The following is a 57671-nucleotide window of genomic DNA, read 5'->3' as shown; positions in this document are numbered from 1 at the left end:
GGTCCATCTGTTGTAGTTGCAATATCTCCTGCAGCACCACATAGTCCATGCCGTGTTTGTTCTTGCGGAAGATGCGCTGTGCTTCAATACCGATTCTCATGTCTCTCTTAGATTAAAGGTTGTTCGTTCTTTCTTATAGTTTCTTGATGACTTTGGCAGGCACTCCGCCAACAACGGTGTTCTCAGGAACATCTGTCGTAACAACAGCTCCAGCAGCCACCACTGCATGCTTTCCAATGGTAACGCCTGGCAATATCACGGCATTCGCTCCAATCCACACATCATCACCAATGACCACTGGCTTGGTCGATACGCCTTGCTCGTCAATGCGCTTGTTCTTATCCTCAAAGTTGTGATTCAGCGCCGTTACGGTGATACCCTGTGCCAGGTTCACATGACTTCCAATGGTCACAGGACCAATAATCGTGTTGTGAATACCTATGCGAGTATAGTCGCCAATCACCACGTCGCCCACCGCATTGTTGACACACGTGTACGATTCCACCACACTATGCCTTCCCAACGAGAATTTTCTATAGGGTGGGGTGTCCATCCTCACCGACCAATATATCTTAGAGCCTCGTCCCCGATGTTGATACAATGGAGCCAATAATCTGATATACCATCGTGGACGTGCATCCCGTTGGTTCATTATGAGGTAGTCCAGCAAGCGCTTGAACCGTGGACTATTCTTCATTTGTTGTCTGAATCCTTCTTTATTCATAGTTATTTTCATCGTTTCAGCCAAAACACCATTGTCGCTTTCCATCCAATATATCTCAGATAGCCTGACTTTATCGCGCGCCAAAATACGCCAAATTTCTCGCTTAGTGGTATTACGTGGCCAGTATAGAATACCTTACTCAGTGTGTAGCGAGCAAATTTCCTGATGATGGGCGAGTCTTGAAATCTGAAAAGTTCATCTATGACCGTCAGATAGCAATTAAGATTATACTTTGAATAATGCTTGCCCATTGTCGAAGCTTTCCTTACTCGATGTTTTACGAAAGACTTCTTTAGTGCAAAGATGTTACTGCTTTGCAAAGTTAATAAGGTCGTAAAGAGTTCATCTTCGTGTATGATGCCTGGATAAAAACTTAATTGAATGTTTCGTAAATATTCATGTTTGATAAATAAAACCCACACAACACAATTGTGTTTTTCCTTATCCAGCATCCTATTAAGTAACTTCAGTCCATCCTGTCTATCGTCGCTAACTAGATTCGTTCTTTTATAATCCCATGACAGAGGCTGAGCACCTTCATCCAACATGGTTTCTCCATCGAAGAATATAAAATCCGCATTTGTCGTCTTAGCATGATTGTAACATATTTGTAATGCCTCTATGTCAATCACATCGTCAGAATCCATGAAGTATATATATTCTCCTTTAGCATATTTCATTGCCAAGTTGCGCGCTGCCGATTGTCCTCGATTCTCTTGGTTGAAGTATCTTATGCGTTGGTCTGTTTCTTGATGTTTTTTTAGTATCTCTTCACTATTGTCTGTAGAGCCATCATTTACGGCAATAATCTCAATATCCTTCAGAGTTTGATTCTCTAAGGATTTAAGTGCCTCGTCCAAGTAGGGAGCCACATTATATACCGGCAATATGACACTAACTTTGGGCATCTGTAGAATTATATTTTTCGCAAAAGTAATATTTTTCTCTCGATTATCAAAGTAGTTTCCGTTTTATTTTGTATTTTTGCAACATAAAACCTAACTCGATGAATGAAAAGCAATATAAATTGGTTTACCTGACTCCAGCTTTATATATGGCCGGAGGAGTAGAGCGTGTACTTACGCTCAAGGCCAATTATTTTGCTGAGCACTTTGGATATGATATTACCATTATTCTGACCGAAGGCAAAGATAAACCATTCTTTTATTCGCTTTCACCTAAGATAAAGGTTGTCAATCTTGATATTAATTTCGAGGAGTTGTGGACGTGCTCTTTCCTCAAGAAGATCTTCGTTTATTTGAAGAAACAACGCCGATATAAAAGACTTGTTAAGGCCGAATTAATGCGAATTCATCCTGATTTCACAATCAGTTTGCTTCGTCGTGAAATTAACTTTCTCAATGATATTAAGGATGGAAGTAAGAAGATTGGTGAATTGCATGTGAATCGCGCTAACTATCGAAACTTTGAGGCTGGTGATTCGAATCTCATCAAGAACTTGTTCGCTAAATTCTGGATGCATAGCTTGGTTACAAAGCTGAAAAAACTAGATAGATTTATTGTATTGACAAATGAGGATAGATTGGCTTGGTTGGAACTGACAAATGTTAGTGTAATACCAGATCCTCTCTCGTTCGTTCCTAACCAGTTCAGTACTCTTACAGAAAAACGTGTCATTGCTGTAGGCCGTTATGTCTATCAGAAAGGCTTTGATCTTTTGCTTCAGTCTTGGTCGAAAGTTGAAAAGGAACATCCTGATTGGCAGTTGGTTATCTTTGGTGATGGCGATCGTGTTCCTTACGAGCAATTGATGAAACAGTTAGGGATTGATGCTGGTCGTTGTCATTTGAATGGACCAACAACTAATATCCAGCTTGAATACGCCAACAGTTCATTATTTGTTTTTAGCTCTCGCTTCGAAGGGTTTGGTATGGTATTGGTAGAAGCCATGGCATGTGGCTTGCCCGTGGTTTCCTTTGCCTGTCCATGTGGTCCCAAAGATATTGTTAGTGATGGTGAAGATGGTTTGTTGGTGAAGAACGGTGATGTTGATGCGTTGGAAAATGCCATTTCTCGTCTGATTTCAGATGAACAAATGCGCAATACGATGTCGCAGGCAGCTCAAAGAAATGTGAAGCGATTCAATATCAATCAAATTGCTGATAGGTGGAGACTTCTTTTTTCGGATTTAGATTCATAAGTATGGCACATTGGTACAATCAATATCTTTCCATCTATGGGATGCCTTTTAGCGTAGTCCCTCATCATATCATTGCCGAAAGTCGTGCCAGGTTGGCTTCGCTGCAAAGTTCAGAACCGTTGGTTAGTGTTGTTGTAATAGCCTATAATGAGTCTACACGCCTTCCTGCTTGTTTGTGGGCACTGAGTAATCTAAAGTCTAAGTATCCATTAGAAATTCTTGGCGTTAATAATAACTCGAAAGATGATACAGAGCTCGTTTATAAGTCTTTCGGTTTGCCTTATTATAACGAGACAAAGCAAAGTCCTGGTTATGCCAGACAGTGTGGCTTGGAACATGCCAAGGGCAAGTACCATTTCTTTATTGATGCAGATACGCTCTATCCTTCTTGTTATGTCGATTTGATGATGCATAAGCTCGAGAAATCAGGTGTGTCATGTGTTGGCACTTTCTGGAGCTATTATCCTGATGAAAAGCATTCCGCTTTTGGCTTGTTCCTCTTTGAGTTCATTCGTGACGCATTTTTATGGATTCAACATTTTAAGCGTCCAGAACTAAATGTTCGTGGCATGACCTTTGCATTCCGTGCCGATTATGCCCGTCAGGTGAAGATTCGTACCGATATCCGTCGTGGTGAGGATGGATCGTTAGCCCTTGAATTGAAGAAGTTCGGCAAGATTTCCTTCTTGTATAATCGTAAGGCTCGCCCAGTAACGGGTTATGGAACACTCAATGAAGGTTCCCTGTTTCAGAGTCTATGGCATCGTATTAAAGTACAGGGAAAGGGGATTACCCGTATTTTTCATTCGACTGATCATTACGAGGACACCAAAGAAAATATGATGTAAGTACTATCTTAATCGATATTTGATGGTCTTCAATACGCAGCGCAAGTAGCGCTTCATGGATATGTCGTGCTTCTGTCGGTTCCATAGCCAGAACCAACTGCGACTCCATAGGTGTTTGCGAATATCAAACTCCACCATGTCATCAATATCCTGATTGCCTTTCGATAGGGCATCGCGTTTGATAAGTTCAATCAGTTTCTCATCGTCTGCATTGCCTGAATGCTTGTCGGCTACAAATTCCAAGCGCCATTTGATAGAGAAGCGCACAGCCTCAATTTTATCTTCAATACATGTCAGGTCGTGACTAATTGAAAGACCATTTCCTCTATACTGAAATCCAGGCTCTTTGGTGTTGGCTACGCCATGACTGGCAGCCGCGATAAAAGCACTGATATCGTCACTCTGCCACCCATAGGGGAGTTTGTAAAAGCCTCCATTCTTTCGGAGCGTGTCGGTCTTAAAGAGCCAGTCGCCTAAATGCGTATTTCGTGGGTTGTAAATGAGTGAATATACCGATTCCCATTCAGGACGTTCCTCAAGTACACATACAAAGTTCGAATCATCATCAATAATTTCGCTGCGGGCATGATATAAGTCCAATTCTGGATACTTCTCAATTAGCTCGGCAAAGTCTTGCAGACAGCGTGGCGTCAAGTTGTCGTCATCTCCCATGCAAATGAGATAGTCGCCTGTAGCATGACTCAGACAAATATTCCAGTTATCCACCACGTTCTTGGCACCGCAGTTCTTCTCGTTCTTGAAATAGCGGATACGTGGGTCTGTGTATTGGTTCACAATACTGTCCAAATCGTATGGCGATGCATCATTAACAATCACAACCTCGTAGTCTTGATACGTCTGTGCCAACACACTGTCAATCGTTTCCTTAAGGTATTTATCCTTGTAGGCAGGAATCGTGACACTGAATTTAATGTTCTGCTTCATGTTGTTCGAACTATTTGATGCAAAGGTACAATTTTTTTTGAAAAGTATTTGGTTTTGCTCTATGTTTTTTGTACCTTTGCCACATATACAATCGAATAATCTATGCGATTAGCCTACATATATCCCGCTTTTATCAATATTGGTGGTGCCGACAAAATCATCATCAGTAAGGCTAATTATATGGCTGACCATTGGGGATATGAGGTGTTCCTGATTACAGATTCTCAAAATGGCATTGAGCCATTCTTTCCTCTTTCAGAGAAAGTACATCTTGTCGACCTAAACATCAACTTCTTTCAGCAGTATCAGTATGGTCCATTAAAGAGGTTGATGGTTTATCTGCGTTTGATGCGTGCATATAAAAAGGCTTTGACGCAAACCTTGGCACAAATCGAACCCGACATAATTATCTCTACCTTCAGTCGCGATGCCAAGTTCGTGAATCTTTATAAGCGCTATGCCAAAGCTGCTATAGCAGAGGTTCACACAACAAAGAAGAATATCCGTGCTTTGCCTAATCTCAGACTGAAGGGTGGGGTATATAAACTGTTGGCTGCTTATATAGAGCATCAGTTGAATGCCTCGGCCAAGAAGTTCGATGAGGTAGTAGTACTGAACACTTTGGAAGAACAGCTATGGCACTCTGTCCGTCAGGTTAAGGTCATCAACAATGCCGTTCAGTATTATCCAGAGGAGGAAAACCTTTTATTGGCTAAGAGTGTCATATATGTTGGTCGTGCTGAATACGAAAAGGCTCCTGATCGCTTGATTGATGTTTGGCGATTGGTGGCTCAGCGTCATCCAGATTGGACCTTGCGCATGTTCTGCACAGGCGCTATGCTAAATGACCTGAAAACGAAGGTAAAACAATATGGTATCGAGCAGCAAGTGATATTTATGCCTCCCACAAAAGATATGGAACATGAGTATATGACTAGTTCCCTTTGTGTGTTGACTTCTCGTTACGAAGGCTTCCCCGTTGTCTTGCAGGAGGCTATGGGCTGTGGCTTGCCTTGCATCTCGTTCAATTGTCCCAGTGGCCCGCGTTATATCATCAACGATGGAGAGGATGGCTATCTGGTGGAAGATGGCTGTATTGAGGCTTTCGCAGATAAGGTTTGCTTGTTGATGGAGAATGATGAACTGCGTCGCCAACTTGGACGTAAGGCCAAGCAGCATATGGCCTTTTATTCAAAAGACCGTATCATGAGTCAGTGGCGCAAATTGTTTGATTCTTTAATATAATATATAATGAAACTCTTGATAAACGATTTTTTTTCACAACTGAGCAAATACAGAAATGGTATTATGGGATTAGCAATGTTCTCCATAATGCTTTCACATCAAGAGTTCTCAAGTTTCCCTCCATTTAATTTTTTTCATAACTATGGTCATTGGGGGGTTGAGATTTTTCTTTTTTTGTCAGGAATGGGAATGGTTCGCTCTCTTGCTAAAAATAGTGTTCGTATCTTTTTTTATCATAGATTACAGCGTCTATTTCCTGCTTGTTTGTTTTTTGGGTTGTTTAAATGGTCTATATTCCAAGTAGATGATTCATGTTTATCAGAACTTCATATAAACCTTTGGTCATGTTTTAGTCTTGATTTGTGGTTTATCCACTCAATAATCATTTATTATGTTATGAGCCCTCTATTATATAGATTTCTGATGAAGTATCCTGAATTAGGGGCGTTAACTGTTCTTATAGCATATTTCCTCTCCCACTTCTTTTTAACTCCTATAGTAGGATATAATTGGAGAAGTCCTATCGGTGTCTTGACATGGACTTTGGGACGCCTACCAGTCTTTGTCTTTGGGATGTTTTTCGCTCTTTTCCCCAAAATAATTTATAAACAGAGATTATATATGTGCTTGGGGGCGTTTATCTTCGCTGTTCTTCTTGTCATAATTGCCAAAATGATAGAATTACCTTTATGGATTAGTTGCTTCCTCCCTCTTTGTACAGCATTGGGTACTCCTGTTATGGTTATTGGATGTATTATATTACTATCTAGAATTCCTGTTTTATTTCGACATTTTTGTTTTTTTACGGGAAGTATTTCTTTAGAATTATATCTTATACATGAATTTGTAATATGGTCATTATATTTGAAGGCATATAATTTATATAATAATATGCTACTTCTCTTAGTTGCTATTTTGTTGTCATTTGTTTTGGCATATGTTGGTAAGACTATTTTGAATCGTATTTTGGTTAGTATAACAAGTAGTAATGATAAAAATGTTAGATAAACTTTTTCGAAAAGAAGGTGCTTTTGCTCCAGCCGTTTTCGCTGATAGTCGGTTGTCGCTCGATTGTTTTGACGAGCGTCATCTTGTCTATCAACGCCATATCACGGGTATGTGGCGCCCCAAACCAGTCCTCTATCAGGCCGATTCCTTCCTTTTTGTTAAAGACGATATTCTTTATCTGTTCTACGAATTACAGCATTGGGATGATCCTGGTGTGATAGCCATGGTGAAAACATCTGATTTAGTAACTTGGACAGAGCCTGTTGTTGTTCTTAAACAACCCTTTCATCTCTCCTTTCCTTATGTTTTTGAGGATAATGGTGTGGTCTATATGGTGCCTGAGTCACAGGAAAGTGATGCCATTCATCTTTACCGTGCTGATAACGATGAGCTGACCTCTTTTTCAAAGGTGCGTACACTGTTGCGTCAGGAACGTACAAAAGGCATTCATTATAACTTGAACGATAGTCATATCTATAAAAAAGGCGAATCCTATTATCTCTTTACTTCCTATCAGAAGGATTGGATGTACTATCAAGAGCTCTATATGACGGACAATCTCCTTGAAGGTACGTTTGTGAAGCATCCTTGTTCTCCTATATGTGTGAGTAACGAGTATGGACGTAATGGCGGATCATTGATAGATTACAATGGTCATCTTCTGCGAGTCACTCAAGACTGCCATCGTGACTATGGTGATAACGTTTCTCTAATGGAGATTACTAAGTTGAGTGAGACGGAATATTCTGAGACGCTTTATAAGAGGAATATCTTGCCCAAGAACACCATCTTCCGTGATGGTGGCCATCAGTTTAATTTGACACGTTTTAAGGACCATTATATCTACGCCACCGACTATAAACAAAATCGATGGGCGTGGTATAGGTTGTGGATAGCGTTATTAACCAAACTAAATTTACATCAGCATAAGGGATGAAGATACTATTTCTTGTATATCACGGTTTCTCTGAAGTAAGTGGCATCTCTAAGAAGATTCATTATCAGGTGAAGGGCCTTCGTCAGAATGGTCACGAGGTTCATCTTTGCTATTATGATGTGGGGCAGAATGGACATTGGCAGCGGTTGGTTGATGAAGGAACTGTTATTGAGGATTATGGTACCGGACGAATGGCTGGTCTTCGTCAGCGTATCAGTTATGGCGCTGTTTATGACTATTGCGTGTCGAACGGCATCCAGATGGTCTATGCTCGTTGCTTCCAGAATGCAAACCCATGGTTGAATCATTTCTTTGCCAGATTAAAGAAAGCTGGTATTAAAGCAGTGATGGAGATTCCTACTTATCCCTATGACCAGGAGTTTGAAGGCTTTTCTCGCATTGAGCGTCTGCAACTGCGCATTGATCAGATATTCCGTAAAGGGTTAGCACGTCATCTTGAGGCTATTGTCACCTTTACCAATCTTGAACAGATCTTTGGTCAGCGTACCATCCGTATCAGTAATGGCGTGGATTTTGATTGCATGCCTTTGCATCAGAAAGTCGATACCACCAAGGAACTTCATTTAATTGGTGTTGCCGAGGTGCACTATTGGCATGGCTATGATCGACTGATAGCAGGCTTGGGTGAGTACTATCGTCAACCCAACGTGAAGCCTGTTTACTTTCATATCGTCGGTGGCATATGGAGGTCAGAGATGTATAATGATGAACACGCACCAGGCTTTTTTGAACTGTCAAAAAAATATGGAATTCTTGATAAGGTATTCTTCCATGATCAGTTGTTTGGTGATGAGTTGAATGAAGTCTTTGCTAAAGCTAATTTTGCTGTTGGCAGTTTGGCCCGCCATCGTTGTGGTATTACTGATATTAAGACCTTGAAGAATCGCGAATATGCCTGTCGTGGTATTCCCTTTGTCTATTCCGAAAATGATAGTGATTTCGACCATCAACCTTATGTGTTGAAGGTTCCTGCAGACGAATCACCTATTGATATTGCCCGTATCGTGTCGTTCGAAGAACAACTTCAGATGACACCTCAAGATATCCGCCACTCAGTGGAACATCTGTCATGGAAAGTGCAGATGCAGAAAGTAGTAGATCAATGCCTATGAAAATCATTTTTCTTCATCATGCCAATTATTGCAAAGGCGGCATAGAACGTATGATGGCCATGAAAGCAAATTACCTGTCCGAGCAGATGGGCTGGGAGGTGATACTGCTTACATATGAGCAGAATGGTGAGCCTTTCCCGTATGAGTTGTCGCCTAAGGTGCGACAGGTTGACTTGGATGTTCATCTCTATTCTGCCTATAAATCGGCTTATCCTTTGCGTTATTATAAGAAGGTAAGGTTACGTCGTAAGTTGTCGCAGGCCCTGCATGTCTTCTTGAAGGAAGAAAAGGCAGACGTCATTATTTCTACCGACAAGGACGCACACGAATTGAAAGCCTTGTATAAGGCACATACTACCGAGAAACTTGTTGTCGAGGCGCATACGGGTATGGTAGATCATGAGATGCAAGTGCAGCGCACTAATTTTTTCTGGCGTCGGCAGATTGCCTACAAGGATTTGTTGCGATTAAAATTGGCAGTATCTAATTATGATGTCCTTATTGCACTGACAGAAGAGGATGCTCGCTGTTGGCAACCGTGGATTAAAACTGTGGTAATGCCTAATACGCTTACGTATTTCCCTTCTCAGGCAGTCAATCTTTCAGAAGAAAAAAAACATGTGATTGCTGTGGGACGCTTGGATTATCAGAAAGGACAGGATCTTCTTTTGCAGGCTTGGCAGGAAGTGGAGCAGCAGCATCCTGATTGGTTCTTGGATATCTATGGTGATGGCTTGGAGAAAAACGCTCTTTTATCCCAAATGTCTTCTCTTCGTTTACAGCGTGTTGCCATTCACCCAGCTACAACCAATATCTATGCTGAGTATATGAAGAGTGATTTTCTTGTTTGCTCTTCACGTTGGGAATCGTTTGGCTTGGTTATCATTGAGGCTATGTCATGTGGCTTGCCCGTTGTCTCCTTTGATTGTGATAACGGTCCTCGTAGTATCATTGCTAACGGGGAAGATGGTATTCTGGTTCAGAATGGTGATGTTTGCGATATGTCTTCGAAGATCTGTCGTATGATAGAGGATCAGGAAAGTCGCATTCGTATGGGTGCGGCTGCACGTCAGAATGTTTATCGATATAATGAGGCTTCTGTCTATGCCCAGTATGTCGCGTTCTTAAAAGGTCTTGTGTTCTAAAACAAAAAAAAGACATTGCTTTTCAGCGATGTCTTTTTTTGAGGGTGCCCGGTGGGACTCGAACCCACGACATTCAGAACCACAATCTGACGCTCTAACCAACTGAACTACGGGCACCATGTTGGTTGCTTCCTTAAAAGCGAGTGCAAAGGTACGACTTTTTTTTGATATTACCAAACTAATTGCGTATTTTTTTTAATATGGCATGAAAAAAGCCCCAATCTTCTCTATTGCTTGAGGAGAGTAGGGGCTTTCTTGTATGTCCGGAAGTTGACTTACTCGTTCTCGGCAGGAGCCTGAGCAGCGGGAGCCTCTTCCTGTACAGGGCTTGCGCCAAGACCATTAGCATTGCTGGGGCTGGTCATAGGAGCCTCGACGGCTTTCTCGATGGCGTTAACTGCATCTTCGTTCTTGGGTGCTACATATGCGCAGATAACGCTGACAGCAACCATGAAGGCAGCCAAGCTCCAAGTAGCTTTCTCGATGAAGTCAGTGGTCTTACGAACACCACCGATCTGGTTGTAAGAGGCGAAGTTTGAAGCCAAACCACCACCTTTTGATTCCTGAATCAGAACAATGCCAACCATCAGAATGGCGGCAATCACGATGAGGATCACTAAAAGAAAATAAGTTCCCATTTTGTTGTTTATTTTTTATTATTATTTATTATTAATTTCTCTAAGAAACGTATTTGGTCTGCAAAGTAAACATTTTTTTTCGGATTTTCCAAACTTAATTGCTGAATAATTTCTAAAGCTTTGGAATAATTGCCTTGTTTGATGTAAATTCGGGCCAAAGTTTCCGTAAAATATCCTTTTTCACCCTGTTTACCCTCTTTTTTGCTCTCAAATGCGTCATTATCGAGTTCAGGCTTGAGGGTGGGGTTCTCGTTGAGTACTATCTTGCCTTTGTCGTTATTTATGAACGAGTCAATAAGGCTCTGTCCAATAAGTTGTGGCACCTTGGCGGCTTGCTCACGTTCCTCTTCCGTCTCACTCTCAAGCAGATATGCCACATAGTCCACAGCAGCGTCGGCAGGTGTGGGCTTGCGCTTGGCTTTCTTCTCTGGCTCCTCTTCCTTGGGTAGTGAGTCCAGGAAGTCGTCAATCAGTGACAGCGTACGACTGTCTCTTTCGTCTGCGCTGACAGCCTTCTTCTCCGTCTGCTGTTTCTGAGTTTTCAATTGATAGTGGGCGGCCTCAATCATCTGGAACAGCACCTTGCGGTCTGTGATATAGATGGCTGCCTGGCGCAGTTCCTGGTCAAATGATGGGTCGTGCAGCAGATAAAGATTCTGCAGCAGTAGCAGTCGCGCCGATTGGAAATACGGATATAGCGCTAGCATGGAACGTAACTCATAGAGTGAGTCGCGATCCATTCTCTCAGGGTGATCTATCAGTTCTACTATATCCATTCTATTACCAATTTGCTACTGTAGCGTTGAAAATCTGATCAATGATGTCTTTCGTCATCTGCGTCACAAGCTCCTCCTGTACAGAGTTGAGTGATTGCGTTGTTGCGTACGAGGCTTGGGATGTGAACTGGCGTTCAAAGTCCTGCTCGTGGTTCTTGTTGTTTGTGAACCTTACGTTGACGGTCATCGACAACTCCGTCTGGGCAGAATAGCCTTCGCTGCTCACCGACTTGTTGCGTTGCTCGTAACGCGTAATCTCACCTTCAATCTTCAGGTCGCCATTGCGTTTCACCTGCGATAGCTTGGTGTGATTGGCATACTGGTCCTTCAGCGCTGTATTAAAGATGTTAGCCATCGGTCCCCACACGTAGTTAGAGCGAATGGGGAAGTCGGCTATCTGAATAGTCTTTGTTATGTCGTAGTTGATGCTGGCACCATTAAAGGTGTAGCACGACGACATAAAGAGCGATGCCACGAAAATCACCATCATCATGCCATACTGCTTCAGTCTGCGATAGAGTGTACGGTCGCTAATGCCCAACTCCTGTGCCGCTTTCTTGCGATTGCCTTTGTTACGCTCCAAAGCCTTTTCCAACATCTGTCTGCTCAGGTCGTTTAAGTTCAAGTTCTCCTGCTCAGGCGTCGGCTCAATATATTCCTCAGCCTCAGCTTCCTCCATCATGGGGTGGATTGGTTGAATCGGTGTGATGGACGTTGTTGCAGGCGCACCAATGATAGTGTGTTTGTTTTGCACATCCTCCATCTGCTTCTTCAGTTGTCCCATCTCGCGACGCATGTCGTTCACGTTGCCACGCAACTCAAACAGAATCTTATATAGAATCTCGCGTTCGTTCTCAAACGAATGGTCGCTGTTGCTGTTATTCACCACAGCCAGTTGCGTTGTCTCCTTATCCTGTGGAATAAACTGAGCCAGAATCTCAGGGGTGATGGTGCGTTCCTTGCTCAGAACGGAAATCTGTTCTGTGATATTCTTCAGTTGTCTCACGTTTCCTGGCCATTTGTAGCGCATCAGCATGTGCTTGGCCTCATCGGTCAGTGTGATACGCTCCATACGGTATTTCTCAGCCATCTGCATGGCAAAGAGACGGAACAGCAGTACGATATCCTCGCCACGCTCGCGCAGAGGCGGCATCTGGATGGGAATACTGTTCAATCGATAGTAGAGATCCTCACGGAAACGTCCTTCGCTGATGGCCAGTCTGATGTTGACGTTGGTTGCTGCTACAATGCGCACGTCGGTCTTACGAATCTCTGTGCCACCCACGGGAATGTACTCGCCAGTCTCCAGCACACGTAGCAATCGGGCTTGCGTGGCTAATGGCAGTTCGCCTACCTCGTCCAAAAACAGCGTGCCCTTGTTGGCAGCACCGAAGTATCCTGGAGAGTCGTTGACAGCTCCCGTATATGAACCTTTTACATGGCCAAAGAGTTCTGAGTCGATGGTTCCCTCAGGGATAGAGCCGCAGTTGATGGCGAAATACTTTTCGCGCTTGCGAGGCGAGTTGTCATGAATCACACGAGGGATAATCTCCTTTCCCACGCCACTCTCGCCAATGATGAGTACGCTCAAATCCGTAGGAGCCACCTGCAGCGCCACGTCCAGAACATGGTTCAGCGCATCGCAGTTGCCCACGATGTTATATCTCTGTTTTATTCGTTGTAATTCAACGTTATTCATAATTAGCTGACTTAGTTTCCTTAGGCGCTTTCGACTTGTCGTCGCCTGATGAACGGAAACGCACCTTTTCACTGTCGTCACGCTTCTCGTGATAGAGCTTGGGCAACGGGTTCTCCAGAGGCTCGTCGTAGTTCTGGCGGTTGTGCCATACGTCGATAGCCTCATAGATGGCGTTGCGCAGCGACTGTTCGTCCACCATGTTCTTGCCCACCATGTTCAGACATACACCATGAGCTGGTGCTGTTCGGATGATGTCCAAACCAGTGGTGAAACGTACGCCGTTCTCATAGGCCACAGCCTTGAAAGGCGTCTGACCCTGATCATGGTACATGGCCAGCACACCGTCGAAATGGTAATAGGCACTGCGTCCGAAGAAATCATCGGCAGCATAGGGACCAAACACCTGAATGCCCTGTTCTGCCAATTCGCTGATGGCAGGGTTGATAATCGTCTGCTCCTCGTCGCCCAGAATACCATCCTCTCCACAACGGGGATTCAAAGCCAGTACGGCAATGCGAGGGTTGGCCACGCGCAGGTCGCGCTTCAATGCCTGATGGAATAAACGCGCCTTCTCAACAATTTTCTGCTTGGTGATAGCTTCTGCCACATCCTTAATGGCCACATTGTTGGTTACCAGAGCCACGCGCAGGTCGTCGTTGGTCAGAATGGTCAGTCCCTTTTTGCCGTCGGCCAGAGTCTTCTCAATGTAGTTGGTATGGCCGTTGAAGCCAGGAATACTGTTCTTGCTGACGGGAGCCGTTACCAGCACGTCGAAGAGTCCCTCCTTGTAGTCGGCCAGTGCCTTGTCGATGGCAATCTTTGCGGCCATGCCCGACTCGGGCGTTGAGATACCCAGGTCAACCTTAATCTCCTCTTCGGTCACAGTGAGCAAGTTCAAACGCGCGTCATGTGCCTCTTTCGCATCCTTGATGACGGTGAATGGCGTTTCCAAGCCCAGCGTCTTGCAATAATAGCTGGCCAACTTGGGCGAGCCATAGACGATGGGCGTGCAAATCTCCAGCATCGCAGGGTCTGCAAATGTCTTTAATATCACTTCATAGCCAATGCCGTTGGTGTCACCATGCGTAATGGCTACGCGTATTTTTCTTTCTTGTTCCATAGTTGTTGAGCTTATTGAGAGTCTTTAGGGGTTCTGAGCCCCTTGTTTTTTCTATCAGTTGAAAGGAGTCCGCAGGCCGCAAAGATATCTTGGCCGCGACTCGCACGAATGGTGGTGAATACCCCGTGCTGTGTCAGGTAGTCACGCAACTGCTCCATGCGCTGCTCGTTGGCACCAGGCAGGTCCACGTCAGGAATCTGGTGAAAGCGAATCAGGTTGACACGACATTCCAGACCCTGCAGCAGTTTGACAATCTCGCGACCGTGCTCCAATGTGTCGTTCAGACCGCTAAAGCAGATGTACTCAAACGAACAGCGACGCTGGTGTGTGAAGTCGTATTGCTTCAGCAGGGCTACGGTGTCAGTAATCGACATGCCCTTCTCAGCGGGCATCAATGACTGGCGCTGGTCGGGTAGGGGCGAGTGCATCGAGATAGCTACATGACACTGGCTCTCGTCAAGGAATCGCTTGAGCTTGTTCTTCACCCCCACGCTACTCACGGTGATGCGCTTAGGACTCCATGCGTAGCCGTCGGCAGCCGTCAGGATGCTTGTCGTCTTCAGCACATTGTCCAGGTTGTCCATAGGTTCTCCCTGTCCCATAAACACCACGTTGGTCAGTCGCTCTCTTTCGGGCAGCGAATAAATCTGGTTCAGAATATCGCCAGCAGTCAGGTTCCCCTGAAAGCCTTGCTTGCCTGTCTGACAAAACAGACAGTTCATTTTGCAGCCCACCTGACTTGATACGCAGAGGGTCGCTCTGTCGCCATCAGGGATGAATACGGTCTCAACAAATAGTCCTTTTTCGTTCGTTGCGATATCATCGCAACCCTCAGTCCTAACAGGAAACAAATACTTGATCGTTCCGTCGATACTTCGCTGGCAATCAATAGGTTCCATGTTGCCGACGCAGTAATGTTCTGCCAACTTCTCTCTGTTCTGTTTTGAGATATTGGTCATCTCATCAATGCTTCTGACATTCTTTTCGTAGAGCCACTTTGCTATTTGTCCACCCGTAAAGGCAGGCATACCCAACTCCTTCGCAACCAGTTTCAGTTCCGTAGCCGTTAGTCCAAGTAGCACTTTCTTGTTCATGTTCCCTATCTTTGTAGATTCCATATTAAGTTGCAAAGTTACGAAATTTTAAGGAAATGGCAAAATGTTTCTGTGGAATTTTGCCGACTGACATTATTTTATTACTTTTGCAGAAAAATAAGAAACTCATGAAAGAACATCTTGATATCTTCCTGCCCGCTATTGACGATGAATGGGCAGTGACCCTCAAGGAACAAGTGCTAACAAGTACCCTGGTACAAAATGTGTTTCGTGTGGATGCTTTCCGTTCCAGCGAAGCGCTTCGACAGATAGCCGATCAGACACAAGCTCCTTATGTGGCATTAATCGTGAAAGACACAGCTTTAGAATTAGGCGAAGGCGCTTTAGAGCGCATGGTGAAAGTGGCCTCTGATAGTGGGGCGGCCATGGTTTATGCCGACCGTTATGAGAAGAAGAAAATTGATGACGAATGGAAGGTTGAGAGACATCCTGTGATTGACTACCAGTTGGGTGCCATCCGTGATGATTTCGACTTTGGTGCCTTGTGGCTGGTGCGTGGCGAATGGTTGCGCCAGTGGGCCCATGAGTCGGCCAATACGCATTATATATATGGTGGTCTCTACGACTTGCGCCTGTTCTTGAGTCGTCAGGGAGATTTGCTGCATCTTAATGAGATGCTCTATACTGAGGTGGAGCGTGATGTACGTGCCTCTGGTGAGAAGCAGTTCGACTATGTCAACCCTGCCAATCGTGAGGTGCAGGTTGAGATGGAACAGGTGGCCACCCGTCATCTGGAGGCTATTGGTGCTTTGGTTGATACCAATAACCTGCTGACGATTGATTATAATGAACAGCCTTTTGATGTTGAGGCTTCAGTCATTATCCCCGTTTTTAATCGCGCCAAGACCATTGCCGATGCTGTGAAGAGTGCTTTGGAACAGGAAGCGTCGTTTGTCTATAACGTCATTGTGGTTGATAATCATTCTACTGATGGTACCTCCGACATCCTGTCGGATTTGTTGTCAAGTCATGGCAACAAACTCCATGTTCTCACGCCTGAGCGTACCGATCTTGGCATTGGTGGTTGTTGGAACCTGGCTGTCAATGATACCCATTGTGGTCGCTTTGCAGTACAACTCGATAGCGACGATCTTTATTCATCGCCCAAGACCTTGCAGACCATTGTTGATGCCTTCTATCATCAAAAGGCAGCCATGGTAGTTGGCTCATACCGTATGTGCGATTTTGAGTTGAATACGCTGCCGCCAGGGCTGATTGCCCATAAAGAGTGGACTGAGGAGAACGGTCCTAATAACGCATTGCGTATCAATGGTTTAGGCGCACCTCGTGCATTCTTTACTCCGTTGCTTCGTGAGGTGCAATTACCTAATACAAGTTATGGTGAGGACTATGCCATGGGCCTTTGGTTTTCACGCAATTATCGCATCGGACGTATCTATGATGAACTGTATCTTTGTCGCCGTTGGGGAGGTAATAGCGATGCGGCCCTCTCTGTCGACAAGGTCAATGCCAACAACTTGTATAAAGATCGTTTGCGCACTTTGGAGATTAAGGCACGCCAGGCTAAGAACGCTCATCAATCACCAATCATTTCTCAACTCTCTCCCCTGGACCGTTATTTTGACAGACAGCTGAAATTGTGGCCTGAGACCCGCGACCGTTATCGTGAGTTGAGTCATGTGGAGACCCGTGAGTTGAGTGTGGGCTCTTCTACTTTCGAGGTGCAGTTTAACCCAGCACGCATCCGTTCTACTGGTGCCACCATCAGTAAGGAGGCTTTGGCCGCCCGTCCTTGCTTCCTGTGTAAGGCCAATCGTCCTGCAGAGCAGTTGACCAAGATACAGAATGCCGACTACGAGTTGCTGGTCAATCCGTATCCCATCCTGCCCATGCATTTCACCATTCCCATGCGACGCCATCAGCCTCAGCAGATACGTGGTATGTATGGCGAAATGATACAGTTGCTGAAGCACTATCCTGATCTGATGGTTTTCTATAATGGTCCTTTGTGTGGCGCTTCTGCCCCTGATCATGCCCATTTGCAGGCTGGCACCTCAGGTGTCCTGCCTTTGCAGCGCGAGTGGCAGCGCCTGTCGCGCAACCTCACAGAGGTGGCTCGTCGTGGCGAGGATGCCACCTTGTCGGTGATGGAGGATTATCCCTGTGCCGCATTGGTCATTCAGGCTCATGGCCGTCGCAGCAGTGAGCGCATGTTTGCTGCCCTCTATCATGCCCTGCCCAAGGTGCCCGACCAGACAGAGCCGATGCTCAATATTGTGGCATGGCGTGTTGACGATGAATATATCTCAGTGGTGTTCCCTCGCAGGAAGCACCGTCCTGATTGTTACTATAAAGAAAATGACGAGAAACTGCTGATTAGTCCAGGCGCTCTGGATATGTCTGGTCTGCTCATTACGCCTCGTCGCGAGGATTTCGAGCGCCTGACGGCCGAACAGGCAGAAGGTATCCTGAAAGAGTGTGCCCTGTCCGACGAAGAGATGACTGTCCTGAAAGACCGTTTGGCCAAGGTTACCTTTAACGTGCAGCGTTCTGGTGCCTCGATGGAAGAGCCTGATGTTACCGTTGGCATTGTCAGTGGTCAGAAGGTGGTTTTCGAGTTGAACGGTAGTTACATGGCCAAGGGTGAGTCCCTGGTAGGCATGCAGACTGTGGAACTGGCTGAGGGTGGACTGCTATGGCGTGGTCAGAACTATCGTGAGTTGCGCTTCCATCCACAGGACGAGGAGGCGTCGTTCACCCTGCACGATGTGACCATCGGTGTTGGCTTCCACTGGGAGCGACAGGAGAAGCAGACCTTCCGTGGCACCCTTCGCCTGGTGGTTGAGGCCGACAAGGTTGTGGCCATCAACGAACTGCCTGTAGAGCAATATCTTGAAAGTGTTATCTCCAGCGAGATGAGTGCCACCTCGTCGCCTGAACTCTTGAAGGCTCATGCCGTTATTTCGCGTTCATGGCTGCTCTGCCAGATGGAGAACCGTAAGAAGGAAGGTCGTGACAAGGGCAACAGCTTCTTCTCGTTTGTGAAGAAGGACGATGAGTTGCTGCGTTGGTACGATCGTGAGGACCATACCCTCTTTGACGTTTGTGCCGACGACCATTGTCAGCGCTATCAGGGCATCACCCGTGCTTCATCGCCTGCTGTGGCTGAGGCTATCAAAGCCACCCGTGGTCAGGTGCTTATGTCTGAGAACGAGCTTTGTGACACCCGTTTCTCGAAGTGCTGTGGTGGTCAGACCGAGGAGTTCCAGTATTGCTGGGAGAACATCAAGAAGCCCTATCTCGTGTCTGTCAGCGATCCCTTCTGTCATACCAACGACCGTCGCATCTTGTCGCAGGTGTTGAACGACTATGATCAGGAAACGCCCGACTTCTACGAATGGACGGTAGAGTATTCACAAGAAGAGCTCAGCGAGTTGGTGAATCGCAAGACCAAGCTCGACCTGGGCGATATCACAGATATGATTCCCCTCGACCGTGGTAAGAGTGGTCGCATCTGGCGTCTGCAATTGGTGGGCACCAAGCGCAGCTTTATCATTGGTAAGGAACTCGAGATTCGTCGAGCCCTGAGTGAGACCCACCTTTATAGCAGTGCCTTTGATGTGGAGAAGCGCGACAACCGCTTTATCCTTCATGGTCGCGGATGGGGCCATGGCGTAGGTCTTTGTCAGATTGGTGCTGCCGTGATGGGCGAGAAGGGTTATGATTATGATGATATCCTCCTATATTATTATAGAGGTGCAGAAATTAAACAAATCTATTAACACGATATGCAACAGAAGAAATCCCCTTGGATGTGGATACCCTCGCTCTACATGGCAGAGGGTCTGCCCAATGTCATTGTGACATCCGTCGCCGTAGTGCTTTATATGCAGATGGGACTGACAGACACAGAGATAGGCCTTTATACCGGTTGGTTGGGCCTGCCCTGGATTATCAAACCCTTCTGGAGTCCGTTTGTCGACCTGTGTAAGACCAAACGCTGGTGGGTACTCGCCATGCAGTTGCTGTTGGGCTCGTCGTTGGCAGGCATCGCTTTCACCCTGAACACCGACTTCTGGTTTCAAGGCACCATGTTCTGCTTCTTCCTGATGGCCTTTGCCAGTGCCACCCACGATATTGCCGCCGATGGCTATTATATGCTGGAACTCGACGAGCATCAGCAGTCGTGGTTCGTGGGCATCCGCAACACCTTCTACCGACTGGCTGTTATTTTTGGCAATGGCGCCTTGGTGCCTTTGGCAGGCTATCTGCAGACCATCTATCCTGATCGCCATGCCTTTGTGTGGAGTCTGGTGTTCTATGGTGTGGCTGCATTGTTCATTGCGTTCTGGCTGTGGCATTGCTACCTGATGCCTAAGGCTGCTGCCGATGTGCGTAATCATGTGACGGCAGCTGAAGTTACTCGCGGACTTGTCGAGATGTTCAAGGTGTTTTTTACGCGTATGCCTTGGCGCGAGTTGCTGTGTGCCGTCATCTTCATCATGTTCTATCGTTTCCCTGAAGCCCTGCTCAATGCTATGAGTAAGACCTTCCTGACCCGTTCGCAGGAGGATGGTGGCTTGGGACTCTCGCTGGCCGAGTATGGCATCAGCTATGGCACCGTTGGACTCATTGGTCTACTTCTTGGTGGCATCGTTGGTGGTTGGCTGGCCAGTCGTGATGGTTTGAAACGCTGGCTGTGGCCCATGGTCTGCGCCATCACCCTGCCCGATGTGGTGTATGTCTATATGAGTTATGCCATGCCCGAGAATATGGTACTTGTCAGCTCGTGCATCTTTATCGAGCAGTTTGGCTATGGACTTGGCTTCACGGCGCTCACGCTCTATATGCTGTATTTCAGTATGGGACCGTTTAAAACCTCTTTCTATGCCATCTGTACTGGTCTGTCGTATCTGGGCTTGCAGGTGCCTGCCATGTTCTCTGGCTACCTGAAGGACGCTGTGGGCTATCAGACCTTCTTCCTCATTGTGATGGCTCTGTGTGGTGTCACGTTCCTGGTGGCATGGTTTGTGAATATTGACCCTGAGTTTGGCAAGAAGAAATAAATAACGATGGACGGACAGGGCAGAACGACGATGTGGCTTTCCTCTTTGTATTTTGCAAAGGGCATGCCTCGCGTGGTTGTTTTTGTCATTGCCCTGTTGCTGTTCCGCCAGATGGGATTCCATGTGGCCGAGGTTCTTTGTGGCGTGTCACTCTTCTACCTGCCTTGGGTGTTGAAGGTGTGGTGGAAGCCCTTTGTTGACACCACGCTGACTTATCGTCATTGGATTCTGACCACCCAGTTCCTCCTTTCGCTCACTTTTGCGCTACTGGCCTTCTCACTCTCTGTGAGATGGCAGATGTGGTGTCTCCTTGTTTGCTTGTCATGGCTCACGGCCATGCATAACGTGGCAGCCGATGGCTTTGCTCGTCTGCGCCCTCTGGCCTCTCATCATTCTGTGGTTCAGGAATTGTTCCGTAAGTTCTCAATGGTGGTAGGTCAGGGCATGCTGTTGGTGCTGGTGGGCAACATCCAGGTGCTCTATCGTCACGACATGCTTTATTCATGGCGCGTGTTGTTCTATCTGTTGGCGGGCTTCTATCTGTTCTTGATGATTTGGCATGTGTGGATGCTGCCTCGTCGCAGAACAGCTCATCGTGATGAGCAGAACGCCATGCCCACAATATTATATCATGCTTACTGGGGTGGACTTGTTTTCTTTCTTTGCTATGCCTTTGCCCAGGGCATGGTGGCAAAGGTCAGTGTACTGTTCTTGATGGATTCCTATAGCAATGGCGGCTTGGGACTCTCTCCTCAGGAGTTTGGCTTTGTGATGGGTATTGTGGGTATCACGGCCCTGACCGTTGGTGGACTCTTAGGTACCAAGACGATTAACCGCTTTGGCTTCAACCGTTATCTTTGGCCCATGACGCTCGTCATGCTGATACCTTGTGCCGTCTATCTGGCTCTCAGTTATTGGCAGCCACGCGAGTTGTACGTTGTTGCCTCCAGCGTGCTTGCTGAGCAGTTGACCTATGGCTTCGGCTTTGCCTTGTATCTTTCATTCCTTAAGCATACGGCCCATCGTGAGAAAGGCAAGTCGTTGATGGCGCTTTCACTTTTGTTGGGATGCCTTGCTTCAGGACCCTTGTTGCAGTTGATGGGCTATAATGCCTTTTTTGTGATGGCGTTGATTGTATCGCTGCTCACCATTCTGTCATCTTTCACCCTTAGAACCGCAGCAAAATAAGAAAACCCTTTCTTATATTCCCAGGCCTCCTTGGAACGAGGCGTCAATGGCTCTGCTCTGCTGAATGCGCGAGTAGGGCGGCACGTTGTTCGTCACCCAGATGTTGCCACCAATGACAGAATGGTGGCCAATGGTGATGCGTCCAAGGATGGAAGCATTTGAATAGACTGTTACGTGGTCCTCTATAATGGGGTGACGGGGAATGTTCAGCATGTTGCCGTTCTCGTCGTAGCGGAAACTCTTGGCACCCAGGGTCACGCCCTGATACAGGGTTACGTGGTTGCCGATGATGGTGGTCTCGCCAATCACCACGCCAGTGCCGTGGTCGATGGCGAAGTACTCGCCAATCTGCGCACCTGGATGGATGTCGATACCTGTCTTGGAGTGGGCCTGCTCTGTGATGATGCGTGGAATCACGGGCACCTGCATCTGATGTAGCACATGGGCAATGCGATAGTGCGTCATCGTGTTCATCACTGGATAGCAGTAGATCACCTCGCCATAGTTGGTGGCGGCAGGGTCGCTCTGGAACATGGCCTCCACATCGGTATACAGCAGTCGCTTCACCTCGGGCAACTGGTCAATGAACTTCAGTGCCAGGTTCTCGGCAGCGCGAAGCACTTCCTCCTCCGTACAGTTGCAATCCTCGCAAAACTGCATGCCACGGGCAATCTGACGTTTCAGCAGGTTGTATAGTTCGTCCATGCTGACGCCGATATGGTAAGAGCGCATCTTCTCGTCGCTCTGGCGCTTGTGGAAATAGTCGGTGAAGATGATGTCCTTACACAGGCTCACAATTCGCCTTACCTCTTCCACACTTGGCATCGGAGCTGTGCCAGCGGGCATCATGTCGTGCTCGCGTTCTGACAGTTTCGACAGCTTTGCTACGTTTCTCTGTAGCACCTCGTTCAGTTGATCCATAATCTATATCTTTATCTGATGAACAGCAGTTCACGGTATTTGGGTAGTGTCCACAGACCGTCTTCCACGATGAGTTCCAGCTTGTCAATCTGCTTGCGGATAGCCTCCATCAGCGGACATACGGTGTCGTGATAGGCAATGGCGCGCTTGTGGATGCATTCAATGCGGTTGGCCACACGGCGTGCCTCAGTGAGGTCCTCGGCCAACTGCTCAATCTTCTCTGTGCGCTCGGCAATCTCCTCGATGAGTTTCATATTACGGGTTGACAGGCGTTCTGCTCGCTCTGCGGCAAACACTTCCTTCATGCCCTGTACGTTTTTGATGAGCTTACTCTGATAGTGGGTGGCCACAGGGATGATGTGGTTCATCGCTAAATCGCCCAGCACGCGTGCTTCAATCTGAACGGTCTTCACGTACATCTCCCATTTCACCTCGTTGCGGGCTTCCAACTCCTTCTTGTTCATCACCTTGGTACTCTCAAACATCTTGATGCTCGAGTCGTCGAGGTAGTGCTCGAAGATCACGGGGCACGACTTCTCCACGTCGAGTCCACGCTTGGCGGCTTCCTCTACCCATTCCTCTGAGTAGCCGTTGCCATCAAAGCGGATGGGTTTGCAGGTCTTCACGTCGTCTTTCAGTACCTCGAGCAAGGCCTGAATCTTATCCTCGCCCTTGGCAATCTTGGCGTCCACACGCTCTTTGAATGAGTTCAGGGCCTCGGCCATGGCGGCGTTCAGGGCAATCATAGCGCTGGCGCAGTTCACGCTGGAACCAGGTGCACGGAACTCGAAGCGGTTGCCTGTGAAGGCAAAGGGTGACGTGCGGTTGCGGTCGGTATTGTCCACCACGAGGTCAGGAATCTGGGCAATGTCAATCTCCATGCCCTGCTTACCCTTCAGGTTGAACAGTTCGTTGGTCTTTGATGTCTCGATATGGTTCAGCACCTCGGTGAGCTGTGTGCCCAGGAACGAGCTGATGATAGCGGGAGGTGCCTCGTTGCCGCCCAGACGGTGGGCGTTGGTGGCACTCATGATCGATGCCTTCAGCAGTCCATTGTGATGATATACGGCCATCAGCGTCTCAACGATGAAGGTGATGAAGCGCAGGTTCTCTTCTGGCGTGGTGCCAGGGGCGTGCAGCAGTGTAGATGACTCATTGTGCATTGTACATTGTGCATTGTGCATTGCAGTCAGACTCCAGTTGCAGTGCTTACCGCTGCCGTTGATGCCGTCGAAGGGCTTTTCGTGGAGCAGCACGCGAAAACCATGTTTGCGAGCCACCTTCTTCATCAAGCTCATCAACAGCATGTTGTGGTCAACGGCGAGGTTACACTCTTCGAAGATGGGGGCCAACTCAAACTGGTTGGGGGCCACCTCGTTGTGGCGTGTCTTCACAGGGATGGCCAACTCCAGCGACTGAATCTCGAGGTCCTTCATAAAGGCCTGCACACGGTCGGGGATGGTACCAAAGTAGTGGTCGTCCATCTGCTGGTTCTTGGCACTCTCGTGACCCATCAGTGTTCTGCCGGTCATCAGCAGGTCAGGACGGGCAGAGTAGAGGCCCTCGTCCACGAGGAAGTACTCCTGTTCCCAACCCAGGTTCACCTGCACCTTGGTCACGTCGTCGTAGAAATACTGGCAAACATCCTTGGCGGCCTTGCTCACGGCATGGATAGCACGGAGTAGGGGAGCCTTATAGTCGAGGGCCTCGCCCGTATAGGCAATAAAGATGGTGGGGATACACAGTGTGTCGTCGATGATAAACACGGGCGATGTGGGATCCCAGGCTGAGTAGCCGCGAGCCTCAAACGTGTTGCGGATACCACCGTTGGGGAACGAACTGGCATCGGGCTCCTGCTGCACCAGCAGCTTGCCTGAGAACTTCTCAATCATGCCGCCCTTACCGTCGTGCTCCACGAAGGCGTCGTGCTTCTCGGCTGTACCCTCGGTCAGGGGCTGGAACCAGTGCGTATAGTGTGTCACACCCATCTCCAGGGCCCACTGCTTCATGCCTGCAGCCACTGCATCGGCAATCGAGCGGTCCAGACGGGCACCGTTATCCATCACATCAATCATCTTGTCGTAGATGTCCTTTGGCAGGTATTTGTACATCTTCTGACGATTGAATACATACTTGCCAAAATACTCTGAAGGGCGCTCTGCGGGCACCTTTACCTCAAGGGCGTGCTTCTTAAACGCCTCTTCTACTACCTGAAATCTTAAGTTGTTTGCCATCATTTGCATTGATTTTGCCTGCAAAGGTAGTGCAAATCGAGCGAAATACAAAGAAAATGGTATTTTTTCTTTTATTTCCGAGATGCAGCCTACCTTCGATTTGCAATCAAAGGTACGATTAAGTGAGTAAAAAACCAAATTTATTTGGATTTATATTACAGATTACCACATATAGTCCTCTTCCCACCCATCGTACGTCACTTTTTTGTTCCAGCCATGCGCTTTGCAAATCTGGGCAATTATCGCCTGCTGCTCAGGTGAGATAAGGCGTGTGCCGTTGCGATACTCGTAGAAACGTTTGCGCGAGAAGACTCTAATCAACTCCCTCTTAATGGCTTTCGCATCATTATAGGGAATCTCGTCCAACAGGTGATTCATACCTTTCGCATTCTTTACAATCTTGTTCTCGCGATAGAAAGGACAGTGGTTTGAATTAACTTCAGGATTCCTTGGATTTACACTCATCACGTTCAGCGTATCGCCACTAACGTAAGGGTTAATCAACCAGTGCAGGCAACTGTCGTGACGCTTACATTCATTAATAAAACAAGGCAAGTAATGATCTGCCTTCTGCTTAAGTTGGTTTACTTTATTCATGGTTTCTTTCACTTTTTGTTATACGCATGCAAAGGTAATAAATTTCCTGACGTTTTCCAAATTATTTGTGTAGAAATAAATTGGAAAAGTGTTTCCATTTTGTTTCCCCTATGGAAACACTTTGTTTCTCCTATAGAAACACTTTGTTTCCATTATCGAAATAAAGTGTTTCTCACAAGGAAACACTCTGTTTCGAACGTTGAAACAGTTTTGAGGGGTGTAGTTTAACGTTTTTACTTGCCTACTTCCAGTCTAATTAATGATAAGAGTTGACTCAATTAAACTTAATTTTTATTTCACGTTGACTCTATTTGGAATTAGTTATAAATCGGGTTTACACCTATTCTGATGCAAAGATACCTATTTAATTTTATGCAGCCAAAGCTTTGAGTGCAATTTCTCTGTGACTCTTCCATTTCTTCTTCAATTCGCCAGTACAGAGAGCAGCCTGAGCTGGCGTTTTCCAGTCAAGGCTCATATGTGGACGCTCGTTGTTATAGAAGTCAATAGCTACTTTCAGGGCTCTTTTTACCTCATCAATAGAGAAAAACGACATGTCCATAAGCAATTCGTTCTTGACAATGCCGTTGACACTTTCGGCTACTGCATTCTCCTTGGGATCTCCACACTCTGTCATGCTGATCTTGATATAGTTTGACTTTTTCTGATTTCAATACATTTTTTTTTTGCTTTTTTCAAGATATTTACCTAAACAGAATTCTTTTTGACAGAAATTATGTAACTTTGCATTTGAATTTATAATTAATGGGTCATTATGTTGATTGAAAATATAAATATAGGTGAGAAACGTTGGAATAGACTCGTTTTTTTTCTGGGTGTTATTCTTTAATCTTGCTATTTAAAATTATATATAAATAATTTGAATCGAGGCAATAATGAATAAGATATACAGTACAATACTTTTGCTGGCAATATGTCAGATAGCTTTTGCTGATGAAAAGTTGACGGGAGCGGTAATAGGCACCAAGGAAACTGTGGACTATGGTGATTTCAGTAAATCGACTACGGTCAACACTTGTATGAATGCTTTTGATGGAGACTTGAATACGTATTTTGCCTCGTGGGAAAGAAGTTATACTTGGGTCGGGTTGGATTTAGGTGAATCTCATGTCATTACAAGGGTGGGCTGGTCGCCACGAAAAGATGGCCAAGGTGATAAACGTATTCTTCTTGGTGTCTTCGAGGGAGCCAATCGTGAGGATTTTATGGATGCCTTACCTATTTATGTTATAACAGAAAAGGGACAAAATGGACTGATGTCATATGCCGATGTCCAATGTTCCCGTGGCTTTCGCTATGTTAGGTATGTGGGGCCTTCTGATGCCCGATGCAATATTGCTGAGTTGGAGTTCTATGGCTATCAGGGAGTGGGTAACGATAGTAGCCTGTATCAGTTGACGAATCTGCCCACTGTAAGCATCCATACGCAGGACAACGAGATTCCTTATGATAAAAAACATCAAATTGTATCGCAATTGACAATCATTTCTGATAATGGCACCAAGTTACTTTCTGAGTCTGGAACGATACGTGAGAGGGGGAACTTCTCACGCTCTTTTCCCAAGAAACCATATCGTATTAAGTTTGACAAGAAACAGCGTGTGCTTGATGCTCCTGCAAAGGCCAAGAAGTGGACATTAATAAATAATTATGGCGATAAAACGTTGATGCGTAATTTGTTGGCTTTTGAGTTGAGTCGTCGATTAGGTATGACGTATACTCCTTTTGGTGCAGCTGTTGATGTGATATTGAATGGTGAATATAAGGGCTGTTATCAGTTGTGTGATCAAGTGAATATTAATAAGAACCGCGTCAATATCACCGAAATGACCTCGCAAGACAATGAAGGAACAGCCTTAACAGGAGGTTATTTCGTGGAGGTTGATGCATATGCTGACCAGGAAAATTCGTGGTTCAGATCAACGAAAGGTACTCCCGTCACTATTAAGTCGCCAGACGAGGACAGTATAACGATTGCGCAGAAAAATTATATTATGAACTATTTTAATAAAATGGAGGTACAATGGAAGAGTTATTTGGACCTTAACAGCTTTCTGCGACATTTCCTAGTGGGGGAATTGTCGGGTAACACAGATACCTATTGGAGCATGTTTATGTATAAAGAGCGTGGCGATGATATGATGTATACAGGTCCCGTTTGGGACTTTGACTTGGCGTTTGAAAATGATAATCGTACCTATCCTATTAACAGTAAGAAAGACTATATCTATAGAAGTTATGGAAGTTGTACAGGCAACATGCGTAATTTTGTGGATGAAATCGTGGTGAATGATGTTGATGCCAAATCTCTGTTAGCAGAGATTTGGGCTGAGGCACGTCAAAGCGGATTGACAGAGGAATATATGTTGGCCTATATTGACTCTTTAGAAAATGCATTGCAGCAATCTCAGAATTTAAATTTTATCCGCTGGCCTATAATGAATCAGGGCGTGCATCAGAATCCGCGTATTTGGGGTAGTTATCAGGCCGAGGTAGAAAATGTACGTACTTATATGAAGGAACGCATTGCCTGGATGGACAAAAAACTGAATTATACCTTTGCTCCTAACGGCATTGCCGATGTAGCGGTTGATATGACGAAAGCCTATCAAGTATATACACTCTCAGGTCGCTATTGTGGCGCTAAGATGGAGGGTTTACAATCAGGCATCTATCTATTACGTCAAGGCAAGGTCGTTAAGAAAGTTGTGGTAAAATAATATTCATTTGTATTTCGATAGTCATGGCGTTAGCACATAGATTATTGAAATAAAATAATCATATCATTTGTGTATTATATAAATTTTTTGTATTTTTGCAGCGCTTTTTGATTATATTTATGGTACGAAATCCTTTAGTTAGTGTTATAATTCCCAATTATAATCATGCTCTGTATCTTCAAGAGCGCATTTCCAGTGTGCTTAATCAAAAGTTTGATAACTTTGAGTTGATTATATTGGACGATTGTTCTACAGATAATAGTAAGGACATCATAAAAGAATTTGAGCAAGATCCACACGTTACACATGTAGTATATAATAGTGTTAATACTGGTAATACATTTGTTCAGTGGGAAAAAGGTATTGAATTGGCAAGGGGCAAATATGTTTGGATCGCCGAAAGTGACGATGTCGCAGATGAGAATTTTCTTTCGATAATAATCCCTTTGTTAGAGAATAATCCTTCTGCAGTTGTGGCTTTTTCTCATTCGTGGACGATTAATGAGAATGGAGATAGGACTTCTGAAGATTGGCATGGAAAAACTAAGGATGGTGATATAGATTTATATAAAGGACGCTATTTTGCATATAGGCGGCTGCTAACTGCCAATTATATTTATAATGCAAGTATGGTTGTCTTTTTACGTTCCGCTTTTAGTAAAGTTGATGATATTTATAAAAAATTTAGGTATTGCGGTGATTGGGCTTTTTGGGCAAGAATGTGTTTGCTTGGTGATGTTATAGAGGTTTCCATTCGTTTGAATTCTTTTCGTCAGCATATGAACAAGGTATCTGCGAGAGGATCGGTATCCGATAATGCAATGAAAGATGCAGCCGCAATAGTAAATGACTTGATTTCTTTGTTTAAATTGAATTACCTTCAAAAAAGAGCGCATCGAGGATTTTGGACTGTGCTGTTAAAGACTCATGATATTAAAGATAAACATACTTATGTCAATCAATATCCAAAAGTTTTCGATGGAAACAGAGCTGATATTATATTTGTATATGCTAACAAAATTATCAATAGGTTTATATACAAAAAACTATATGTAAAGAAGTTGAAGATGTAATCTAAGAATCCTCTTTTAATTATTTATTTAGGATTTCCATAGGTCTATAATTGAGAAAACTAGCATTTGGATAAGAAAAATTTCATAGGAGTGTATACCCATCCATTGTAGGCCTTTGTTTATGAATAGATTCTTAGTAGGGTAGGAATATAATTTTTTGAGAATTTTTAGAAATCCAAATGTTATATATAAATAGCATATCCAGTTACAAATCGATATTTTTTGATTTGTGAAAGGGTATATATATATATCATTGTAATGGAATAATATGGTGGCCCCCATTCCTATCAAGGCAATAATAGATGTTGTGATGTTTATTCTTATTCCTTGTACTGCTATAATGTTTCCGAGATAAATTAAGAAAAGGTATCTTAGAAATAGTAGTCTATATATACGCGTTGGAATTATATTTGCGACTACGATTTCAATTATTGTAGATAAAACTATGAATAAAAGAAGTAGTTTTGTTCCCTTGATTTTTCTGAAAATGGCAGCAAAAAGAGGCAATAGAATTGCGAATTGAATGTATATCCAAGGATAGTAGCAGCCTGGTCCAATTCCTCCCCATAGAATAGTTGTTTCAATAAACTGCGAAGTACTTGTATCACCATATATCACATGCCTCGTAAAGTGAAGGCATATGATAATACTCTCAGTCAAAAGAAATGGCTTTATGATTCTATTCCATATTTTTTTGTAATTTGTATTTATTCTCTCAATACCTTTCTTGTACGTATGAAAAACTTGAATGATGAGAAAAATCGGAACGGCGGTCGATCCCCAGATACAAAAGAATGTCTTGTTTGTGAATTCTGATGGTAGGCAATGGTTTAGTATAACAAAGAAGATACATATCCCTTTAAGATAATCGATAAAGGGATCATATCCTTCGCGTTTCAGACAAATGTATGACGTTCTCATCACCTATGTTCTAGTCCTTTGTTACCTTTTGAAGTTTAGTTATTACCTTTAGTATCCATGTCATTTTGTTTTTTGCGAGGAAGAATAGAATCCTTTGTCTTATTGTAAAAGGATAGTATTTATAATAGTTGTTTGCTTCAGGAAAAGTGTGAATGTAGCAGTCTATATCCCTGATGTTTTTGTCTATCAGGAGTCCCTGTTTGCAGGTAAACATTAAATGATGCATTAAATCTTTATTGATTTCATATAAATCATTCTTTTTTAATCTGGTTGTTATCTCCTTTAAGACGCTTATGCGTTCCTTGATACCTAAAGCTTTTCCTTTTTCTGAAACACCTTCTCCTTCACACATCGCAATTTTTACTGGCATTCGATAAAAAGAACAGTTGTAAAAAAGTATTTGTTCTATATAAAACTTCCAGTCTGAAACAATCTTGTAACTTTCATCATACTGTTCATTATCGAAGAGTTCTTTCTTGAAAAGACATGCTTGATGATGTAGGGTTGGTGAGAAAGGGTCTTTCTTTCCAGGAATCTTGATAAGGCAAAGTGTAGCTACAGGCGTATTTATGTTTTCTGCAAAACCATGGACAATGTCCCATTTAAGGTAAGGAAGGCAATCTTCCAAAACGTGCTCATTATATAGCATGTCACCTGAGTTAATGAAACTTAAGTATTCACCATGAGCAGCTTTAACGCCTTTATTCATCGCATGGTATATGCCATTATCTTTTTCTGATACCCAGTAAGTTATTCTGTCTTTATATTCATTGATTATATCAACGCTGCCATCGGTAGAACCACCATCAATGACAATGAATTCATAGTCTTTGTATGACTGGTTTATGATACTCTCAATAGTATTTCTTAAACCATCACGATTATTGTAGTTAATTGTTATAATGGAGTATTTCATATCGTTTCGTATATTTTAGATAGTTCCTCGGCACTTTTCTTCCAACAGAAATTGTTAAGACGAGTGCGTTGTTTTGATAATAAGGTTTTTCTTTCTTCTGAAGATAATGATAGAATCATTTCAATCTTTTCTTTCAGATTGGTTCTTTCTGGTGTTAATTCAAAATAAATTGCAGCATCTTTTGCAATTTCTGGAAAGCAGCTGGCGTTATTGAGCAAGACAGGACAATCAGCCTGATATGCCTCTAAAATTGGAATTCCAAACCCCTCGTATTCACTTGGATAGATGAAGCATATTGCATGATGGTATAGTGAATATAACTGTGCATCATCCTTTGCCCAGATATTGATAAAGGATTTGCTTATACCATATTCTTGGAATAGTGTCTTTTCTTCTTTGCTAAAAGTATGTCCAGTACAAATAACCCGTAGATCTTTATTTTGCTTAAGCAGAGGAGACACTTGTTTTACAAAAGGAATGAAATTCTTATAGCCTCTTCGATCTCCAACATATAAAATATATGGAGATTGAATGGGTGAGCTACTCTTTTGTGGAACAGCTAATGAACTTCCATGATATACCACATGAACTTTTTCCTCTGGAATACCTAGAATACGGATGATGTCTTGTTTTGTGTTCTCGCTTACAGCGATAATAGCATTTGCTAAAGGTGCTAATTTTCGCTTCATTCTAATTTGAAAATCATCTTTCTGGAAATACTGTGGATATAGTTCTGGAATCATATCATGAATTGTTAACACGAAAGGTTTACCATTCAGATATGGCAAATAGTAGTCGTCAAAATATGTCGGATGGAAAATGTCAAAGTCTCCCTTCTTAATGATTTCAATAGAATTTATTAGATTGTTGTCAGGTCTTACATCTTTTTTTGTTATCTTTTTATACAATTCATATAAACGCCATTTTCCTGGAAAATTTTGGCGACATATGAAATGATTAATTCCATCTCTTTTAGGTCGAATCCCATGTAGATTCATTTCCCTGATGTATACATTGTCTGATTCAACCAAAGATATTTGAGCATCAACATTGCTTGGCATGTTTTTATATAACTCTGCAAAACAACGTGAGATACCTCCAATCTCTTGTATCGCAAACATTTGATGGTCGTATAGGATTCTCATTGTATGGGGGATTATGTTATTGTTTAAATTCTGTTCGTAATAATGTTTTTAATGCGGACGATGAACATTCGCATACCTCTGTTGCAGAGGTATAATATAGAGAACGTGATTAAAGAGAATACTGTTAGACCTATAACAATGGATAATGCTATAATTAATATGTTACTCTCTTTATCACTTATTTGAGTCATTAACGATTTTGCAATCAAAGCGCCTACGACTAAAATAAGTAGGTGAAATGTATATTGATAATAATAGGATAAAACAGATGATTTCAAACCATGGCGGAAGATATAGAATGGTTTCCAAATTAGGATAATAATGATAAGACTAAGATTGACTCCAATTAGGACTCCGTTTAATCCCCATAGGTATCCAAAGAGAATTGATCCTCCCAGATTAATACATGCTTCAACAATAGGTGCCCATACATCTCCGAAAAGTTGGAATGCATCTTTAAATGATTCGATTACAGAGCGTGAAATTTGTATAAACATATAAAGGATAAGTAGTAAGAGGGTACTTTCATCCAAAATATATTTATTGCCAATCCACATTGAAATGAATGGTTCAATACATATATACATGGCAAAACAAATGATGCCTCCTATCCATATTCTGGAAGAAAAAAGTTCCCAGAATACATCCATAGTATGTTGCTTGTTGTTGTCTGCAACTAAATTTCCAATCGAAGCACCCATTCCGCCGAAGATAACTGATGTAAGGGATAAGCAATATCCAATTAACATCATATAATTCCCATAGTGGGTGACCATCTCGAGAGATACAAATGCATAAATCACGATTGGTGAGGTTTGGTATAGAACAAAACCACCAATCTTATGAACAAATAACTGTTTTGTTTTAGTTAAAATGATATTGTGTTTTTGTAGCAGTATTGAAGTTTCCTCTTTGGATTTATGTAGCCAAGGATATTCTTTCTTAATAACACTGTTGATTACAAATACTGTAGCAATATTGCCAGCGAGTTCCGCACCAATCCATCCCCAAATACCGAGGGGGGTGAAAATGAGTAATATAACCTGTGTGATTATTTTTATATAGCGTACACAATGAATCCATGGGGTTAGTTTGAAACTCTTCTGGTCTGCCTCGATAAGTACTTCTCGATAGTTCCAAAGATAGCTAAAAATGGAACCACTAAGAAAAACAAAATAAGCAATGTATATATAAATAATACTGCATTCCGTAGAAGGAAAGATAAAAGGAATCGCAATCAGAATTGGGATGCTTAATCCGCATAGAAGAATCGCTATTCGTCTGTAGAGTATTCTTTGCACGGACATGATATCTATAATGGCATTTTCATCTTTATCATGAATGGGCTTGTATAGTGATGTCGCCATAGCAATACCAATGCCAAGTTCTGCTAAATTAAGAAAACTTAGAATATTGCCAAGGGTAGTATTGAGTCCAATGATTTCATCACCTAGATAGTTAAGAAAAACCTTGCGGGAGTAAAAACCCACAAAGATTTGTATCACAAAAAGTATTAATGATACTTTTGAGTTCTGAATAGTTCTTTTTGTGCGTGAAACTGACATGCTTTAGATGTTGTTTTCCTACTATCTAATATTTTTTAATGAATGTTTTTATAATGGATTGTTATTAATTGATGCAAAGATAATAATAACTTCTGTTATTTCCAAATTAGTATAACGATATTTTATTACTAATCATACAAAGAGCATAATGAGTTATAGAATGATTGTGTATATACCTCTTTCGTGAATTGGGCGTTTAGCTGATTGCCCGTATAGTCAGCATAATGCCCTTTTATTTCTAATATGGCTTCGGCTATCTGTGTGGTAAGATTCTTGTTTTTGTCAATGATAATATTTTTCTGTCCTATTAAGGTTTCAGGGAGCCCTCCGTCGTTGGTGGCGATGACTGGTAATCCCATCGCTGTGGCCTCGATAGCTGACATGCCGAGTGCTTCATTGATTTTCGAAGGTACTACGGCAACATTGGCAAGGCTGAGATAATTGGGGAGTTCGCTGTAGGGTACGAAGCCTGTGAAATGAACTTTGCCGTTCAATTGTCTTTCCATTTCCAGGAGCTCGTCTAAGAAAGTATTGTGGTTTACGCTATCAGCAAAATTGCTTCCGCCTACCACTAAGAGCTTGATGTCTTTTTCTTCTTTTAACAGTGCTATGGCCTCAATCAATTCCTTGACTCCTTTGTCGGGCACAATGCGGCCTGTGTAAATCACAATGAAGTCTTTCTCGTTAAAGCCAAAAGCTTGACGGTTGATGTTGTTTAGCGAAGGTTTAAACTGCTCTGTATCAAGGCCGTTGTATACTACCGTTGTTCTTGTAGGAATGCCAACATCGGAAATTCGTTTTTGAATGTATTTTGAGACACAGATAAAACCAGTGTGCGTCTTAATAATCTCGTCAACACGAGATGTTAGGGCGTTAATGATATCGGTGTGTATGTGAGATATAATTGGGGTGTCCAATCGCTCTTTTAGCTTTAGCGCAAATCCAGGGCGATTCTCAAGTATAATTAAGTCAAAATGCTGTTTTCTGAGTTTGCGATAGGCAAGTTCAAAAAAGTATTCTAAATGATGGAAATAGTAGCCATTAGGGTGTAACTTGCTATAAACTTTACTGTAAAGGCGAAACCATAAACTATGCGTGTTGATGTATTCATAATGGTTCACTTCTGATTTCAATGCTTCGTGCTTTTTTACTTCTGGATGCCAAACACTATACACCGTGATGTTATGCAACCTGTGCTGGTTGTTATATTCAAGGTAGTAGTCTATTAGATTCTCGACTGCACCTCCTTGAACTGCTGGTATTGGCAGTATTCCAGATGTGATAATTGCAATCTTCATTTGTTATGAACGGTATGAATGAAATCCTTGTTACTGGTTTTGATATGCAAGATATTTGTTGCCATTCGCCAAACAAGTCTTGGAAGAACTGTCGCTTTCTTTAAAACAACTTTAGTTCTTAACTGGTTTGGAATGGCAATATAGAGTCCTATAATGAATAGTGCGAGGGTGAACCACCATTTAAGATGGTAGATGATAGATGGAAGATGGTAGATGGATGATGTAAGAGTTGCAATGATGCAAAGAATTGGTGTGAGGACAAGAAGGATGGAGCGAGGGATGAGGGCCTGCTGAATGGTCTTGTCGATATAATTGATGTTCCCTGTGATGACAGCCTTTGGAAGGGATGGGAGCATCTGAAGAAAGGCTTGTACCTGTCCAGTCATCCAGCGTAAACGCTGGCGCTGGAAGTTGTCGCTACTACTGACTTTCTCATCCATCACCAGGATATCTTCTGCATAATGGATGTGGACACCTTGCATCATGAGCAGAGCCTCAAGTTCTCGATCTTCGACAGCAGAATCGAGTTTGCTGACGTTGGCACAAAACCAATGATAGTCAAAGCACATGCCTGAGCCGATGAGGGCGGATGACATGCCGATGCGGTTGTGACCTTTACGAAAAATGCTGTTGTTGATTTCCTCGCTGAGGCCATCAAGAGCTGCAATATCGTTGTCGGCATTTTTGGCGGTACGATGGCACTGAATGGCCATTGAGGGATGAGCAATGGTACTTAACTGAGTGAGATAGTCTGGTGCCACAATGTTATCAGCATCAAGAATGACGATGTAGTCGTAGGCGGATGATGTATGATGTGATATGGAAGAGATGGCATGTCGCAAAGCTTTGGCCTTGCTGCTCTTTTCGAAGTTGGGACATAAAAGCGTGATGGGAAGAGATGCTAAATGTTGGTTGGTCTCGTCGCTCATGTTATCCGAAATAACTGCCACGTGGAATAAATCCTTGGGGTATTCCTGATGTAGGAATGACTCTATGGAATGGATGATGACGACATCTTCGTGATAGGCAGGAAAGAGCACAAGGAAAGATGGCTGGTGGATGATGGATGATGGAAGAGTTTTCTTCTTCTTGGGGAGAAGTGAGGCGAGCGCAAAGAATAGAACATAGAAAACATTGCCTGCTATGATGATCCATAACAGTAAGTCGATGATTTCTATGATAATTCTAATGCTCACTTCTTTAGAATTTTGTTTCTGATGACTCTTCTAAGTCTTTGTATGATATGAGAAAAAGCATCCAAACGGTTACCTGCCTCGTCTCTGCCTGCTCGGAAGATGTTGATAATGGCACCAACAGTGATGAGGGGCGCACGCAGATAGTCACGATCCCAGTTCTTATCCACCAGATAGTCAGGCGTTGCCAGTGCGAATGCGAACATAGCAATGGCTGCGATTGCCCACCATTTGATGACTAAAGAAAAATAGATGAATGGTAGAAAGAAACACATGATGGCGATGATACCCATCATGATGGTTCGAGGAACCATTGCCCACTGGATAATCTTGTCAATCTGGTCGTGCTTACTATTAATGAACGCAGACGGCAGATAGTGGATGTTATCGAATAGGGCATGTGTTTGTATATAGGTCCAACGACCACGTTGCATGTTGAAGTCGTGGATTAGGCGTATCTTCTCATCGTAGACATTGATGTCTTCGAAATAGTCGATAAAGATGCCTTCGTTGGCCAACATGGCTTCCAATTCCTTTTCCTCGCCCATGGCAGAGTGTACTTTCATGATGTTTTGTTTGAACCATTGGAAATCGAAGACAGAACCTGAGCTGTTTAAGGCTGCAGACAATCCAACTACATTATGACCAGCCCTGAAGATATTGTTGTTAATCTCCTCGAATGTGGCATCCATACGCGAGATGGACGTGTCGCGGTTCCTTGCCATTTTGTGTGTCTGAATGACTTTTGAACCAGATGTGTCGTAGGCATCATTGACCAATTCCAGATAATCGGGATCAACAAGGTCGCCAGCATCTAATACGACAACAGTATCGTAGATTTTGAATTGTGGGAGATTTAGGATGGCGTATTGCAGTGATTTTGCTTTGGAACTCTTTTCGAAGTCAGGAGTGAGTAGGGTGATGGGCATTTGTGCCAAACGCATGTTTATCATCTCGCTTTGATGATCTGAGATGACAACAATATCAAAGTTACGCTGGTTATAGGTCTGTCCAAGGACGGCGTTGACTGTTTCCAGCACTCTCTTCCCACTTTTATAGGCGGGAATTAAAACGATAAAGCGATTGAACTGCTTTGCTTTTTTGATCTCGCGTGGACTCTTAAATAGCGCAAAGACTGCAAAAACAAAGATATATGCTACTGTTAATGCCACGGGCAAAAACAGTAGGAAATCAATAATATATAGTATCCACCAGAAATCCATTTCTAAAATATTAAATTCATAATCCCTTTTATTGTTGCTGATACCAGATTTAGTTGCCCATGTAAAAGGTACTTGCAAATGTCGCGAGGAGCAACGAGGAATATTAGATATGTGTATGTGATGTATTTTCGCAGTCCTTGTATGTTTCGTTTGACAAACAACAATCGGTTGCGTGTGAGGTAATAGGCCTTCAGCGGACTTTGTTGTCCTGTAGATTGGCTTTCCTTGTGATAAATGGTACAAGCAGGTTCGTACCAAATGCTGTAGCCAGTACGAGTGAACATCATCGACCAATCGAGCTCCTCGTAATAGAGGAAATAGCATTCGGGCATAAGGCCAACCAGGTCGATAGCGCTGCGTTTGACCAACATGGCAGCACCATGTGCATAAGGAGTGGGGTGGGCAGTGTCGTATTGCCCATGGTCTTTTTCTCCAAAGCCAATAGAGCGGTTGCGCATGGTAAATCGCGAAAGGGGGGTGTAGCCTGCAAATTGAATGGGATTGTCATCCCACGCAAAGCGAATCTTGGGACATACAATACCAATTTCTTCATTGGACTCTAGGCGCGAGACGAGGTGGCTGATGTCTGAAGCCTGAGGCTTGAGAATCGTGTCGTTGTTGATGAAGAAAAGATACTTTCCATGGGCGGCTTTGATGCCTATGTTGTTGCCACCAGCAAACCCTAGATTCTTATGACTTCTAATTACTATGACGGCTGGATAGCGTTCTTTGATGATGGAAGCTTCGTCATTTTTCGATGCATTATCTACCACGATTACCTCTATGGAATGATCCTCTAAAGGTAACGAATCAATTAATTCACAGGTATCTTTCAACCCGTTGTAATTGATAGTGATGATAGATAGTGTTATGTCCATGACAGTAGTTTCTTAACTCTAGATTTTTCTTGCTGTTCTTTCTTAAGACGTTTTTTCTCTTCTAGCTTTGTATATATTTTTTCTTCGTATGCAATATATTCAGGCTCTATGGCAGGAAGTAAATAGACAATGGCCATGCCGCCATAGAATAGTATGATGTTCGGATATTGAAGTAGAATATGGTTTGCATATCCTCCTGCTTGGATGCCAATAAAACCACAACAAATAGCCGCTGAAATGCCTTTACAAGCTTTGTTCTGTAGTTTAAAGAAGGAAATGAAGCACCCACCCAATAGGATGATGATATTCATGGCTGCAAATACGTAGACGCCTACGATACCAGTACGTTGCCAAAAGAACACATATGTAGAGTCATTGGAGGTTTCATATACTACTTTAAATTTGTTGAATCTTGGAATCCTAGATTCATCAATATTGATACCCATACCATAAGGGGCATCTTTGAGGTACTTCTTTAAGGCCTGTTTGTTTAAATCACGGACATTGAGTGAAGCGTCTTTAGTGTTGAATGCTGAGCGCATACGACGTATTTGCATGTTGCCCTGACCGATATTTGTAAATGCAAGAATGAAAACGAATGCTCCTCCAAGAAGCAAGACTGTTGCTGTTAATTTGGCAGATCTAGCTAAGAAAACGTATAGGGCAATACCTGCCATGAAGCAAACCAAACCAGAACGGGTTCCTGATGCAAAGAAACTATAGGTGCAACAGATTCCGGTGATAGCAAATAATATTTTATCTTTCCTAAGTTTACTTGTGAGACTTGTGATGTAAAAAAGAGCGGCAGCCGCGCCCATGTTACAACCAAAGGTGGCAGCATCTGAGAAGAACGAAAAATAGCGTATGGAGCCACCAATGATGTGTGTACGCATGGCACCGCCAATTAACCAACGTAATTCTGCTTGATCCCAGCCGAACGTTTTTTGACGCCAAGCCCAAATTGTTGCGACAATGGAGAACCATGCCCAAATGCGTAAAAAACGCATGATATTCTCAGGAGTATTGATGATTTTACTAACAAGTACAAATGCAAAGATGAAATAAAACGCATAAAAGTTCATATTGGTTAGCCAATCCCCAATACTTACTGGCAATCCACAAGTCTCGTTGAAGACTTGAATTCCTAAATAGAAAGTCCAAAGTAAAAGACCCAAAAGCATAGGATTGGCGAGGGAATTTTGTCCTTTCTTTGGGATTATAATGAGAGTCATCACTAACAGTAACTGTGGTAATACAGTGACTACCGTAACGGGGACAGGTATGTAATCATATCGTTGTAGCCCCATTACAAAGTAGTTCATTGCAAAAATATACCAAAAAAGTGCATTTTGTTGCTTAAAAGAAAGAAATAGGAATAGGCCTATAGCGGGAATCATACATATTGCAGCAAAAGGTGTAAGCCCTGATGTCGCTAGAAGATAGATGGCTAACAGAAACAGAAGAAAGAGTACAATGACTCTTCCTCTGATATTACTGTTGTATGATGTGAATGATTTTATCATTCGTTACTTGGCATGATTATTCTCGATAGCGGTCAGGCCGAGTTGAGAGATGCGATAGACAAAGTTGTTGAAACGTGTGTATGGTGGCAACTGTCCCACAAACTCTTCTACAGCATAACGACTGGCCTCGGTGAGGTACATAAAGAGTGTTTCTTTATTCTCCAGACGAGACTCGATATCTTTGAGCGCTTTTTGGTCAACATCCTTCCATGTACGGTTGGCACGGGTAATCATCAGATTGACGGTACCCATGTTCAACAATGAACTTGAGATGGTGTTGTCATCCAAGTTTGGATATTCGATGATGGCAATCTCATTAGGCATTATATCAGGACAGATGTCCTTGATATCTTTTGCCAAAAGGTAACGGCTATCTTCGGCCAAGAAGTCCTCATCATAGGTAAGACGGCGAATCTGCAAACCAAGACTAAGCCAATAATTCTCTAATTCTTGAGCCAGGTAACTCTTGCCGTTGGCGGCATCGGTGGACAACAAGTTAAGCACGTTCTGTTGACCTTCCTTAAAGTGGGGCAGGAGTGACTTGCTGAGTTGACGTAGAGCCATATCGCTGATGGTCTTGTTGAATCGGCGATAACGCAAGGTGCTTTCCTTGGGGAAGCAGCCCATGACGGGTATATTTGTAATCTTTTCAGAACGCATGCGGTCGCGAAGGGTGCGGTCGAGCATTTCGATGATAAAAAAGTATAATGCCGTGAATACAAATGTCAGCATAAATGAGCCTAACAATGTCATTAAACGATTGGTAGGCTGCGCATTAAGTGGAAATACAGGTGGATTCAGAATGCGTAGTACAGCTGTTGACATCTGAAGGTTGCGCTGGCGTAGACGGGCAGAGTTGAGCGCTCTTAGCATTTCAATATAGTTAGTCTCGATGAAACCAATATGACGATCTTTACGGTCGAGTGTAGCTCCAATGGGTGAATAGAAAAGAAACTGTTCATTGATATTTTCTTTCATGATGTCCTGAGCGCCAAGTTCTGCTTTTGTTTGTTCCAATAACAGTACTTGTTCCAACCAACGGTCAATCAAAGCAGATGCTTTAACACCTGTGTCAGTGCTATAGTTTGAGGCTTCTAGGGTTTGTGTCAGTTCTTTTACTTTTTTCGTTGTTTCATTCAATTGACGTTCTGCTTTTGCCAATTCTATCTGTGCTTCATTGTTATTGCCGCCGTTCTCGCTACTCATGAGTTTTAGGTTTGCAATACGAGATTGCAAACGGGTGATGTCACGAACCAAATTTGTGAAGTTTTGGTTCGATTCGATAATCCTGGTGCGGTCGCCTAATTGACGTTTGAGGTAGGCAATCAAGGCTTCGGTGGTCGCAATGTTCATGCGCAGTTCGTTATCCTTAACTTGTTGCTGTGCTTCAAGTCCTGCTAACACCTTGGTTTGCTCACCATAGTTAATGATACGATGCTTAACGTTATATTTGATAAGGTCATTTTCTGCGTCAGTAAGCACTTTGTACAAACGAGCAACCTCTTTTTCAAAGAACTTGATAACATTTAACGTCTCGCCATAGCGCAAATCACGGTATTGCTTAGCAAATACATCATTCAGAATGTCCAACGTGTTATAGCAAATGCCTGGGTCGTTAGCTGAATAAGAGATATCAATAATATCACTATACTCTAATTGTAAAACTTTCAGGCGACTTGTAATGCTATTAATACTAAAATAAGGATGGAAGTTTAATAGACCAAAAAGGTAGTTGTCTTGTGTCGGTTTCTCATATGCTTTGAGGTTTCGATAGGTTTCCTGTTCGCTATTGTGATTGATGAGCGCCTTGACTTCAGCTGGTACACTAGCATCAAGTAAACGGAAATGCTCAGCTGAGATATAGTTGTTATCCTTGCTTCGATTGCCATACATCATGCAACGGGCAAACAAACGAAGGGCTACCTCATGAATGGTATTGTCGGTTTGAATAATAAGCATCAAGTTAGCAATGTTGGTCTGCTGATTGCCACCTGCTGTACCCGATCCGCCTTCAATATTATAGCCGGTAATCATACCTGTGTATATGGTTGTTTTAGCATCGTATTCGCGTTCCATATTTCGTGTGGATAACCAAGCAATAATCATGGCAATCATAGGTAGTATGACCAGATACCACCTGATTTTATATAGAAATCTAACTAAATATCTAAATAAATCCATATCGACTATTATTATTTCATTCTTTTGGAGTTGGAGTAGTAGGTTCACTTGTCTTTAAAGCATCTTTGGCGGATTGCTTTTCTAGCTGCTTTTCAAGTTTTTCTTCCTCTTTTGCCTCTTTCTTAATGCGCTTCTCAACAGCTCTGTTTTCACGAGCAATCTGTCTCTTTGTCTTTTCGATAGAGGAATCTAACGTGATGTCTGTTGTTGTATTTGTAATGATGGGCGTATGAGTAAGAATCTCTAAAGTGACGATATCCGTTGTTATTTCTGTGAGAAGGGATTGGTATGTCGTAACAGCGCCTTGACCTTGTAATCCTGTGTAAGCATATGACTCGATTTCCATGTTTCCATGGTGAAATTCGACCTCATTCAAAGATGCTGCGCCTTGATAAGCAGCTGCGTTCTCACCTGCAGTTTTTAGAGCCGTTAGGTTGTTCGTTATTTTGATATAGAGCGTGACAATCTGCAGTTTTAATTGATCGTAGGCGGCATCTTTTTGAATCTGTACTTGCTCAACTTCCATTCGTTTGCGTTTGACGGATGGCCCTAAATCAAGAATGTCCTCAAGAGGAACACTTATATTGACACCTATGTTCCAAAAACTTTGTTCAGAAGAGTGGGGCTGCCATACCATGCCACTGCCATAGCCAGTGCCTTGGGAACCACTCCATATATCTGTAAGGCCATAACTCATGCTGGCATTGCCATTGACGTAAGAGAAAATATGTTTTTTCTGTTTAGCAACTTCTGCTTGTGCCATTTCCTGTTGCTTGGCTAATAACAGAATATTGGGATTCTGCTTGGCATTCTCAAACAGAACTGACAATGGCGGAAGCTTAAACATTGAGAAATTAAGGTCCTTCTCATTACTGGAATCGAAGAATCCGGCACTGATGCCACTATCGTCGGCTGTCTGCGCCATAGCACCAACGCAGAATACAGAGACAACGAGGGTAAATGCTATTTTCCTAAACATGTTTTGTCAAAAAGACTAATTAGACATTTTCCTTTTGTACAAACGCAAAGAGGGTACGGAAAAGAATCTTCATGTCCATTCCGAAGTTATATGTCTGCGCGTACAGGATATCAAGTTGCTTGCGTTCTTCTGCCGACATCTTGCCACCCTTACCTCTTTCCTCTACCTGCCAAAGACCTGTGAGTCCAGCAGGGGCCACAAAACGGTCGATGCTGGAGTCGATGGTGAGTTTCTCGGCTTCGTAAAGGGGGAGGGGACGGTTGCCCACGATGGACATGTCGCCTTTCAGAATATTGAAGAACTGAGGGAGTTCGTCAATGCTATATTTGCGAATGAAACGACCAACCTTTGTGACACGGGGGTCGTTCTCAATTTTGACGAATGCGTTGTTAATCTCTTCTTCCTTCTTTTTGCTGAAATCACTCTCAGATACCACAAAGTCGTCGCCAATCAGCATCACTTCTTCGTCGCCAATCATCATTTCGATATCCATGTCCATGTCCTTGGGCTCTTCGACTTGTTCTTGCTGAGAATTGGTGGTGAAGACGGCATCGTCGTTATCCTCAGTATTCTTGCCATACTGATTTTGGGATGCACTCAACTCCTTCAGGCGTTTTTCTGCATCTGTATACATGGAACGGAACTTCAAGAACTCGAATACCTTGTAGTTGGTTCCAACGCGCTTTGACTTGAATAGGGCAGGGCCTTTGCTCTCCAACTTGATGGCAATAACTGTTGCTATCATGATGGGAGACGTGATAATAATGGCTAAAATAGAGAAGATGATGTCGAACGTGCGCTTCCAAATGGGTATCTTAAACTGGAGGACGCGTCTTTTCGAGATATTGGTGTCGAAAAGAACTGACTCACGTTCTTCGATGAATTGTAATTTCTTGTTGATGAGCGTAACAGGTGCGTTGATGTCGAGTGTGTCGTTAATGCCGCTTTGCTGATAAGCCTTGCGCTCCTCAGGGTCTAACGGACTTGTCAATAGGATAATATAGATGCTGCTGCAAACCTTTCGTAAGTAGGTTATTGCAGCAATATCGTCAGTGAGATTACCTTTCTCCAAGAAAAGTATAAAGTGGTCGCCGTTATTATGAGACTTACTTTCCTCTGCGGCCTCAAAATGACTTTTCGTGAATTTGACATCTCTGCCAGGCAGATACCTTAAACGCTCTTCTGTCTGGGGATTATTTCCTAAATATACGACACCTATCATAACTTGTGGTTAATTCGGCAGAATCTTTTTAACGCGAATCTTAAGTTCCATGGGGTTGAAGGGTTTCACAATATAGTCCTCGGCACCAATCTCCAGAAGACGAATGCGTTCGCTGGTTGAGTCTTCGCTGGACAGCATAATGACGGGAATGTGGCGGAATAACTCGTTCTGCTTGATCCATTCCAAGAAGTCGTCACCACGCATGCCTGGCATACGGATGTCTGAGATAATCAGATCGGGCGTGTTGCCAGCCTGAAGCCATTTGACACCTTGCAAGCCGTCGGGGAGCCACTGTACATCGTAGTCGCTCATTAAATAAATAGAGAGAACCTTTGCAATGGTCTCTTTGTCGTCCAGTATTAGAATCTTCTTTTTCATATATGAAATACTCTTTAAATTCCAATTTTATTCTGCAAAGGTAAAAAAAATATTTGAAATGCCAACATGTTGTTGAAAAAAAATCTTCTTTTCTGCAAAATTGTTGTTTTTTTCAAATAAAATTAGGGAAATATATGCTTGTTTCGTATCATATTAAAGTAATTTAATATTAATTATGGCAAGATATCTTTTAGGTTTTGATGTAGGCAGCTCGTCTGTCAAAGCATCTTTGGTCAATGCCGAAAATGGCAAGTGTGTGTCTTCTGCCTTCTTCCCAGAGAAGGAGGCACCCATCATGGCTGTGAAGGCTGGTTGGGCTGAGCAGGACCCAGAATCGTGGTGGAAATACGCTAAGCAGTCGTTGCAGAAGATTATGGCTGACAGTGGCGTGAAAGGTGATGAGATTGCCGCTATTGGTATCTCATACCAGATGCACGGACTGGTTTGCGTGGATAAGAATTTGCAGGCTCTTCGTCCTTCAATTATCTGGTGCGACTCTCGTGCAGTGCCTTACGGCGAGAAGGCTTTTAAGGATTTAGGTTCTGAGAAATGTCTGTCGCATTTGCTGAACTCGCCTGGTAACTTTACCGCTGCTAAACTGGCATGGGTGAAGGAGAATGAGCCCGACTTGTATCGTAATATATATAAGGTGATGTTGCCTGGTGATTATCTGGCAATGCGCTTGTCTGGGACTGCAAACACTACGGTGAGCGGATTGTCTGAGGGTATGTTCTGGGATTTCAAAAACAATGATGTGGCTCAGTTCTTGTTGGATTATTATGGCTTTGACCGTTCGCTGATTGCTGACATCGTGCCTACTTTCAGTGAGCAGTGTGTTGTTTCTGAGGCTGCTGCCAAGGAATTGGGACTGAAAGCTGGTACGCCTATTACATATCGTGGTGGTGATCAGCCTAACAATGCGCTGTCGCTCAACGTGTTGAATCCTGGTGAGATTGCTGCTACAGCTGGTACATCGGGTGTGGTTTATGGCGTTTTGGGTGATGTAAACTATGATCCTAAGAGCCGCGTAAATACCTTCGCTCATGTGAATCATACGGCCGACCAGACACGTCTGGGTGTGCTGTTGTGTATCAATGGTACTGGTATCCTGAATGCATGGGTTCACAGAAATATTACACCTGGCATCGGATACGCCGAGATGAACGATTTGGCTGCACAGGCTCCTATTGGTAGCGAGGGCGTGACTATCGTTCCGTTCGGTAATGGTGCTGAGCGTGTGTTGGAGAATAAGGAGATTGGTTGCTCAATCAATGGACTGAACTTTAATAAGCACTCTCAAGCTCACTTGGTGCGCGCAGCTCAGGAGGGTATCGTATTCTCGTTCTGCTATGGTATGGAGATTATGCAGCAAATGGGTATGGATATCAAGAAGATTCATGCTGGTAAGGCTAACATGTTCTTGAGTCCGCTGTTCCGTGATACACTGGCTGGCGTTAGCGGTGCAACGATTGAACTTTATGATACGGATGGCTCAGTGGGTGCCGCTAAGGGTGCTGGTATGGGCGCTGGTATCTATAAAGACAACAACGAGGCTTTCGCTACGCTTGAGAAGTTGCAGGTGATTGAGCCCGATGAGAAGCATCGTGCTGATTATGCTGCTGCTTATGCCGCATGGAAAGAAACTTTGAAGAAAAACCAATAGGCGTTTAATCTGGTGAAAAGATTAAAAAATTAAGTAAGGATGACTTTTTAAAAAGAACGTTCGCAAGCAAGTCGCTTGCGAACGTTTATTTTTTATTCCTCTTCTGTTGTCTTTAAGATAATACTAGTGGCACCAATAGTAAAGAGGGTGCCATTCTCAATGACGCGTCTTTCGCGTGGTGGTATCTCTACATTGTCGACAAAGGTGCCAGTGTTGCTGTTGTTGTCGCGAAGTGTGTACTTTAGCTGGCCTTTCTTGTCACGGCTGATGTTGAGTGTGCAGTGGTTGAGGTCGACGCTGGGGTCAACGGTCTCGAAAGGTGTGTTGATGGGGTTGCCCTTCTGGTAACGGCCAATGACGTTATCGCCCATCTGGAGGGGGATAACCTGCTTGTAATGGAACACGTTCTCAATAACAGTGATTGTGCCGAACTGTGATTCGCAGTCGGTAGTTTGTGTGTTGTTCTCAACTTTTTGGGTGTCGCGCAACTTCGATACGCCAATGCGGATACCAAACTGCTTGCCGCATTCGGTGCACTGAAAAACTAACGACTGACCTGCCGTGTATTTTGTTTCGTCGAATGTGATGTAATTGTCACATTTGGGACAGCGTACTCGCTTCATCTCAAAATGTATTAGAAAAAGTGATTACTGTTTTACTTCCATAATCCAAGCCTCTGCAAAATGTTTACTCTGCGAACGCAGTGTGCGTAGAACATTCTGGGCTTCATCTTCAGAGTTGTAGGTGCCATAGACCACACGAAGAATCTTTGTCTCCAACAAGCGAACTTCCTCATAACCTTGCTTGTTGAGCTGGCTAATAAAGTCCATGGCGTTCTGTCTGTTGACTTGACTAGCCAGTACGATGCAATATGTGGGGACAATGGGCTTCGCTTCTTCTTTAGAAACAGTTACGATGTCAGATGACGTACTGTCAGTAGGTGTAACTTGTTTGGCGGCTGCAGGAAGAGACTTTATGTCAGTCGTTGCCTTAGTGTGCAGTGAGCCAATAGGGAAGAAGGCGCTTTGCTGAACCTGGGTGTTTATGTCACTATTTGATATGGGTGAACTAATCATGAGGAATGCAACAACTGCTGCTGCGACGGCAGCTATGTTGCGAAGCCATGACATCTTGATAGTGATACTTTCTTCTTTAGGAACACTGTTGAGCGAAATAACCTCAGCTGGCTTTTCCTGTTCTGTGGGCTGCTCTTTTTCTTCTTTTGCGGCGATAAACGGCATCTCGAACGAACTTAATCCATAGAGATTAGGGGTTAGAATGCCTGCTTCACATGGTTCAAAGGTGATATGTCCTTCTTCGTTCAAGCGAAGAATACCGATGTCATTTAATTCAAATTGGCCATCGGTCTCCAAGTGCTGACGGATTTCAGCAACCTCAGCTTCAATGCGGCGTAAGGCTTCTGGATAACTGATGTCGTAGGCCTCGATGTACGACTGTACAAGAAGTGAGTCGTTCATCTTGAGTTGTGGATTGAATCCCAATGTGCGCAGAGGAGGCAGGAAGGTTCCGTCTTCTACGTCATAACGTGCCTCAACATGATGCGCCATGAAACCACCTAAATCGGGGACGATGACGCAATCGTTGCTGAGCAACAAAATCTCTATATGTCTTTCAAGTTCAATCACGAGTGCAAAGGTACGCCTTTTTTCTGAGATAGGCAAATAAAAAGTGGAAAACATTTTCGGATTACAATTTTATTTTATACTTTTGCACACAGAAAAATAATAATAATTGTATCATGGAATTTAAGAAAACCTCAATCGATGGGGTATATGTTATTGAACCTCGGATATTTACAGATGCGCGAGGATATTTCTTTGAGGCTTGGAAACAGGCTGAATTTGAAGAACATATTGGTAAAGTGAATTTTGTTCAGGATAATGAGTCTAAGTCTTCGCGTGGTGTGCTTCGTGGACTTCATTATCAAAAAGGTGATTATTCGCAGGCCAAATTGGTGCGCGTTATCAAGGGCTGTGTCTTGGACGTGGCTGTCGACATCCGAAAGAGTTCGCCTACTTTTGGTCAGCACGTGATGGTGGAACTGAGTGGTGAGAATAAACGCCAGTTCTTTATTCCACGTGGTTTTGCGCATGGTTTCCTTGTGTTGAGCGATGAGGCTATCTTTACCTATAAGGTTGACAATGTGTATGCACCGCAGGCTGATGCTGGCATCCGTTGGAATGATCCTGCGCTGGGCATCAACTGGCCTATTGATCCGAAGGAGGTGCTGACCAGCGAGAAGGATTTAAAGCAGCCCTTGTTGAAGGATGCAGAATGTTTTGAATAATATATTATTAATAAAGAGGTATAGGATTTGCTTTTGCCATTGCGGGCATTGGCTCTGAGATAAATACATGAAAATACTTGGTCAACTGTTTTTTCTTGTTTTGTTATTCGCTTCTTGTGGATGGCAGTCGGGGTCTACAGATACTTCTCGACCTGAGGAGAATCTGGAGGCAAAAGCCATGTTGCAGGGAATTTGGATAGAAGATGAGACTGACGAAGTATCGTTTCGCGCAAAGGGAGATACTATTTACTATCCTGATTCGACAAGTTTGCCTGCTTATTTCATGATTGTGAACGATTCGCTCTGGTTGGGTGATGGCCGTTATGCTATTGTGAAACAAACAGAGCACTTGTTCTTGCTGCAGAATCAGAATGGTGATGAGGTGAGGTACAGAAGAAGTGAGTCGGAGGATGATTCACTGGCGTTTGTGAGTCGCCGACCAGAAATCCTGACGGTGACAGAGGTGCTGAAGATGGATTCTGTGGTGTCGTTTGGCGCTGAGCGCTATCATTGGTATATTGCTGTAAATCCAACAAGGTATCGTGTGGTAAAAACTGCTTATAATAGTGAGGGAGTAGGGGTGGACAATGTCTATTACGACAATATTATTCACCTTAGTCTTTATAATGGCTCGCGAAGTTTGTTCTCACGTGATTTTAAGAAGCAGATGTTCTCCGACATGATTCCAAACGAGTTTTTGGAACAGGCGATATTGGGCAATATGCAATATGACCATATAGATGCTCATGGCTGCCACTTTAATGCTACGCTGTGCATTCCTGATGGCGCCAGTTGCTATCTGGTGGATGTTCTTATTGCAAAGGATGGAAAATTGTCAATGACTTTGTTGGAATATTAGGATAAGTCTTCGTCCAGCCAATGATCTATGAGACGGCGGGCGATACTGAGTTTCTCAGGAAGTTTAGGCAGGTTGGTACGATGGAACCAACCTGCTTTTTGTAGCTCCTCGAGTTGTACGTGAATGTCACCGCTCTCATAGTCGGCTGTGAAGCCAACCATCAGTCCGCTGGGATAGGGCCAAGGCTGTGAGTCGAAGTAACGGATATTCTTTATCTTAATGCCAGTTTCTTCCATTACTTCGCGCTGGACGGCTTCTTCCAAGGTCTCGCCTGTCTCGACGAAGCCAGCAATAAGTCCGTAGAAGTCGCTACGGAAATTGCGACCTCGAGCCAGGAGAATCTCGTCCTTCCCTTTGCGAATGAGTACGATGACTGCTGTGGCCAGTTGGGGCCACACTTCCTTACCACATACCTCGCAACGCTTGCTGATGTCGGTATGGAAGTGCATGTGTCCGCCACACATGCCGCAAAACTTGGTGTTGCGGTCCCAATAGAGTAGTTCTGCGCATTTTCCTGCTTTCAGATAAAGGGGGTAGGGCAGCTTGTAGTAGCTCTGGCGTAGGGGACACATCTCGTATGTGGGATGATTGGTGATGGGGGTGTCGATGCTATAGGCTTTGACCTCGATATCACTTAATGGCGTGATGTTGAGAATCGTGGTCCAGGGTTTTACTTCAATGGGTGGTTCTTCTTCAAATGGAATGGTATAAGTGCCATCGGCCTGTCGCTGTAGCATCAGGTCGTCTTTGCAAAAAACAAAATAGTATTTTTTCATTTTTCTTATCCGGTTGATTTATGTAGCGTGTGCTTATTCTTTGAAAATTTGTTTGTAGTCTCGCTTGGCTGCAGGTATCGTCCATTCTTCTGGGATGAACTTCCAATTGTGGCCTGCTTGGGGTGTCATGGTACCTTGACGTTCAATTTCCTGCATGAGGTAATGGCGAAGGTCAAGTGGGGATTGGTAGATAATTCTTTTGTTGAGCTGGTCTTGGGGAATGCCGGCGCCTTTGGTGATGAGGTCGCCGCCACCGTTACCACGATAGCTGTTCATCACTACTTTGTATGTCTTGTCTTCGTAGAAAGGCTCACCATTTGACATCTTGAGAATCTGTACTTTCTGACCATCTGGTTTGGTGACGTCAACTATATAGTCAATGCCTGCTGCTGAGTCGAAGTTGAACGTAAGGTTTTTAAAACCAAGGCGTTGTTGGTCGCCTTTCGATTGTTCGCTGAGCAATAAGAGGTGGTCGTCTGGACTTTTCATGGTGTTTACCCAACGGTCGTAGCTCTCTTCCAAGTGGCCCTTGATCTCGCGTCCTGTCATGTTGAGTACATAAAGCTGGTTCTCATAACGGTATAACTTAAACATATCGGCTACGGTGATGTCGCCAGCCTCAATTTTGCTGTCTAATGCCAATGGGGCATTGAATGAAATGTCGGCTCCGGTTAGCTGGAGTTGAAGCGTGTGGATGAAATCAATAAAGGCTGAATTGCCAAAGAAGCCATCGCGTGTGCTGATGCTGTTCTCGAATCTGCCGATACGGCGATTGACATACGATTTTATTCGCTCTATGTCTGAGGCAAAATAGCTGGTCATGGCTTCGTCAATGGGTTCTTTTCTCACACTGACGATATTGCCATTGATGTTTTTTTGTTTGAGTTGACCATTCTCGTAGGTCATCTTGACATGCGCTACTGCCACGTTAAGGGCGTTGTTGGCTGGGTCGAGCGTCGATACTTTCTGTCCTTTGGTGTTGGTAATCCAATCGTTGTGGACTGTGTGGTCGTGACCGTAGAAAATGATGTCGAAACCAGGTACTTCGTGGGCTATACGGGCTGAGGCATCTTCTTCGTTGCCATCAAGTATGAGTCCTCCGTCCTTCCCACTGTGGAAAAGTCCGATGATAAGGTCGGCGTGCTCTACTTCCTGTACGTGCTTTACCCATTTTTTTGCACTGGTTACCATGTTCTCAAAGGTGAGACCTTCAAACTGCTTCTCGTTCAGCCAGCATGGAATAGTGGGAGTTAGCAGACCGATGATAGCAATTTTGACGCCATCGCGTACAAACATAGTGTAGGGCTTGAGGTATGGAAGACCTGTCTGCTTGTTAATGACGTTGGCCCCTAACACAGGGCAGTTTACTTCGTTTATCCATTTGTCGTAAACGGCATGGCCGGGTTCTACGTCATGGTTTCCGATGGTCTGAACGTCATATTGCATGTAGTTTACGACTCTGGCTGCGATATTGGGCTCGTTGGTCATTACGTAGTTAGACCAATAGCAGCAGGGTTGACCTTGAAGAATGTCGCCATTGTCCAGTAATAAGACATTTTTACCCATCTCCTGGCGCTGCTGTTCTACATAATGGTGAATGCGCGCCATGGAACCGTCCGTGGGCTTGCCAGTGGTGAAATTATAGGGAAAAAAGCATCCGTGTACATCGCTGGTTTCAATAAACTGCAGATTGACAGTCTTGGTTTGTGCCGTAGCTGTTTGCATGGTTGCAAAGATGAGGCATGTTGCTGCTATAAGATAATTTTTCATAGACTATTGATGTTTGTGAGGGCAAAATTACAAAAAAACTCTCGATTAACCGCCAATATGATAAGAAATGTGATGGCGATGATTGGTTTTCCTGCTTTTTTATTCAGGCACGAAATTTGCTGTAGGCTATGCAGAATATAAAACAAAGATTAATATGGCATTCATTGACTATTACAAGATTTTGGGCGTCGATAAGACGATTCCGCAGAAGGATGTGAAGAAGGCTTACCTGAAAAGGGCTAAGCAGTTTCATCCTGATTTGCATCCTGACGACCAAAAAGCTAAAGCAAAGTTCCAGGCTCTGAACGAAGCCTATGATGTGATAGGTGATCCGGAAAAACGAAGAAAATACGACCAGTACGGAGAGCAATGGAAGCAGGCTGATGCTTTTGACGCTGGTGGCTTTGGTGGCTTCTCAGGAGGCAATGCCCGTGGTGGCTCTCCGTTTGAAGGTTTCGATTTTTCGGGCTTTTCAAATGGAGGTGGAACTGGTGGCTTTAGCTCGTTCTTTGAAAACCTCTTTGGCGGAGGTGCTGCAAGCAGAGGCGGGTTTGGTAGACGTCAGCAACCGGTTGATACCCAAGCAAATGTTAGTATTGATATGTATACTGCTTTGTTGGGTGGCGACGTGATTGTGACAACCCAAGATGGAAGGAAACTGAAGTTAAGAATAAAGCCTGGCACACAGCCAGGCTCTAAGGTTCGTTTGCGTGGTAAGGGACAAAATGGTACTGACTTGATTATTACGTATAACGTTACTCTGCCTGCCAGTCTGTCACCACGTCAACAGGATTTGCTTAGACAGATGCAGCAAGGATAAACTGCTCGGCACGCTGAAGGTCTTCGGGAGTGTCGATGCCTACGGTTTCAACATCTGTGAGGCCAACCTTAATGCGATAGCCGTTCTGCAGCCAACGCAACTGCTCCAGACTCTCTGCTAATTCCAGTGGACTCTGGGGCAGTTTTGTGATTTCTGATAGTACGTTGCGGCGGTAGGCATAAAGACCGATGTGCTTGAGAAATGGGAAGTTCTGAAGCCACTCCGATTGTTCCTTACCTCTAATATAAGGAATGATACTGCGACTGAAATAAAGGGCGTAGCCATTGATGTCTGTAACAATCTTGGGGGAGTTGGGATTCTCGACGGCCTCCATAGTCTCGAAAGGTTTTCCCAATGTGGCAATCTGGGTTTGTGGGTCGTCAAAAAGGTGCTTGACGGTCTCTAACTGACTCTTCTGAATGAAGGGTTCGTCGCCTTGAACGTTGATAATCACATCTGCGGTGGTGTGTAGTTTCTGGGCTGCTTCTTCAATTCGGTCGGTACCACTTTTGTGGTCGTTACGCGTCATGACAGCTTTGCCGCCAAACTGCTCAACGGCTTGGAATATGCGTTCGTCGTCGGTGGCGACATAGGCTTCGCCTAGTACACTTACTACTTGCTCATATACTCTCTGAATGACAGGCTTGCCTCCTAAAACAGCCAAGGGCTTGCCTGGGAAACGCGTTGATGCATAACGCGCGGGAATGATTCCAATAAACTTCATATCGTCTGATTTTTGACCGCAAAGATACAAATAATTCTTAATTATCGGTTGTAAAAGCGCCTTTTTCTTGTGACTTTGGCCTTTTTTTTGTATCTTTGTGGTGCTAAAACTATCATGGAATATGAAATTGACACCATATATATTTTCGATAGCTCTTCTTGCCTTGTCAATGAATGTGCAGGCACAGAAAATTACGCTTGGCTCATGTGTGACAAAGGATGGAGGAGATTATAATGGAGAAATGACTGCCGGAAAACCTCATGGAAAGGGTAAAACGGTGTGGAAAAACGGTAACCTGTATGAGGGTGAGTATGTGAAAGGCAAGCGCGAGGGATATGGTATTTATACCTTTACCGATGGCGAACGCTATGAAGGCCAATGGATGCAGGATCACCAGCATGGACAGGGCACGTTTTATTTCCAGAATAACAATAAGTATGTCGGACTCTGGTTTAAGGATTATCAGCAGGGTCATGGCGTGATGTACTATTTTAATGGTGATGTGTATTCGGGCAACTGGCACGAGGATATGCGTGAGGGCAAGGGAAAATATGTGTTCTCGGGGGGCGCTTATTATGATGGTCAGTGGCAGCATGACAAGAAGAATGGTAAGGGCTTTTATGATTGGGCTGATGGCTCTACTTATGATGGTGAGTGGAAGGATAATCAGCGCAATGGTAAGGGCGTCTATAAATATGCTGATGGTGATGTGTATGTGGGCCAGTGGCTGAATGATGTCCAACATGGAAAGGGTATCTATCGATTCCAGAATGGTGATATTTACGAGGGTGACTATCAGAATGGTAGACGTTCGGGTATGGGCATCTTTAAGTTTGCTAATGGCGACCGCTATAATGGTCAGTTCCTGAATGGTGATAAGCATGGACAAGGTACCGTAGTATGGGCAAATGGCAATACATACACTGGTCAATGGCGAGCCGATGCACCTAATGGTCACGGTAAACTCACTACTAAAGCTGGTGACGTGGTCGAGGGAGAGTTTAAGAATGGTCAGCCTGAGGGCGAGTGTATCGGTCATATGGCTGATGGCTCTAAATTCAAGGCGATGTTTAAGAATGGCGTGAAGAACGGAAAGGCCATTGAGGAGAATAGGGACGGAAAGCGTTTTGAGGGTAATTATACCGACGGAAAACGTGATGGCGCGTTCGTAGAGAAGGATCGCAATGGTAATATAGTGGCCAAGGGTACTTATAACAATGGCTATCGTAAGGTGGAATAACAATAACTAAAAAACAAAATTATTATGATTATTGACACACTGGACAATCTTGAGAAATATACTGGCGTACACCCTCTCTTTGCCGAGGTTGTGGCTTTCCTGAAGGAAAACGATCTTGAAAAGATGGCGGATGGGAAATATCCGATAAAAGGGGAGGATGTGTTCTTGAACTTGACAACGACTCCAGGAAAGGCTCCTGATGAGGCTGTGTTGGAAACGCATGTGAAGATGATTGATGTTCAGATACCTATTGACGGACCGGAAACTTATGGACATACACCTTTAGCACATTTGCCGGAGGCAGCATATGATAAAGACAAAGATATCTCTTTTTATCCAGACTTGATGGCTGAGAATTTTATTGATTGTCAACCTGGCATGTTTGCTGTGTTCTTTCCGCAGGATGGACATGCGCCTTGTATTTCCATGTTCCCACAAATTAGGAAGGCTATATTTAAAATAAAGGTATAAAACTATGGCAGCAACAAAGAAAACCACAAAGAAGGCTGAAGTACAGCCAAAGCACATTGGTCTTGTGCAGAATGATTCGTGGCTTGAGCCATTTGAGGAGGCTATCCGTGGACGTCATGACCATGCGGTGTGGAAGTTGAATCAACTGACACGTAATGGCAAGAAATCTTTAAAGGATTTTGCGGCCGGACATCTTTATTTTGGATTACATAAACTGCTGCGTGGATGGGTGTTCCGTGAGTGGGCCCCTAATGCTACGGAGATTTATCTGATTGGTGATTTTAATAATTGGCAAGAGGATGAGAAGTTTAAATGTAAGCGTATTGAGGGTACTGGTAACTGGGAACTGAAGTTGCGCGAACGCGACCTGAAGCACGGTCAACTTTACAAGATGAAGGTAAAGTGGAACGGTGGCGAGGGCGAGCGTATTCCGGCTTGGTGTCGCCGCGTTGTGCAGGACGAAAAGACGAACATCTTTTCTGCTCAGGTATGGGACCCTGCTAAGAAATATGATTTCAAAAAGAAGAACTTCAAACCAAAGAAAAGTCCGTTGCTTATCTACGAGTGCCATGTAGGCATGGGACAGGATGCGGAGAAGGTGGGCACATACAATGAGTTCCGTGAGAATGTGTTGCCTCGTGTCATCAAGGATGGTTATAATTGCATTCAGGTGATGGCTATTCAGGAGCATCCTTACTATGGTTCTTTCGGTTATCATGTGTCATCTTTCTTTGCGCCAAGTAGTAGGTTTGGAACGCCTGAAGAACTGAAACAGCTCATTGATGAGGCTCATAAGAATGGTGTGGCGGTGATTATGGATATTGTTCATTCGCATGCCGTGAAGAACGAGGTGGAGGGATTAGGCAACTTAGCAGGTGATCCCAATCAATTCTTCTATCCTGGCGACCGTCATGAGCATCCGGCTTGGGACTCTCTCTGTTTTGACTATGGTAAGGACGAAGTGATGCACTTCCTCTTGTCTAACTGTCGTTATTGGTTGGAGGAATTCCAGTTTGACGGCTTCCGTTTTGATGGTGTTACTTCTATGTTGTACTATAGTCATGGACTAGGCGAGGCCTTCTGTGGTTATGGTGATTACTTCAATGGTGGTCAGGATGATAACGCGATTTGCTATTTGACATTAGCAAACAAGTTGATTCATGAGGTGAATCCGAATGCGATAACCATTGCCGAAGAGGTAAGTGGAATGCCGGGTCTGGCAGCGAAGTTTGAGGATGGAGGATATGGATTTGACTATCGCATGGCGATGAATATTCCTGACTACTGGATTAAGACTATCAAGGAGCAGCCTGATGAGAACTGGAAGCCATCAAGTATTTTCTGGGAGGTGAAGAACCGTCGTCCTGACGAAAAGACCATTAGTTACTGTGAAAGTCATGACCAAGCATTGGTCGGTGATAAGACCATCATCTTCCGACTGATTGATGCTGATATGTACTGGCATTTTGCCAAGAAGGATGTGAATGGGGTGGCCGAGCGAGGAATTGCTTTGCATAAGATGATTCGCTTGGTTACTTTGGCAGCTATTAATGGTGGCTATCTGAACTTCATGGGTAATGAATTCGGTCACCCAGAGTGGATTGATTTCCCTCGCGAAGGTAATGGCTGGAGTTACAAATACGCTCGTCGCCAGTGGAACCTTGTGGATAATAAGGATCTGTGTTATCATTGGCTGGGTGACTTTGACCGTGAGATGATTAAGGTGGTTAAAGGGGTGCGTAACTTCCAGGACAAGCCTGTGGTGGAAATCTGGCACAACGATGGTGATCAGGTCTTGGCCTTTATGCGTGGTGACCTCTTGTTTGTGTTCAACTTCTCGCCGACACAATCATTTACGGATTATGGTTTTCTTGTGCCTACAGGTAGTTATGACGTGGTGCTTAATACAGACTCGAAGGACTTCGGTGGTTTTGGTTTTGCCGATGATAGTGTGACTCACTTTACGAATTACGATCCGCTTTATGTGAACGATCGCAAAGAGTGGCTTAAATTGTATATTCCAGCACGTTCTGCTGTGGTTCTTAAGAAGAACTGATGATGTATAATAACTCATATAAGAAAAGCGGCACTCTCACCATTAAGGTGTGGTGTGCCGTTTGTTTCATTCTTTTTTCTTTTCTTTGGCTATATGTGTTTGAGGCCGATGTAATTGCTGTGGCTCAGCATGCGTTAAGCGGAGGACTAACAACCTATTATCCCTTGACAGGTGCTATTATTATCACATCGGTTCTCTTTGTTGTGCAATGGTTGGTGGCGTCTTTTATTCGGTTACCAGAGAAAGTACATGCATTGACGTATGTGCCTTCTATGCTGATGATTGCT

General features: G+C 43.9%; 50 protein-coding genes, 1 tRNA gene and 2 pseudogenes (2 of these 53 cut by a window edge). 20 read left to right on the top strand and 33 right to left on the bottom strand.

Translation table 11 applies throughout. The features are described from left to right. The 3 genes in view from M1D30_RS08285 to M1D30_RS08275 are tightly spaced (at most 33 nt apart) and all read right to left on the bottom strand, a layout consistent with a single transcriptional unit that may run on beyond the window. Window positions 1-100, bottom strand: the 5' portion of a protein-coding gene (locus tag M1D30_RS08285) for a glycosyltransferase family 1 protein (RefSeq protein ID WP_248502871.1). It extends 1025 nt beyond the left edge of the window; the window shows 100 of its 1125 coding nt (coding positions 1-100); its start codon is at window positions 98-100; its stop codon lies off the left edge, out of view. Window positions 101-133: 33 nt separating this feature from the next. Continuing rightward, entirely contained in the window at window positions 134-724 is a 591-nt protein-coding gene (locus M1D30_RS08280; protein WP_248502868.1) for a DapH/DapD/GlmU-related protein, read from the bottom strand. An 8-nt stretch (window positions 725-732) separates the two neighbouring features. Further along, complete coding sequence (locus tag M1D30_RS08275; RefSeq protein ID WP_248502866.1) at window positions 733-1632, bottom strand: glycosyltransferase family 2 protein; 900 nt, start codon at window positions 1630-1632, stop codon at window positions 733-735. Between the two features lie 98 nt (window positions 1633-1730). Between M1D30_RS08275 and M1D30_RS08270 the strand changes: the two genes are divergently transcribed. Beyond that, the gene (locus tag M1D30_RS08270; RefSeq protein ID WP_248502863.1) at window positions 1731-2885 is read left to right on the top strand and encodes a glycosyltransferase family 4 protein; all 1155 of its coding nucleotides are present in this window, start codon (window positions 1731-1733) and stop codon (window positions 2883-2885) included. A 2-nt stretch (window positions 2886-2887) separates the two neighbouring features. Beyond that, on the top strand, window positions 2888-3733 hold the full coding sequence (locus M1D30_RS08265; protein ID WP_248502861.1) for a glycosyltransferase family A protein: 846 nt from the start codon (window positions 2888-2890) through the stop codon (window positions 3731-3733). 3 nt (window positions 3734-3736) lie between these two features. Here M1D30_RS08265 and M1D30_RS08260 read toward each other — a convergent pair whose 3' ends face one another. Next, the gene (locus tag M1D30_RS08260) at window positions 3737-4678 is read right to left on the bottom strand and encodes a glycosyltransferase (protein WP_248502859.1); all 942 of its coding nucleotides are present in this window, start codon (window positions 4676-4678) and stop codon (window positions 3737-3739) included. A gap of 102 nt (window positions 4679-4780) precedes the next feature. Between M1D30_RS08260 and M1D30_RS08255 the strand changes: the two genes are divergently transcribed. The 5 genes from M1D30_RS08255 to M1D30_RS08235 all read left to right on the top strand — a co-directional run bounded on the left by M1D30_RS08255 (window position 4781) and on the right by M1D30_RS08235 (window position 10146). After that, a complete protein-coding gene (locus tag M1D30_RS08255; protein WP_248502857.1) occupies window positions 4781-5923 on the top strand; it encodes a glycosyltransferase family 4 protein in 1143 nt (380 codons plus the stop codon). Between the two features lie 63 nt (window positions 5924-5986). After that, the gene (locus tag M1D30_RS08250; protein WP_248502855.1) at window positions 5987-6931 is read left to right on the top strand and encodes an acyltransferase; all 945 of its coding nucleotides are present in this window, start codon (window positions 5987-5989) and stop codon (window positions 6929-6931) included. Next, complete coding sequence (locus tag M1D30_RS08245) at window positions 6921-7868, top strand: glycosyl transferase (protein WP_248502852.1); 948 nt, start codon at window positions 6921-6923, stop codon at window positions 7866-7868. Before M1D30_RS08250 ends, M1D30_RS08245 begins: the two co-directional genes overlap by 11 nt. Further along, window positions 7865-9001 carry a glycosyltransferase family 1 protein gene (locus M1D30_RS08240; protein ID WP_248502850.1) on the top strand — a complete coding sequence of 379 codons (1137 nt, stop codon included), beginning with the start codon at window positions 7865-7867 and terminating at the stop codon, window positions 8999-9001. Before M1D30_RS08245 ends, M1D30_RS08240 begins: the two co-directional genes overlap by 4 nt. Continuing rightward, a complete protein-coding gene (locus M1D30_RS08235) occupies window positions 8998-10146 on the top strand; it encodes a glycosyltransferase family 4 protein (RefSeq protein WP_248502848.1) in 1149 nt (382 codons plus the stop codon). Before M1D30_RS08240 ends, M1D30_RS08235 begins: the two co-directional genes overlap by 4 nt. 43 nt (window positions 10147-10189) lie before the next feature. Here M1D30_RS08235 and M1D30_RS08230 read toward each other — a convergent pair. From M1D30_RS08230 to rlmN, 7 genes and pseudogenes are all read right to left on the bottom strand, one after another. Next, window positions 10190-10263, bottom strand: a tRNA-His gene (locus tag M1D30_RS08230). A gap of 158 nt (window positions 10264-10421) precedes the next feature. After that, window positions 10422-10784 (bottom strand): preprotein translocase subunit SecG, encoded by a 363-nt coding sequence (secG, locus tag M1D30_RS08225; protein ID WP_248502846.1) that lies wholly within the window; start codon window positions 10782-10784, stop codon window positions 10422-10424. 8 nt (window positions 10785-10792) lie between these two features. Then, window positions 10793-11560, bottom strand: a complete 768-nt coding sequence (locus tag M1D30_RS08220) for a tetratricopeptide repeat protein (RefSeq protein ID WP_248502843.1) — start codon at window positions 11558-11560, stop codon at window positions 10793-10795. A gap of 4 nt (window positions 11561-11564) precedes the next feature. Continuing rightward, complete coding sequence (gene lptE, locus M1D30_RS08215; protein ID WP_256466183.1) at window positions 11565-12020, bottom strand: LptE family protein; 456 nt, start codon at window positions 12018-12020, stop codon at window positions 11565-11567. Window positions 12021-12050: 30 nt separating this feature from the next. Continuing rightward, window positions 12051-13259: pseudogene (locus tag M1D30_RS08210) on the bottom strand (sigma-54 interaction domain-containing protein); the annotation flags it as partial. Then, window positions 13252-14379 (bottom strand): 4-hydroxythreonine-4-phosphate dehydrogenase PdxA, encoded by a 1128-nt coding sequence (pdxA, locus tag M1D30_RS08205; protein ID WP_248502841.1) that lies wholly within the window; start codon window positions 14377-14379, stop codon window positions 13252-13254. The gene pdxA and the pseudogene M1D30_RS08210, both read right to left, overlap by 8 nt. Before the next feature lie 11 nt (window positions 14380-14390). Then, a complete protein-coding gene (gene rlmN / locus M1D30_RS08200) occupies window positions 14391-15473 on the bottom strand; it encodes a 23S rRNA (adenine(2503)-C(2))-methyltransferase RlmN (protein WP_248502838.1) in 1083 nt (360 codons plus the stop codon). A 128-nt stretch (window positions 15474-15601) separates the two neighbouring features. Between rlmN and M1D30_RS08195 the strand changes: the two genes are divergently transcribed. From M1D30_RS08195 to M1D30_RS08185, 3 genes are read left to right on the top strand one after another with little or no spacing between them, the layout of a single operon-like run. Beyond that, the gene (locus tag M1D30_RS08195) at window positions 15602-19237 is read left to right on the top strand and encodes a DUF4922 domain-containing protein (RefSeq protein WP_248502836.1); all 3636 of its coding nucleotides are present in this window, start codon (window positions 15602-15604) and stop codon (window positions 19235-19237) included. A gap of 6 nt (window positions 19238-19243) precedes the next feature. Then, window positions 19244-20521 carry an MFS transporter gene (locus tag M1D30_RS08190; RefSeq protein ID WP_248502834.1) on the top strand — a complete coding sequence of 426 codons (1278 nt, stop codon included), beginning with the start codon at window positions 19244-19246 and terminating at the stop codon, window positions 20519-20521. A 6-nt stretch (window positions 20522-20527) separates the two neighbouring features. Beyond that, window positions 20528-21709: an MFS transporter gene (locus M1D30_RS08185; RefSeq protein WP_248502832.1), complete on the top strand. Its 1182-nt coding sequence runs from the start codon at window positions 20528-20530 to the stop codon at window positions 21707-21709. 12 nt (window positions 21710-21721) lie between these two features. Here the strand turns inward: M1D30_RS08185 and epsC are convergent, their stop codons facing one another. From epsC to M1D30_RS08165, 4 genes and pseudogenes are all read right to left on the bottom strand, one after another. Beyond that, window positions 21722-22630, bottom strand: a complete 909-nt coding sequence (gene epsC / locus M1D30_RS08180; protein WP_248502830.1) for a serine O-acetyltransferase EpsC — start codon at window positions 22628-22630, stop codon at window positions 21722-21724. An 11-nt stretch (window positions 22631-22641) separates the two neighbouring features. Next, window positions 22642-24864: a glutamine synthetase III gene (locus M1D30_RS08175; RefSeq protein WP_248507784.1), complete on the bottom strand. Its 2223-nt coding sequence runs from the start codon at window positions 24862-24864 to the stop codon at window positions 22642-22644. Between the two features lie 162 nt (window positions 24865-25026). After that, window positions 25027-25461, bottom strand: a complete 435-nt coding sequence (locus M1D30_RS08170; RefSeq protein ID WP_248502828.1) for a DUF6078 family protein — start codon at window positions 25459-25461, stop codon at window positions 25027-25029. Between the two features lie 370 nt (window positions 25462-25831). Then, a pseudogene (locus tag M1D30_RS08165) lies at window positions 25832-26122 on the bottom strand (integrase core domain-containing protein); the annotation flags it as partial. A gap of 262 nt (window positions 26123-26384) precedes the next feature. On the opposite strand from M1D30_RS08165, the gene M1D30_RS08160 reads away from it, so the two are divergent. After that, window positions 26385-28202 carry a CotH kinase family protein gene (locus M1D30_RS08160; RefSeq protein ID WP_248502823.1) on the top strand — a complete coding sequence of 606 codons (1818 nt, stop codon included), beginning with the start codon at window positions 26385-26387 and terminating at the stop codon, window positions 28200-28202. A gap of 119 nt (window positions 28203-28321) precedes the next feature. After that, window positions 28322-29275, top strand: a complete 954-nt coding sequence (locus tag M1D30_RS08155) for a glycosyltransferase (RefSeq protein ID WP_248502822.1) — start codon at window positions 28322-28324, stop codon at window positions 29273-29275. Between the two features lie 27 nt (window positions 29276-29302). Here M1D30_RS08155 and M1D30_RS13800 read toward each other — a convergent pair whose 3' ends face one another. The 13 genes from M1D30_RS13800 to M1D30_RS08095 form a co-directional block, all read right to left on the bottom strand. Next, a complete protein-coding gene (locus tag M1D30_RS13800) occupies window positions 29303-30196 on the bottom strand; it encodes an acyltransferase family protein (protein ID WP_371874055.1) in 894 nt (297 codons plus the stop codon). Between the two features lie 10 nt (window positions 30197-30206). Further along, the gene (locus tag M1D30_RS08150; protein ID WP_248502820.1) at window positions 30207-31112 is read right to left on the bottom strand and encodes a glycosyltransferase family 2 protein; all 906 of its coding nucleotides are present in this window, start codon (window positions 31110-31112) and stop codon (window positions 30207-30209) included. After that, window positions 31109-32257, bottom strand: a complete 1149-nt coding sequence (locus tag M1D30_RS08145) for a glycosyltransferase family 1 protein (RefSeq protein WP_248502818.1) — start codon at window positions 32255-32257, stop codon at window positions 31109-31111. The genes M1D30_RS08150 and M1D30_RS08145 overlap by 4 nt, the downstream gene beginning before the upstream one ends. A 23-nt stretch (window positions 32258-32280) precedes the next feature. Beyond that, the gene (locus tag M1D30_RS08140; RefSeq protein WP_248502816.1) at window positions 32281-33822 is read right to left on the bottom strand and encodes a lipopolysaccharide biosynthesis protein; all 1542 of its coding nucleotides are present in this window, start codon (window positions 33820-33822) and stop codon (window positions 32281-32283) included. A gap of 128 nt (window positions 33823-33950) precedes the next feature. Further along, window positions 33951-35120, bottom strand: coding sequence for a glycosyltransferase family 4 protein (locus tag M1D30_RS08135; RefSeq protein WP_248502808.1), 1170 nt, complete (start codon window positions 35118-35120; stop codon window positions 33951-33953). After that, window positions 35117-36316: a glycosyltransferase family 2 protein gene (locus M1D30_RS08130; protein ID WP_248502806.1), complete on the bottom strand. Its 1200-nt coding sequence runs from the start codon at window positions 36314-36316 to the stop codon at window positions 35117-35119. The genes M1D30_RS08135 and M1D30_RS08130 overlap by 4 nt, the downstream gene beginning before the upstream one ends. Then, window positions 36313-37485, bottom strand: a complete 1173-nt coding sequence (locus M1D30_RS08125) for a glycosyltransferase (protein ID WP_248502804.1) — start codon at window positions 37483-37485, stop codon at window positions 36313-36315. Before M1D30_RS08125 ends, M1D30_RS08130 begins: the two co-directional genes overlap by 4 nt. A 53-nt stretch (window positions 37486-37538) precedes the next feature. After that, window positions 37539-38414 carry a glycosyltransferase family 2 protein gene (locus M1D30_RS08120; RefSeq protein WP_248502802.1) on the bottom strand — a complete coding sequence of 292 codons (876 nt, stop codon included), beginning with the start codon at window positions 38412-38414 and terminating at the stop codon, window positions 37539-37541. Further along, a complete protein-coding gene (locus tag M1D30_RS08115; protein WP_248502800.1) occupies window positions 38405-39937 on the bottom strand; it encodes an O-antigen ligase family protein in 1533 nt (510 codons plus the stop codon). The genes M1D30_RS08120 and M1D30_RS08115 overlap by 10 nt, the downstream gene beginning before the upstream one ends. A 3-nt stretch (window positions 39938-39940) precedes the next feature. Next, window positions 39941-42013, bottom strand: a complete 2073-nt coding sequence (locus M1D30_RS08110; RefSeq protein WP_248502798.1) for a hypothetical protein — start codon at window positions 42011-42013, stop codon at window positions 39941-39943. Between the two features lie 121 nt (window positions 42014-42134). Beyond that, complete coding sequence (locus M1D30_RS08105; RefSeq protein ID WP_248502796.1) at window positions 42135-43097, bottom strand: TolC family protein; 963 nt, start codon at window positions 43095-43097, stop codon at window positions 42135-42137. A 19-nt stretch (window positions 43098-43116) separates the two neighbouring features. Next, entirely contained in the window at window positions 43117-44319 is a 1203-nt protein-coding gene (locus tag M1D30_RS13745; protein WP_256466167.1) for a sugar transferase, read from the bottom strand. Between the two features lie 9 nt (window positions 44320-44328). After that, window positions 44329-44697: a response regulator transcription factor gene (locus M1D30_RS08095; protein WP_027449457.1), complete on the bottom strand. Its 369-nt coding sequence runs from the start codon at window positions 44695-44697 to the stop codon at window positions 44329-44331. 175 nt (window positions 44698-44872) lie between these two features. On the opposite strand from M1D30_RS08095, the gene M1D30_RS08090 reads away from it, so the two are divergent. Beyond that, entirely contained in the window at window positions 44873-46360 is a 1488-nt protein-coding gene (locus M1D30_RS08090; RefSeq protein ID WP_248502794.1) for a xylulokinase, read from the top strand. A gap of 92 nt (window positions 46361-46452) precedes the next feature. Here the strand turns inward: M1D30_RS08090 and M1D30_RS08085 are convergent, their stop codons facing one another. Then, entirely contained in the window at window positions 46453-46983 is a 531-nt protein-coding gene (locus tag M1D30_RS08085; protein ID WP_248502792.1) for an FHA domain-containing protein, read from the bottom strand. A 24-nt stretch (window positions 46984-47007) separates the two neighbouring features. Continuing rightward, window positions 47008-48006, bottom strand: coding sequence for an SPOR domain-containing protein (locus M1D30_RS08080; RefSeq protein ID WP_248502790.1), 999 nt, complete (start codon window positions 48004-48006; stop codon window positions 47008-47010). 113 nt (window positions 48007-48119) lie between these two features. On the opposite strand from M1D30_RS08080, the gene rfbC reads away from it, so the two are divergent. Together rfbC and M1D30_RS08070 are read left to right on the top strand one after the other, a co-directional pair. Beyond that, window positions 48120-48668, top strand: a complete 549-nt coding sequence (gene rfbC, locus M1D30_RS08075; protein WP_248502779.1) for a dTDP-4-dehydrorhamnose 3,5-epimerase — start codon at window positions 48120-48122, stop codon at window positions 48666-48668. A gap of 67 nt (window positions 48669-48735) precedes the next feature. Next, the gene (locus M1D30_RS08070; protein ID WP_248502776.1) at window positions 48736-49527 is read left to right on the top strand and encodes a DUF4738 domain-containing protein; all 792 of its coding nucleotides are present in this window, start codon (window positions 48736-48738) and stop codon (window positions 49525-49527) included. Here the strand turns inward: M1D30_RS08070 and nudC are convergent. Next, window positions 49524-50303 carry an NAD(+) diphosphatase gene (gene nudC / locus M1D30_RS08065; RefSeq protein ID WP_248502774.1) on the bottom strand — a complete coding sequence of 260 codons (780 nt, stop codon included), beginning with the start codon at window positions 50301-50303 and terminating at the stop codon, window positions 49524-49526. The two genes, M1D30_RS08070 and nudC, sit on opposite strands and share 4 nt — an antisense overlap. A gap of 33 nt (window positions 50304-50336) precedes the next feature. Then, window positions 50337-52073, bottom strand: coding sequence for a bifunctional UDP-sugar hydrolase/5'-nucleotidase (locus M1D30_RS08060; protein WP_248502772.1), 1737 nt, complete (start codon window positions 52071-52073; stop codon window positions 50337-50339). Between the two features lie 154 nt (window positions 52074-52227). Between M1D30_RS08060 and M1D30_RS08055 the strand changes: the two genes are divergently transcribed. Beyond that, window positions 52228-52893: a DnaJ domain-containing protein gene (locus M1D30_RS08055; RefSeq protein WP_248502770.1), complete on the top strand. Its 666-nt coding sequence runs from the start codon at window positions 52228-52230 to the stop codon at window positions 52891-52893. On the opposite strand, the gene kdsB is transcribed toward M1D30_RS08055, so the two are convergent. Beyond that, window positions 52871-53617, bottom strand: coding sequence for a 3-deoxy-manno-octulosonate cytidylyltransferase (gene kdsB / locus M1D30_RS08050; protein ID WP_248502760.1), 747 nt, complete (start codon window positions 53615-53617; stop codon window positions 52871-52873). The genes M1D30_RS08055 and kdsB overlap by 23 nt on opposite strands. 121 nt (window positions 53618-53738) lie before the next feature. Here kdsB and M1D30_RS08045 point away from each other — a divergent pair, with 121 nt between their 5' ends. The 4 genes in view from M1D30_RS08045 to M1D30_RS08030 are tightly spaced (at most 24 nt apart) and all read left to right on the top strand, a layout consistent with a single transcriptional unit that may run on beyond the window. Further along, entirely contained in the window at window positions 53739-54857 is a 1119-nt protein-coding gene (locus M1D30_RS08045; RefSeq protein ID WP_248502758.1) for a phosphatidylinositol-4-phosphate 5-kinase, read from the top strand. A gap of 24 nt (window positions 54858-54881) precedes the next feature. Next, a complete protein-coding gene (locus tag M1D30_RS08040; RefSeq protein ID WP_248502755.1) occupies window positions 54882-55328 on the top strand; it encodes a YhcH/YjgK/YiaL family protein in 447 nt (148 codons plus the stop codon). Between the two features lie 4 nt (window positions 55329-55332). Further along, on the top strand, window positions 55333-57384 hold the full coding sequence (locus M1D30_RS08035; protein ID WP_248502753.1) for an alpha amylase C-terminal domain-containing protein: 2052 nt from the start codon (window positions 55333-55335) through the stop codon (window positions 57382-57384). Then, a protein-coding gene (locus tag M1D30_RS08030) for a DUF6057 family protein (RefSeq protein WP_248502748.1) crosses the window boundary here: on the top strand, window positions 57384-57671 show its 5' portion. 861 nt of this gene lie beyond the right edge of the window; the window shows 288 of its 1149 coding nt (coding positions 1-288); it begins with the start codon at window positions 57384-57386; its stop codon lies beyond the right edge, outside the window. The genes M1D30_RS08035 and M1D30_RS08030 overlap by 1 nt, the downstream gene beginning before the upstream one ends.

Source organism: Prevotella sp. E15-22, from assembly GCF_023204875.1.
In the GTDB taxonomy this organism is placed as follows: domain Bacteria; phylum Bacteroidota; class Bacteroidia; order Bacteroidales; family Bacteroidaceae; genus Prevotella.
This window is presented reverse-complemented; position numbering and strand designations above follow the sequence as displayed.

Coding starts and splice junctions, on each gene's coding strand:
- M1D30_RS08045 (WP_248502758.1), top strand. CDS start 53,739: ATGAAATTGACACCATATATATTTTCGATAGCTCTTCTTGCCTTGTCA.
- M1D30_RS08145 (WP_248502818.1), bottom strand. CDS start 32,257: ATGAGAATCCTATACGACCATCAAATGTTTGCGATACAAGAGATTGGA.
- M1D30_RS08170 (WP_248502828.1), bottom strand. CDS start 25,461: ATGAATAAAGTAAACCAACTTAAGCAGAAGGCAGATCATTACTTGCCT.
- M1D30_RS08150 (WP_248502820.1), bottom strand. CDS start 31,112: ATGAAATACTCCATTATAACAATTAACTACAATAATCGTGATGGTTTA.
- M1D30_RS08095 (WP_027449457.1), bottom strand. CDS start 44,697: ATGAAAAAGAAGATTCTAATACTGGACGACAAAGAGACCATTGCAAAG.
- M1D30_RS08265 (WP_248502861.1), top strand. CDS start 2,888: ATGGCACATTGGTACAATCAATATCTTTCCATCTATGGGATGCCTTTT.
- M1D30_RS08235 (WP_248502848.1), top strand. CDS start 8,998: ATGAAAATCATTTTTCTTCATCATGCCAATTATTGCAAAGGCGGCATA.
- epsC (WP_248502830.1), bottom strand. CDS start 22,630: ATGGATCAACTGAACGAGGTGCTACAGAGAAACGTAGCAAAGCTGTCG.
- M1D30_RS08175 (WP_248507784.1), bottom strand. CDS start 24,864: ATGGCAAACAACTTAAGATTTCAGGTAGTAGAAGAGGCGTTTAAGAAG.
- M1D30_RS08280 (WP_248502868.1), bottom strand. CDS start 724: ATGAATAAAGAAGGATTCAGACAACAAATGAAGAATAGTCCACGGTTC.
- M1D30_RS08055 (WP_248502770.1), top strand. CDS start 52,228: ATGGCATTCATTGACTATTACAAGATTTTGGGCGTCGATAAGACGATT.
- M1D30_RS08250 (WP_248502855.1), top strand. CDS start 5,987: ATGGGATTAGCAATGTTCTCCATAATGCTTTCACATCAAGAGTTCTCA.
- M1D30_RS08110 (WP_248502798.1), bottom strand. CDS start 42,013: ATGGAACGCGAATACGATGCTAAAACAACCATATACACAGGTATGATT.
- pdxA (WP_248502841.1), bottom strand. CDS start 14,379: ATGGAACAAGAAAGAAAAATACGCGTAGCCATTACGCATGGTGACACC.
- M1D30_RS08105 (WP_248502796.1), bottom strand. CDS start 43,097: ATGTTTAGGAAAATAGCATTTACCCTCGTTGTCTCTGTATTCTGCGTT.
- M1D30_RS08190 (WP_248502834.1), top strand. CDS start 19,244: ATGCAACAGAAGAAATCCCCTTGGATGTGGATACCCTCGCTCTACATG.
- M1D30_RS08120 (WP_248502802.1), bottom strand. CDS start 38,414: ATGGACATAACACTATCTATCATCACTATCAATTACAACGGGTTGAAA.
- M1D30_RS08090 (WP_248502794.1), top strand. CDS start 44,873: ATGGCAAGATATCTTTTAGGTTTTGATGTAGGCAGCTCGTCTGTCAAA.
- M1D30_RS08275 (WP_248502866.1), bottom strand. CDS start 1,632: ATGCCCAAAGTTAGTGTCATATTGCCGGTATATAATGTGGCTCCCTAC.
- M1D30_RS08135 (WP_248502808.1), bottom strand. CDS start 35,120: ATGAAGATTGCAATTATCACATCTGGAATACTGCCAATACCAGCAGTT.
- M1D30_RS08195 (WP_248502836.1), top strand. CDS start 15,602: ATGAAAGAACATCTTGATATCTTCCTGCCCGCTATTGACGATGAATGG.
- M1D30_RS08040 (WP_248502755.1), top strand. CDS start 54,882: ATGATTATTGACACACTGGACAATCTTGAGAAATATACTGGCGTACAC.
- M1D30_RS08115 (WP_248502800.1), bottom strand. CDS start 39,937: ATGATAAAATCATTCACATCATACAACAGTAATATCAGAGGAAGAGTC.
- M1D30_RS08035 (WP_248502753.1), top strand. CDS start 55,333: ATGGCAGCAACAAAGAAAACCACAAAGAAGGCTGAAGTACAGCCAAAG.
- rlmN (WP_248502838.1), bottom strand. CDS start 15,473: ATGAACAAGAAAGTGCTACTTGGACTAACGGCTACGGAACTGAAACTG.
- M1D30_RS08185 (WP_248502832.1), top strand. CDS start 20,528: ATGGACGGACAGGGCAGAACGACGATGTGGCTTTCCTCTTTGTATTTT.
- nudC (WP_248502774.1), bottom strand. CDS start 50,303: ATGAAAAAATACTATTTTGTTTTTTGCAAAGACGACCTGATGCTACAG.
- M1D30_RS08140 (WP_248502816.1), bottom strand. CDS start 33,822: ATGTCAGTTTCACGCACAAAAAGAACTATTCAGAACTCAAAAGTATCA.
- kdsB (WP_248502760.1), bottom strand. CDS start 53,617: ATGAAGTTTATTGGAATCATTCCCGCGCGTTATGCATCAACGCGTTTC.
- M1D30_RS08260 (WP_248502859.1), bottom strand. CDS start 4,678: ATGAAGCAGAACATTAAATTCAGTGTCACGATTCCTGCCTACAAGGAT.
- M1D30_RS08240 (WP_248502850.1), top strand. CDS start 7,865: ATGAAGATACTATTTCTTGTATATCACGGTTTCTCTGAAGTAAGTGGC.
- lptE (WP_256466183.1), bottom strand. CDS start 12,020: ATGTCGTCGTGCTACACCTTTAATGGTGCCAGCATCAACTACGACATA.
- M1D30_RS13745 (WP_256466167.1), bottom strand. CDS start 44,319: ATGATAGGTGTCGTATATTTAGGAAATAATCCCCAGACAGAAGAGCGT.
- rfbC (WP_248502779.1), top strand. CDS start 48,120: ATGGAATTTAAGAAAACCTCAATCGATGGGGTATATGTTATTGAACCT.
- M1D30_RS08270 (WP_248502863.1), top strand. CDS start 1,731: ATGAATGAAAAGCAATATAAATTGGTTTACCTGACTCCAGCTTTATAT.
- secG (WP_248502846.1), bottom strand. CDS start 10,784: ATGGGAACTTATTTTCTTTTAGTGATCCTCATCGTGATTGCCGCCATT.
- M1D30_RS13800 (WP_371874055.1), bottom strand. CDS start 30,196: ATGAGAACGTCATACATTTGTCTGAAACGCGAAGGATATGATCCCTTT.
- M1D30_RS08255 (WP_248502857.1), top strand. CDS start 4,781: ATGCGATTAGCCTACATATATCCCGCTTTTATCAATATTGGTGGTGCC.
- M1D30_RS08060 (WP_248502772.1), bottom strand. CDS start 52,073: ATGAAAAATTATCTTATAGCAGCAACATGCCTCATCTTTGCAACCATG.
- M1D30_RS08155 (WP_248502822.1), top strand. CDS start 28,322: ATGGTACGAAATCCTTTAGTTAGTGTTATAATTCCCAATTATAATCAT.
- M1D30_RS08245 (WP_248502852.1), top strand. CDS start 6,921: ATGTTAGATAAACTTTTTCGAAAAGAAGGTGCTTTTGCTCCAGCCGTT.
- M1D30_RS08085 (WP_248502792.1), bottom strand. CDS start 46,983: ATGAAGCGAGTACGCTGTCCCAAATGTGACAATTACATCACATTCGAC.
- M1D30_RS08070 (WP_248502776.1), top strand. CDS start 48,736: ATGAAAATACTTGGTCAACTGTTTTTTCTTGTTTTGTTATTCGCTTCT.
- M1D30_RS08220 (WP_248502843.1), bottom strand. CDS start 11,560: ATGGATATAGTAGAACTGATAGATCACCCTGAGAGAATGGATCGCGAC.